General features: G+C 47.3%; 53 protein-coding genes and 3 tRNA genes (1 of these 56 only partly in view). 32 read left to right on the top strand and 24 right to left on the bottom strand.

The window, feature by feature from the left end; translation table 11 throughout:
* The 3 genes from VF685_RS07350 to VF685_RS07340 form a co-directional block, all read left to right on the top strand.
* Positions 1-129, top strand: partial view of a hypothetical protein gene (locus VF685_RS07350; RefSeq protein WP_168399982.1) — the end only. 237 nt of this gene lie to the left of the window's left edge; 129 of the gene's 366 nt are visible here — the last part of the coding sequence; its start codon lies off the left edge, out of view; its stop codon occupies positions 127-129.
* Positions 130-137: 8 nt separating this feature from the next.
* Positions 138-1,274 (top strand): Imm72 family immunity protein, encoded by a 1,137-nt coding sequence (locus VF685_RS07345; RefSeq protein WP_286385016.1) that lies wholly within the window; start codon positions 138-140, stop codon positions 1,272-1,274.
* 109 nt (positions 1,275-1,383) lie between these two features.
* On the top strand, positions 1,384-2,646 hold the full coding sequence (locus VF685_RS07340) for a type VI immunity family protein (RefSeq protein ID WP_286385058.1): 1,263 nt from the start codon (positions 1,384-1,386) through the stop codon (positions 2,644-2,646).
* Positions 2,647-2,793: 147 nt separating this feature from the next.
* Here the strand turns inward: VF685_RS07340 and VF685_RS07335 are convergent, their stop codons facing one another.
* Positions 2,794-4,506 (bottom strand): electron transfer flavoprotein-ubiquinone oxidoreductase, encoded by a 1,713-nt coding sequence (locus VF685_RS07335; RefSeq protein ID WP_045796688.1) that lies wholly within the window; start codon positions 4,504-4,506, stop codon positions 2,794-2,796.
* Positions 4,507-4,694: 188 nt separating this feature from the next.
* On the opposite strand from VF685_RS07335, the gene VF685_RS07330 reads away from it, so the two are divergent.
* The 5 genes from VF685_RS07330 to VF685_RS07310 all read left to right on the top strand — a co-directional run bounded on the left by VF685_RS07330 (position 4,695) and on the right by VF685_RS07310 (position 9,110).
* Positions 4,695-5,306: a DUF1285 domain-containing protein gene (locus VF685_RS07330; protein WP_035363548.1), complete on the top strand. Its 612-nt coding sequence runs from the start codon at positions 4,695-4,697 to the stop codon at positions 5,304-5,306.
* Between the two features lie 46 nt (positions 5,307-5,352).
* Entirely contained in the window at positions 5,353-6,222 is an 870-nt protein-coding gene (gene murI, locus VF685_RS07325; RefSeq protein ID WP_127801786.1) for a glutamate racemase, read from the top strand.
* 116 nt (positions 6,223-6,338) lie between these two features.
* A complete protein-coding gene (locus VF685_RS07320; RefSeq protein ID WP_016659621.1) occupies positions 6,339-7,367 on the top strand; it encodes a DUF4062 domain-containing protein in 1,029 nt (342 codons plus the stop codon).
* Between the two features lie 66 nt (positions 7,368-7,433).
* Positions 7,434-8,462 carry a ferrochelatase gene (gene hemH / locus VF685_RS07315; protein ID WP_016659620.1) on the top strand — a complete coding sequence of 343 codons (1,029 nt, stop codon included), beginning with the start codon at positions 7,434-7,436 and terminating at the stop codon, positions 8,460-8,462.
* 3 nt (positions 8,463-8,465) lie between these two features.
* Positions 8,466-9,110: an MBL fold metallo-hydrolase gene (locus tag VF685_RS07310; RefSeq protein WP_016659619.1), complete on the top strand. Its 645-nt coding sequence runs from the start codon at positions 8,466-8,468 to the stop codon at positions 9,108-9,110.
* A 69-nt stretch (positions 9,111-9,179) separates the two neighbouring features.
* Here VF685_RS07310 and VF685_RS07305 read toward each other — a convergent pair whose 3' ends face one another.
* Positions 9,180-9,359: a hypothetical protein gene (locus VF685_RS07305; protein ID WP_005181916.1), complete on the bottom strand. Its 180-nt coding sequence runs from the start codon at positions 9,357-9,359 to the stop codon at positions 9,180-9,182.
* 181 nt (positions 9,360-9,540) lie between these two features.
* The gene (locus VF685_RS07300; RefSeq protein WP_016659618.1) at positions 9,541-9,714 is read right to left on the bottom strand and encodes a DNA gyrase inhibitor YacG; all 174 of its coding nucleotides are present in this window, start codon (positions 9,712-9,714) and stop codon (positions 9,541-9,543) included.
* Between the two features lie 84 nt (positions 9,715-9,798).
* Here VF685_RS07300 and VF685_RS07295 point away from each other — a divergent pair, with 84 nt between their 5' ends.
* Both VF685_RS07295 and VF685_RS07290 read left to right on the top strand, forming a co-directional pair.
* Positions 9,799-10,449 (top strand): SAM-dependent methyltransferase, encoded by a 651-nt coding sequence (locus VF685_RS07295; protein ID WP_171066723.1) that lies wholly within the window; start codon positions 9,799-9,801, stop codon positions 10,447-10,449.
* Between the two features lie 2 nt (positions 10,450-10,451).
* Positions 10,452-11,654 (top strand): TIGR03862 family flavoprotein, encoded by a 1,203-nt coding sequence (locus VF685_RS07290; RefSeq protein WP_286385017.1) that lies wholly within the window; start codon positions 10,452-10,454, stop codon positions 11,652-11,654.
* 65 nt (positions 11,655-11,719) lie between these two features.
* On the opposite strand, the gene VF685_RS07285 is transcribed toward VF685_RS07290, so the two are convergent.
* Positions 11,720-12,268, bottom strand: a complete 549-nt coding sequence (locus VF685_RS07285; protein ID WP_253097039.1) for a hypothetical protein — start codon at positions 12,266-12,268, stop codon at positions 11,720-11,722.
* A gap of 13 nt (positions 12,269-12,281) precedes the next feature.
* Complete coding sequence (locus VF685_RS07280; RefSeq protein WP_034598303.1) at positions 12,282-13,064, bottom strand: class I SAM-dependent methyltransferase; 783 nt, start codon at positions 13,062-13,064, stop codon at positions 12,282-12,284.
* A 121-nt stretch (positions 13,065-13,185) separates the two neighbouring features.
* On the opposite strand from VF685_RS07280, the gene VF685_RS07275 reads away from it, so the two are divergent.
* The 3 genes from VF685_RS07275 (at position 13,186) to VF685_RS07265 (ending at position 15,815) form a co-directional block, all read left to right on the top strand.
* On the top strand, positions 13,186-14,460 hold the full coding sequence (locus VF685_RS07275) for a hypothetical protein (protein WP_016659613.1): 1,275 nt from the start codon (positions 13,186-13,188) through the stop codon (positions 14,458-14,460).
* Positions 14,461-14,560: 100 nt separating this feature from the next.
* On the top strand, positions 14,561-14,758 hold the full coding sequence (locus tag VF685_RS07270; protein ID WP_005181929.1) for a hypothetical protein: 198 nt from the start codon (positions 14,561-14,563) through the stop codon (positions 14,756-14,758).
* A 100-nt stretch (positions 14,759-14,858) separates the two neighbouring features.
* Positions 14,859-15,815: a 2-hydroxyacid dehydrogenase gene (locus tag VF685_RS07265; RefSeq protein ID WP_016659612.1), complete on the top strand. Its 957-nt coding sequence runs from the start codon at positions 14,859-14,861 to the stop codon at positions 15,813-15,815.
* 98 nt (positions 15,816-15,913) lie between these two features.
* Here the strand turns inward: VF685_RS07265 and VF685_RS07260 are convergent, their stop codons facing one another.
* From VF685_RS07260 to glyQ, 7 genes are all read right to left on the bottom strand, one after another.
* Positions 15,914-16,375, bottom strand: coding sequence for a hypothetical protein (locus VF685_RS07260; protein ID WP_253097040.1), 462 nt, complete (start codon positions 16,373-16,375; stop codon positions 15,914-15,916).
* Positions 16,376-16,543: 168 nt separating this feature from the next.
* Positions 16,544-17,068, bottom strand: coding sequence for a hypothetical protein (locus VF685_RS07255; protein ID WP_005181937.1), 525 nt, complete (start codon positions 17,066-17,068; stop codon positions 16,544-16,546).
* A gap of 290 nt (positions 17,069-17,358) precedes the next feature.
* Positions 17,359-17,748, bottom strand: coding sequence for a hypothetical protein (locus tag VF685_RS07250; protein ID WP_005181941.1), 390 nt, complete (start codon positions 17,746-17,748; stop codon positions 17,359-17,361).
* A 108-nt stretch (positions 17,749-17,856) separates the two neighbouring features.
* A complete protein-coding gene (locus tag VF685_RS07245) occupies positions 17,857-18,246 on the bottom strand; it encodes a hypothetical protein (RefSeq protein WP_180055002.1) in 390 nt (129 codons plus the stop codon).
* A gap of 4 nt (positions 18,247-18,250) precedes the next feature.
* Positions 18,251-18,844 carry a DUF6036 family nucleotidyltransferase gene (locus VF685_RS07240; RefSeq protein ID WP_034598129.1) on the bottom strand — a complete coding sequence of 198 codons (594 nt, stop codon included), beginning with the start codon at positions 18,842-18,844 and terminating at the stop codon, positions 18,251-18,253.
* A 2-nt stretch (positions 18,845-18,846) separates the two neighbouring features.
* On the bottom strand, positions 18,847-20,916 hold the full coding sequence (gene glyS, locus VF685_RS07235) for a glycine--tRNA ligase subunit beta (RefSeq protein WP_286385019.1): 2,070 nt from the start codon (positions 20,914-20,916) through the stop codon (positions 18,847-18,849).
* Positions 20,916-21,905 carry a glycine--tRNA ligase subunit alpha gene (gene glyQ / locus VF685_RS07230; protein ID WP_005181950.1) on the bottom strand — a complete coding sequence of 330 codons (990 nt, stop codon included), beginning with the start codon at positions 21,903-21,905 and terminating at the stop codon, positions 20,916-20,918. The genes glyS and glyQ overlap by 1 nt, the downstream gene beginning before the upstream one ends.
* 480 nt (positions 21,906-22,385) lie before the next feature.
* On the opposite strand from glyQ, the gene VF685_RS07225 reads away from it, so the two are divergent.
* Positions 22,386-23,516 carry an HPP family protein gene (locus tag VF685_RS07225; RefSeq protein WP_005181952.1) on the top strand — a complete coding sequence of 377 codons (1,131 nt, stop codon included), beginning with the start codon at positions 22,386-22,388 and terminating at the stop codon, positions 23,514-23,516.
* A 68-nt stretch (positions 23,517-23,584) separates the two neighbouring features.
* On the opposite strand, the gene VF685_RS07220 is transcribed toward VF685_RS07225, so the two are convergent.
* The gene (locus tag VF685_RS07220) at positions 23,585-23,851 is read right to left on the bottom strand and encodes a PspC domain-containing protein (protein ID WP_005181954.1); all 267 of its coding nucleotides are present in this window, start codon (positions 23,849-23,851) and stop codon (positions 23,585-23,587) included.
* 288 nt (positions 23,852-24,139) lie between these two features.
* Here VF685_RS07220 and VF685_RS07215 point away from each other — a divergent pair, with 288 nt between their 5' ends.
* Positions 24,140-24,736 carry a hypothetical protein gene (locus VF685_RS07215; protein ID WP_225876424.1) on the top strand — a complete coding sequence of 199 codons (597 nt, stop codon included), beginning with the start codon at positions 24,140-24,142 and terminating at the stop codon, positions 24,734-24,736.
* A 125-nt stretch (positions 24,737-24,861) separates the two neighbouring features.
* On the opposite strand, the gene VF685_RS07210 is transcribed toward VF685_RS07215, so the two are convergent.
* From VF685_RS07210 to VF685_RS07190, 5 genes are all read right to left on the bottom strand, one after another.
* A tRNA-Lys gene (locus tag VF685_RS07210) sits at positions 24,862-24,937 on the bottom strand.
* A gap of 74 nt (positions 24,938-25,011) precedes the next feature.
* Positions 25,012-25,087: transfer RNA gene (locus VF685_RS07205), tRNA-Lys, on the bottom strand.
* Positions 25,088-25,107: 20 nt separating this feature from the next.
* Positions 25,108-25,183, bottom strand: a tRNA-Lys gene (locus tag VF685_RS07200).
* Between the two features lie 130 nt (positions 25,184-25,313).
* Entirely contained in the window at positions 25,314-27,155 is a 1,842-nt protein-coding gene (locus tag VF685_RS07195) for a long-chain-acyl-CoA synthetase (RefSeq protein ID WP_286385020.1), read from the bottom strand.
* A 170-nt stretch (positions 27,156-27,325) separates the two neighbouring features.
* A complete protein-coding gene (locus VF685_RS07190) occupies positions 27,326-30,718 on the bottom strand; it encodes an Rne/Rng family ribonuclease (RefSeq protein ID WP_152342188.1) in 3,393 nt (1,130 codons plus the stop codon).
* 753 nt (positions 30,719-31,471) lie between these two features.
* On the opposite strand from VF685_RS07190, the gene VF685_RS07185 reads away from it, so the two are divergent.
* The 7 genes from VF685_RS07185 to VF685_RS07155 all read left to right on the top strand — a co-directional run bounded on the left by VF685_RS07185 (position 31,472) and on the right by VF685_RS07155 (position 39,793).
* Positions 31,472-32,440: an RluA family pseudouridine synthase gene (locus VF685_RS07185; RefSeq protein ID WP_045795497.1), complete on the top strand. Its 969-nt coding sequence runs from the start codon at positions 31,472-31,474 to the stop codon at positions 32,438-32,440.
* Positions 32,441-32,823: 383 nt separating this feature from the next.
* Positions 32,824-33,492, top strand: a complete 669-nt coding sequence (locus VF685_RS07180; RefSeq protein WP_016659605.1) for an HAD-IA family hydrolase — start codon at positions 32,824-32,826, stop codon at positions 33,490-33,492.
* 537 nt (positions 33,493-34,029) lie between these two features.
* Positions 34,030-34,827, top strand: a complete 798-nt coding sequence (locus tag VF685_RS07175; RefSeq protein WP_005181967.1) for a 2-keto-4-pentenoate hydratase — start codon at positions 34,030-34,032, stop codon at positions 34,825-34,827.
* A gap of 36 nt (positions 34,828-34,863) precedes the next feature.
* Positions 34,864-35,760, top strand: coding sequence for an acetaldehyde dehydrogenase (acetylating) (locus VF685_RS07170; RefSeq protein ID WP_005181969.1), 897 nt, complete (start codon positions 34,864-34,866; stop codon positions 35,758-35,760).
* Between the two features lie 11 nt (positions 35,761-35,771).
* Positions 35,772-36,791, top strand: coding sequence for a 4-hydroxy-2-oxovalerate aldolase (dmpG, locus tag VF685_RS07165; protein ID WP_005181971.1), 1,020 nt, complete (start codon positions 35,772-35,774; stop codon positions 36,789-36,791).
* A 587-nt stretch (positions 36,792-37,378) separates the two neighbouring features.
* On the top strand, positions 37,379-38,650 hold the full coding sequence (locus VF685_RS07160; RefSeq protein ID WP_163169933.1) for an OprD family outer membrane porin: 1,272 nt from the start codon (positions 37,379-37,381) through the stop codon (positions 38,648-38,650).
* A gap of 282 nt (positions 38,651-38,932) precedes the next feature.
* The gene (locus VF685_RS07155; RefSeq protein WP_005181976.1) at positions 38,933-39,793 is read left to right on the top strand and encodes an alpha/beta fold hydrolase; all 861 of its coding nucleotides are present in this window, start codon (positions 38,933-38,935) and stop codon (positions 39,791-39,793) included.
* 74 nt (positions 39,794-39,867) lie between these two features.
* Here VF685_RS07155 and VF685_RS07150 read toward each other — a convergent pair whose 3' ends face one another.
* Together VF685_RS07150 and hcaR are read right to left on the bottom strand one after the other, a co-directional pair.
* The gene (locus VF685_RS07150; protein WP_160241647.1) at positions 39,868-40,545 is read right to left on the bottom strand and encodes a DUF1345 domain-containing protein; all 678 of its coding nucleotides are present in this window, start codon (positions 40,543-40,545) and stop codon (positions 39,868-39,870) included.
* A gap of 306 nt (positions 40,546-40,851) precedes the next feature.
* Positions 40,852-41,751, bottom strand: coding sequence for a DNA-binding transcriptional regulator HcaR (gene hcaR, locus VF685_RS07145; protein ID WP_005181980.1), 900 nt, complete (start codon positions 41,749-41,751; stop codon positions 40,852-40,854).
* A 284-nt stretch (positions 41,752-42,035) separates the two neighbouring features.
* Here hcaR and hcaE point away from each other — a divergent pair, with 284 nt between their 5' ends.
* The 8 genes from hcaE to VF685_RS07105 all read left to right on the top strand — a co-directional run bounded on the left by hcaE (position 42,036) and on the right by VF685_RS07105 (position 49,783).
* Positions 42,036-43,403 (top strand): 3-phenylpropionate/cinnamic acid dioxygenase subunit alpha, encoded by a 1,368-nt coding sequence (hcaE, locus tag VF685_RS07140; protein ID WP_005181982.1) that lies wholly within the window; start codon positions 42,036-42,038, stop codon positions 43,401-43,403.
* Positions 43,400-43,918, top strand: coding sequence for a 3-phenylpropionate/cinnamic acid dioxygenase subunit beta (gene hcaF / locus VF685_RS07135; protein ID WP_005181997.1), 519 nt, complete (start codon positions 43,400-43,402; stop codon positions 43,916-43,918). Before hcaE ends, hcaF begins: the two co-directional genes overlap by 4 nt.
* The gene (gene hcaC, locus VF685_RS07130) at positions 43,918-44,244 is read left to right on the top strand and encodes a 3-phenylpropionate/cinnamic acid dioxygenase ferredoxin subunit (RefSeq protein ID WP_005181999.1); all 327 of its coding nucleotides are present in this window, start codon (positions 43,918-43,920) and stop codon (positions 44,242-44,244) included. The genes hcaF and hcaC overlap by 1 nt, the downstream gene beginning before the upstream one ends.
* Before the next feature lie 2 nt (positions 44,245-44,246).
* Positions 44,247-45,062, top strand: coding sequence for a 3-phenylpropionate-dihydrodiol/cinnamic acid-dihydrodiol dehydrogenase (hcaB, locus tag VF685_RS07125; protein WP_005182001.1), 816 nt, complete (start codon positions 44,247-44,249; stop codon positions 45,060-45,062).
* Between the two features lie 67 nt (positions 45,063-45,129).
* Complete coding sequence (locus tag VF685_RS07120; protein WP_163169934.1) at positions 45,130-46,095, top strand: 3-carboxyethylcatechol 2,3-dioxygenase; 966 nt, start codon at positions 45,130-45,132, stop codon at positions 46,093-46,095.
* 4 nt (positions 46,096-46,099) lie between these two features.
* A complete protein-coding gene (hcaD, locus tag VF685_RS07115) occupies positions 46,100-47,329 on the top strand; it encodes a 3-phenylpropionate/cinnamic acid dioxygenase ferredoxin--NAD(+) reductase subunit (RefSeq protein ID WP_104484194.1) in 1,230 nt (409 codons plus the stop codon).
* A 312-nt stretch (positions 47,330-47,641) separates the two neighbouring features.
* Positions 47,642-48,550, top strand: a complete 909-nt coding sequence (locus VF685_RS07110; RefSeq protein WP_016659599.1) for a DMT family transporter — start codon at positions 47,642-47,644, stop codon at positions 48,548-48,550.
* Positions 48,551-48,733: 183 nt separating this feature from the next.
* Positions 48,734-49,783: an MBL fold metallo-hydrolase gene (locus VF685_RS07105; protein ID WP_005182011.1), complete on the top strand. Its 1,050-nt coding sequence runs from the start codon at positions 48,734-48,736 to the stop codon at positions 49,781-49,783.
* Between the two features lie 69 nt (positions 49,784-49,852).
* Here VF685_RS07105 and VF685_RS07100 read toward each other — a convergent pair whose 3' ends face one another.
* Together VF685_RS07100 and VF685_RS07095 are read right to left on the bottom strand one after the other, a co-directional pair.
* The gene (locus VF685_RS07100; protein ID WP_005182013.1) at positions 49,853-51,373 is read right to left on the bottom strand and encodes a catalase; all 1,521 of its coding nucleotides are present in this window, start codon (positions 51,371-51,373) and stop codon (positions 49,853-49,855) included.
* A gap of 268 nt (positions 51,374-51,641) precedes the next feature.
* Positions 51,642-52,307: a TetR/AcrR family transcriptional regulator gene (locus VF685_RS07095; RefSeq protein ID WP_152342189.1), complete on the bottom strand. Its 666-nt coding sequence runs from the start codon at positions 52,305-52,307 to the stop codon at positions 51,642-51,644.
* 80 nt (positions 52,308-52,387) lie between these two features.
* Here VF685_RS07095 and VF685_RS07090 point away from each other — a divergent pair, with 80 nt between their 5' ends.
* Positions 52,388-54,040: an acyl-CoA dehydrogenase family protein gene (locus VF685_RS07090; RefSeq protein ID WP_152342190.1), complete on the top strand. Its 1,653-nt coding sequence runs from the start codon at positions 52,388-52,390 to the stop codon at positions 54,038-54,040.
* Positions 54,041-54,191: 151 nt separating this feature from the next.
* On the opposite strand, the gene VF685_RS07085 is transcribed toward VF685_RS07090, so the two are convergent.
* Complete coding sequence (locus VF685_RS07085) at positions 54,192-54,683, bottom strand: macro domain-containing protein (protein ID WP_016659595.1); 492 nt, start codon at positions 54,681-54,683, stop codon at positions 54,192-54,194.
* A 428-nt stretch (positions 54,684-55,111) separates the two neighbouring features.
* Between VF685_RS07085 and VF685_RS07080 the strand changes: the two genes are divergently transcribed.
* Entirely contained in the window at positions 55,112-55,291 is a 180-nt protein-coding gene (locus tag VF685_RS07080) for a DUF7230 family protein (RefSeq protein WP_005182025.1), read from the top strand.
* 13 nt (positions 55,292-55,304) lie between these two features.
* Here VF685_RS07080 and ptsP read toward each other — a convergent pair whose 3' ends face one another.
* A complete protein-coding gene (gene ptsP / locus VF685_RS07075; protein ID WP_152342191.1) occupies positions 55,305-57,602 on the bottom strand; it encodes a phosphoenolpyruvate--protein phosphotransferase in 2,298 nt (765 codons plus the stop codon).
* Positions 57,603-57,671 lie beyond the last annotated feature (69 nt).

Here is a 57,671-nt window from a genome sequence, read left to right as displayed (position 1 = left end):
GAAGATACGGTTGCGTATTTGGCGGCAAGAGAAAAAGCACAGAAAACTGTTCAACAGGGTCAGGTAGCTCGTGGTGTGTCTGCGACAGGTCGAGCAAATACTAAGCATGAGCAAAGTAAGGCGAATTAAGGGAATTTATGATGTATATCATTGATCAGAAGGCGAGAGACCAAACTTTTTATCTCATGAAAAAATATACCAGTTATCGGTATTTACATGTTGCATATGAACTGGAGAAAGAATTTGTAGACGCATTTGAGCAACAATTAAGGCATCCTCCTCTAAACTTATTGAATGAACCTGAAGGCTTTAAGGAGAGTCATGAAGAAGAATTATTATATTATTTGAGTGATCTAAGTGATACAGAAAAAGGTTTAACAGAACTGAGAAAAAGCAAATTCAAAAAAGAAGCATATGATCTTTATTTTGAAGGGAATATTCAGGGGAGGATTTTTGGTCGCTATGGTGATGAACATGGCTTGCTATATGATGTTTTTTATCAAAACCTAGGCATAGGTCAAGAGCCAAATGGAAATATTTTTATTGAACATGACCACACACGATATATTTTAAAATTATTGATAGCAAGAGCTATGGAGGGTATCACAGTTAATACTTTGTATAACGTTTCATATGATGTACCAAATAATAATCGAATTTATTATAAGAAATGGAGCTATGAATCTTTATTTAGTAAACTAAACTGGCCACCATGTAAGCAAATCGTTGAACCGATCATCCCTTGCCCAAATTATAATGAAAGCTCAAAAGGTCAAATTCATTCAGGTGAAGAAATCCAAATTTCAGGCATTTATGAACCATGGTTCGAAAAACCTGTCTATCAAAAATTAACCAATGATTCTGACTATAATATTTATGTTGGATGTCCAAACTACTTTTTAGAAGGGACAGAAGCAACCCAATATAAATTGGAAGGGACCGATGATTGGTACGATGTAAAATGGCGTTTAATTTGGGAAGACAATCGCTATATAGATGGAACCATACCCGAAGAAGAAAAGAATTATATTTTTGATATAGAAAATATAGGAAAACATGCCAATCAACCCGAAACTGAATCAAATGAAAAATTAAGTATGGCGGCTGGGCAGGTTTGTCCTAAAGCTGGATATTGGTATACAACAGCGAAATCAAATTTCCGGCAATACTTTAAACAAGGAGATATTTTCCCGATTTTGAAAGTGATTGGGGGGATGTGTATTGGCAGTTTGATGGTGAAGAATGATTTATGCCCTTCGGGGCATTCTTTTTAATAAAAACAATAATTTTCAATTTTTCGTTAACATGGAGATGCTACGTCAAAGGATCAAAGTAAAGCTTAAACTCAAGGGAATACAAGAGGTAGAAGAGGAAATTAATATAATGAGTACATCACAACTCTATTTAAGTAAACAAGAAATAGAAGAGTTAGTTCGGGATATTCCTCAAGATACTTCAATTCTTTATGGGGAGGAAAACCAAGAATTTGGTGTTTGTCCTTATGTTACTTTTTATATTTGTAATAAAGATTGTGTAGAAATATTAAATAAAGTTGTGGCTATTTATATCGAATTTGAAAATTCTATTATAGATAAGCCTTTTCAATTAAGGTTTAGGAGTGATACTGAAGTATGGAAAAAGGCTGATAAGTGGATTAGAAGTCGTGACGAAATGTTAACGGAAATGACAACGGTTTATAAAAAACATTTTATTTACTATGTTGGTGCAACATCTGCAGAATCTCCTAATCAAAGTGCACGTTGGGCCTTAGGCGCTAAAATTAGAGACTCAAATGAACGTTATTCTAGTATTAAATTAACCTTTGGTGATAAATGGTATAGATCTAATCCAGTTAGGTGGCATCATTTTGTTAAGCAGTGTCTAGAAAAGCTTAACCCAATTCAAGCCTATAGTGGCTATGAAATAGGAAATACAGGGCAATTTGCATTTGTATCTCCAGAGTTTGAAACAGTTGAGCGGACTTTTACGGATTATTTTTACGGGCTCGATATAGATCATCCTGGGATGGAGTTTTCACATGAAAATATGTTTATTGCGGAAGATCGTGATGGGTTAGGTGGTGGTATTCGTACGCCAACATGGTGCTTTTTACTTTCTCCCTATTGGCTAGAGAAACTAGGTCTGAGTGAAGAACAAATTCGTGAAAAGCTGAATGATCCACGTATTGAAATAACTAAAATAGAGGATTCAGAAAATCCTAATCTATATAGTCTATGGATCCGTTTGGGCGAGCTCTCACTTTATCCAGTTGAAGAAGGTGTCCCTGATCTATTGGTGTTGGCAAATGAGCTAATTAAACCGATACGTTGTGATAACTTAAAACTTACGACCTTAGATGCATGGTCAGATGATCCAAACCCACGTTTTGATGCAGTAAGTGCGAAACAATGGATTGCTCGATTTGATAAAGACAGTACATGGCCTGAATTAAAACGAGTGGAAGTCGAAGCTCAAGAACCAGAAAGAATAGATATTGTACTCGCTGGAGAACCCTGCCCACACGCAGGTTACTGGTATACATTTGCCAAAGAAAACTCACGCCAATATTTTAAACAGGGAGATATTTTCCCTGATTTTGAAAGTGATTGGGGAGATGTGTATTGGCAGTTTGATGGGGAAGAATAAACTCAGTCATGAACGGCTTACTATAACTTTAGTATATATTTTTACTAAAATAACAAAAATAAAAATAGCTATAATTATTGAGTTGGATTTATCTAAGAAAGAAAAAATAAACCCGCTTACGCGGGTTTATTTTGATCTCAATCGAGATTACATATTTGGATAGTTTGGACCACCACCACCTTCCGGTGTTACCCAGGTGATGTTCTGTGATGGATCTTTAATGTCACAGGTCTTGCAGTGTACGCAGTTGGCTGCGTTAATCTGGAAGCGCTTGGAACCATCATCATTTTCCATAATTTCATACACACCCGCAGGGCAGTAGCGCTGTGCCGGCTCATCCCATTTAGGCAAGTTCACATCGACCGGAATCGAGGCATTGGTTAGTTTCAGGTGCGCTGGCTGGTTTTCTTCGTGTACGGTATTGGATACAAACACCGAAGACAAACGGTCAAAGGTCAGCTTGCCATCCGGTTTTGGATAGTTCGGCTTAAAGCTTACCGCATCTACGGTTTTCAGTGCGCTGAAGTCAGGCACCAAGTCATGCAGGGTAAATGGCACTTTAAAGATGTTCTGGTCGATAAAGTTAAACGCACCACCAAACCATTGACCAAACTTGTGCATTGCCGGGCCAAAGTTACGCGCGTTGTAAAGCTCTTCTTTTAGCCAGCTGTTGTTGAACTTCTCAGTGTAAGAGGTTAATTCTTTTGCAAAGAAATCTTCACCTTCAGTCACGCGGGCAATCGCCAAGTCACCACCTTTTTCGACACCAGCAGCAATCGCTTCAAAGACTGCCTCACCACAGAGCATGCCGGATTTCATTGCGGTATGAGAGCCTTTGATTTTGGCAAAGTTCAGGAAGCCTGCATCATCACCAATTAAAGAACCACCCGGGAAAGTGAATTTAGGCAGCGAGTTAAAGCCACCTTTGGTTACGGCACGCGCACCATAAGAAATACGCTTACCGCCTTCCAAGTATTGCTTAATCAGAGGATGAGTCTTCCAGCGCTGCATTTCCATAAATGGATACATATGCGGATTTTCATAAGACAGATCGACGATCATCCCCAGCGTGACCTGGTTGTTTTCCGCGTGGTAGAGCCACCAGCCGCCGGAAGAACCGGTTTCAGACAATGGCCAGCCAGCACCGTGCATCACCAGACCTGGTTTATGTTTGGCCGGATCAATTTCCCACAGCTCTTTAATGCCGATACCGTAGTGTTGAGGGTCGGCATCTTTATCCAGATTAAATTTTTGGATCAGGCGTTTGCCTAAGTGACCACGACAGCCTTCAGCAAACAGGGTGTATTTGGCATGCAGTTCATAACCTGGGGCAAAGTTATGGGTCGGCTCGCCATCTTTACCAATACCCATATCACCAGTTTGAATGCCTTTTACGGTGCCATCTTCATGGTACAGAATTTCAGATGCCGCAAAGCCCGGGAAAATCGACACTTCCAGTTCTTCGGCTTTCTGGCCTAACCAGCGCACCACGTTGCCCAGTGAAATGACATAGTTGCCATCGTTGTGCATGGTTTTTGGCACCATCCAGTGTGGTGCTTCTTTTGATGTGGTTTCAGACAGCAGGAAGAACGTTTTATCTTCTGTCACCGGTACATTTAAAGGTGCACCTTCTTCTTTCCAGTTCGGGAACAGCTCATTGATGGCACGTGGTTCCAGCACCGCACCAGACAAGATGTGCGCACCGACTTCGGAGCCTTTTTCTACGACACAAACGGACAGATCATTCAGGTTATTTTCAATTGCAAGTTGACGGATTTTAATCGCCGCAGACAGACCCGCAGGGCCAGCACCTACGATAACTACGTCAAACTCCATCGATTCACGTTCGATGTGTTCCATGTAGGACTCCTCATAATACTAGAAGGTGGCAACCGTCATCTCAGAATCCGGTGCTGCCATGAGTGTTCTTAGTTCCTAGACACAAATTTGCTATCGTGTCTTTTATATTGTGGGCTAGTATAGTTTTAAACCTTGGTCTAGCCAATTGGCTGAATCATATTATTTTTCCGTCAGCAGGGTATTCAATGATGAACAATGAGCACAATGAACCAAATCCGACGAAAAAAGTAGCATTTTCTGATGATAAAAATTTAATGGGCATTGCACAATACTTAAAAGATGCACAGCCCGGTCACAAAAGGTCAATTCCCCCTTTGGAGCACTGGCATCCAAAGCATTGTGGCAAAATGGATTTAACGGTAAAAGCCAATGGAGAATGGTGGCACGAAGGTCAATTGGTGAAGCGCCAGTCATTAATTGAGCTGTTTTCTACCGTACTCTGGAAAGAAGGTCACACGTTCTATTTAAAAACCCCGGTCGAGCAGATTGAAATTGAGGTGGAAGATGAGCCTTTATTTGTCAATCAGGTAGATCAAGTTGATATTGAAGGCAAGACCTATCTGCAACTGACCACTACCACCCAGGACCTGGTGATTGTCGATGAGCAGCATCCGATCTTTATGCGTGAATATGAAGGGGAGTTGCGTCCCTATGTACATGTGCGTTTTGGTCTGAATGCCCTGATCCAGCGTGCGGCTTTTTTTCATCTGATCGAGCTGGGCAGCTTGCAGGAAAATGCCGAAGGCGATGCAATTTTAAGCCTGAAAAGTGGTGATTTGCTATTGCAATTAGGCACCTGAGGTTTAAGCTTGAGCCATCCTATTTCAAACTGCTCATTCCGCTGCCATGACCGCCATTCATCCCCTTGCTCCTTTGTTGCACCCTATGACCAGAGCGCAGGCGGATGCGCCAATCGGGATTTTTGATTCAGGCATTGGCGGCTTGTCGGTGGCGCTGGAAATTGCCCAGCATTTGCCCAATGAACAGATTGTTTATTATGCCGACACGGCGCATGTGCCTTATGGTCCGCGTGATGATCAGGAAATTCGCGAACTGACCGCTCAGGCTATCGAGTGGCTGTATCGGCAGGGCTGTAAAATTGCAGTGGTGGCCTGCAATACTGCTTCGGCTTTTAGTCTGGATTATCTGCGTGCGCATTATGGGGAAGATTTCCCGATTGTCGGTCTGGTGCCGGCCTTAAAACCGGCGGTACTGCAGAGCAAAACCAAAACCGTGGCCGTGCTGGCGACACCGGCGACCTTTCGTGGCCAGCTAATTAAAGACGTGATTCAGCGTTTTGCCTTGCCGGCCGAGGTCAAGGTGATTCCTTTAACCTCGCTTGAGCTGGTGCCTTTTGTGGAAAGCGGAGCACAAATGAGTGCTGCCTGTTTAACTACTTTAAGTGAACTGCTACAGCCAGTGGTGGATGCTGGCGCAGATCATCTGGTGCTGGGGTGTACCCATTATCCCTTCTTAAAAACTGCGATTCAGTCTATTTTTGGTCAGAAATTGACATTAATTGACTCAGGAACTGCCGTTGCGCGTCAAACTTCCCGCATTTTAACGAAAAATGAGTTATTATTTGAACAGAGCCGAGCCGATCAGGTGCAGATTCATTGTTATGTCAGCGGTCAAAATGCTGAACATTTACAACCGATTGTCGGGCGTCTGATGCCTGAGCAGATCCGCTGGAAAATTTCCAATCTGCCTCGCTAAGCCAGGCTCCATAAAGAAAGCAACATGATTGCTTCAGCATGACTTATTTTTTTGATTGGGGAACAATACTGATGCTCATTAGGCGCTTCAGCTATTGAGGGAAGGAAGGAGAGCCAATGCTCGATAAACGCTATCAGGTATTTATCTCTACGTCCGGTTCAGAGATGCAGCCGGAACGCATGGTATTGACACAGACCTTGGTGGGAATGGGCTTCTTTTCCTGGGGCTTGGAGCAGCGTACGCCATTGAGTACGGCATTTGCTCGTCGTCAGATTGATGACTGCGACTATGTGGTGCTGTTACTGGGCAGCCAGTATGGCGAGCAGTCGGTATCGGGTGTGGGCTATATGCATCTGGAATATATTTACGCGGTCACCAAGCAGAAACCGATGATTGTGTTTATGCATGAAGACCCGGATTCACGTGATGCCAGCTTGCAGGATGCCAAACCTGAACTGCGGGAAAAATTTAAAGAATTCCGTCGCCTGTTGCAGCAGGAAGTTGATCAGGTGTTTTGCTATCGCAGCTTGCGTGATCTGGAGCTAGCGGTACGTTTCAATATGCCGCAAATGCTGGAGCGTTATCCGGTGGTGGGCTGGGTGCGTCCGCAAAATACCCAGGCCCTGCATGATGAAATCGAGCAGCTACAGGCCAAAGTGGCCCAGTTAAAAAATGAACTTGGCAAGACCGAAGCCGATCCGTTTTTAAGCCTGCCCAAAGTATCCATGCATGAAGCTTTCCAGTTTGAATACCGGATGCATGCTTATCAGGATGGTAATTTTAAAGAACTGAAAGTACAAAAACAGCTGACCTGGGCGCAGCTGTTCAGTATTTTAGGCTCGACCTTTATTCATCCGACCCCGGAAGAATATTTTTCCAAACGCATGAATGAATATTTAAATGATACCGGTCTGACTGATGCGCGGCGTGAAATGCCGCGTGCGCATGCGGTGGCACGGGCGCAAATCAATATTCGTGCCCTGCATACCATTAAAATGCAGATGCGCCAGAATGACTGGATTGTGCAGGCCGGCCGGGATGAACGCCAGCGTATGCTATGGCAGACTACAGCCAAAGGGCAGAAGTTGCTGGACAGTAACCTGCTTGATAATGATCGTGTTTTTCAATATAAATCGACGCATTAATTCATTTAGTAACAGACGGGAAAGCTGTTAAAGTAAACGCGTTCCCTGATGATTCCTGAGAGCCTAATGTCTGTTGTTGCGAAACCGAAAATCACCATTATTCTGGCCAATTTGGGCACACCGGATGCACCGACTGTGCCTGCGGTACGACGTTTTCTGAAACAGTTCCTGTCTGATCAGCGGGTGATTGAAATTCCCAAACTGCTGTGGCAAATCATTTTAAGGCTGTTTATTTTACCGTTTCGTCCCAAACGCGTGGCACATGCCTATGCAATGGTCTGGAATCAGGATTCGCCCATGCGCGAAATTTTGCAGGCGCAGGTTGATGCCGTCAGACAGACCTTAACTCCGCTCTACCCGGAATTTGAGCTGAATATTGTGCCAGCCATGACCTATGGCAACCCGGGCATCGACGCTTTGCTGGCAAAGCTGGCCCAGCAGCCGCAAGATCATCTCCTTGTCCTGCCGTTATTCCCACAATATTCCGCAACCTCCACCGCACCACTGTATGATGCTATAGCCAAATGGATTCCGCAGCAGCGCAATTTGCCGGGGCTGAGCATTATCCGTGATTATTATCAGCATCCTTTGTATATTCAGGCTTTGGCGCAGAGTGTGCGTGAATTTCAGGCCGAGCATGGTCCGGCGGAAAAACTGCTGATGTCGTTTCACGGTATTCCACAGCCCTATGCCGATAAAGGCGACCCGTATGCCGAGCGCAGTCGCACAACCGCTCAACTGGTGGCGCAGGCGCTGGGTTTAAATGAGGATCAATGGGCGATCAGCTTCCAGTCACGTTTTGGCAAGCAGGAATGGGTCAAGCCCTATACCGATGTGCTGCTCGAAGAATGGGGCAAGCAGGGAGTCAAATCGGTCCAGATCATGAGTCCGGCATTTTCTGCCGACTGTCTGGAAACGCTGGAAGAACTGGCGATACAAAATGCCGAGATCTTTCAGCAGGCGGGCGGGGAACACTATGCCTATATTCCGGCACTCAACCAGCGGGATGATCATTTACAATTGCTGAATGCCTTGCTTCAGGCTAATCTGGATGCGCTGAAACAGACTTTTGCCCATTTTCAACAGGACGCTTAACCCATGTTACAAGTCAAAATTGTGCCGGTCACGGCATTTGCCCAAAACTGTTCCATCGTCTGGGATGCAGAAAGCAAAGACGCCATTTTGATTGATGCGGGCGGTGAACCGGACAAGCTGCAGGCAGAAGTCGAAGCACTGGGCTTAACTGTGAAAGCCTTATGGTTAACTCATGGCCATCTGGATCATGCCGGTGCTGTCGGTGCCTTAAAAAAACGCTGGAATGTGCCGGTCATTGGCCCGCATAAGGAAGATGCGTTCTGGCTGGACATGATTCAGGAAGTATCGGCGCGTTATGGTTTCCCGATTCCTGAAAAGGTCGAGGTGGATCAGTGGCTGGAAGGCGGTGAGCAGCTGCAGCTCGGCAATGAACAGTTTGAAGTGCGTTTTGCACCGGGACATACCCCAGGTCATGTGATGTTCTATAATGCCAATTACGGTTTGCTCTGGACCGGTGATGTGCTGTTTAAAGGCTCGATTGGCCGGACAGATTTCCCGCGTGGGAATCATCAGCAATTACTGGATTCAATCCAGCGTGAATGTTTTAGCCTGCCCGATGAAACCCAGTTTATTTCAGGGCATGGTCCGATCAGTACCATTGGTTTTGAAAAACAGCACAATCCTTTTGTGGCGGGGCAGGCCGGCTAATCTGCAAATATCACCCTAACCAAAGTCAGCACAGTGCTGACTTTGTTATTACGCCGTTTTGATTGCCGTTTATTTGCGAAACGGGTCATTCAGCTGTTTTTTCGCTTCCATTCCCACCAGCCAGGCCATCAAGGCAAATAATACCGCCACCCCAATCAGCAGCGTATCCTGACTATATAAACCGACCGCCAGCATTAAGATTGCGGCAAGCAGAAAGGCGAAAAAAAGAATTTTCAGGAGCGTGGGCATACAGGGCTCGATAATTAGAATCTCGAGGCCATTTAAAAAAGAACCGAATGCGAATAGGGTAACGTTTTGCAGTAAAATTTTTAAGTGTGTGTCCTGTTTGCGCAAAGAAGTTTTAAATGTGTAGGATTTTTATTACACCTTTCCAGTAAAAGCAGCTTTTTGTAAAACCGCGTAACTCGTTTTAGTCTTCCGGATTATCCACCGAGGGAGCATCCTGAGTCGGCAGGCGATATTCATCACTGGCCCAGGCGCCCAAATCAATCAGCTTGCAACGCTCGGAACAGAAAGGGCGAAATTCATTGCCTTCCCAGATAGAAGGTTCACCACAACGTGGGCAAGGGAATGTACGTGGCATGCGGGTCTCCTGATAAAATCCCGGATTAGATTAGGCAAAAACAGCTGCACTTGGTAGACTTGTGCGGTTTTTTATAAGTTTGATCTGATTATGCCCATTCGTCAATTTCAAGCCCAGCGTATGCATGCTCCGCGTGACTTTCAAGCCATTGCCAATACTCCTGTCTGTATCGAAATTGGTGCAGGCAAAGGCAAGCACGCGCTGTTGTTCAGTGGGCAACATCCTGAGCAAACCCTGTATGCGATTGAGCGCACCCGGGAAAAGTTTCTGGCCATGCAAAAGCAGCATGGATTAGAACCGCATGCCAATCTGCAGCCAGTCCATGCCGATGCCTTACCGTGGATTGTACATGCGCTATATCCAGCGCAAGTCGAGCAGTGCTTTATTTTATATCCGAATCCGGAGCCGCATAATCCGGCCCAGCGCTGGCTGAACATGCCATTTTTTGAGTTTTTGCTGTCACGTTTGCAACCGAATGGACAGATTACCCTGGCCAGTAATATCCCTGAATATATTGCCGAAGCTGAACAGCAATTATTGGCGCTATGGAAACTACCGTTTGAGAAACAGCGGATTGCGGCCGATTCTGCCCGGACCCATTTTGAAATTAAATATTTGCAGCGCGGTGAATTATGCCAGCAACTGATTATTCGTAAACCGGAAGGGTATCGCACCCGTTTTGATGATTTTCAGCCGCTTCAGGGGCAGTCGCCTGCGCAGGCAGTGGAAGAATAAGCATGTCCATGCGGATTGCCATTATCGGGGCAGGCCCGGCCGGCTTGATGGTGGCTGAGGTGCTCAGCCAGTATGGGTATAGCCTGCATGTCTATGAGCAGAAGCCTTCGGCAGCACGCAAGTTTTTAATGGCCGGAAAAACCGGGTTAAATATTTCCCATGCCGAAGCAGTGCCGCAGTTTATTCAGCGTTATGATCAGGCCGACTGGCTGGCGCCGTGGATTCAGCGCTGGGATGCTGGCTGGATTCAGGACTGGATGGCAGGCTTGGGCATTCGCTCTTATGTCGGTTCATCCGGGCGGATATTTCCGGTGGAGATGAAAGCTGCACCGCTATTACGGGCCTGGTTAAAACGTCTGGCGGATAACGGGGTGCAGTTTCATTACCGCCAGCAGGTCAAGGGGCTTGAGCAGCAACAGTTGCAGATTCTGGACTTAAAGCATGGGCAACTGCGTAGTGAAGCATTTGATGCGATTGTTCTGGCTTGTGGTGCGCTGTCGTGGTCGCAATTGGGCAGTGATGGCGCCTGGCAGGACTGGCTCCATCCAGAGCAGATTGAGCCATTTCAGGCCAGCAATGCCGGGGTGGAATATCCGTGGTCCAGCTTTATGCAGCCGGTGTTTGGTCAGCCTTTAAAACGGGTTGAGGCCTGGGTAGAACCGCATACGCGCAGTATCGGCGATATTGTCCTGACCCATTATGGACTGGAAAGCGGCCTGATTTATAAGCAGGGCCGGGCCTTGCGTGCACAGCTGAAACAGCAGCAGCGCATGGTACTCTCTCTGGATTTACTGCCCGAGCAGTCCCAAGCACAGCTGGCCAAAAAATTACAGCCCAGTAAAAAGCAGTCGCTTAGCAATGTCTGGCGTAAAGCCGGTTTAGATGCAGCCAAAAGCAGTCTGCTGCGTGAACTGGTCGATAAAAGCTTATGGCATCAGCCGGAGGCGCTGGCGGCACAGGTGAAACAGCTGCGGATTGAATTAACAGGTTTTCGCCCGATTGAAGAAGCGATTAGCTGTGCCGGTGGAATCAAACGCAGTGCCTTCAGCCCGCAGTTACAGCTGAAGGATCATCCGGCGGTATTTTGCTGCGGTGAAATGCTGGACTGGGATGCACCCACCGGCGGCTATTTGCTCACGGCCTGTTTTGCCACCGGCCGGGCAGCTGGAGAAGGTGTACATGCCTATCTCTCTGCAGGTCAGTAAAACTCACCGGCATTCTCCCTGTAAAAAATCAGGGCTATTTAGGGCCCTGAGGTTGTGCATATAATTTAATGCTCGAGCTGTGGATACTGATCGCGCCAGTGTTCTAATTGCTCTTGGGCATGAATAAATTTCCCCAGACCCTTAACGCTGTCTGGCGCACTCTCCGATGCAGCTGAAGCTGGTTGCTGGGCATGTAGTTGAGCCTGATGATCCCAATATTCATACATCAGGCCCTGGATATAGCGGCCCTGTTCGGTCTTTAAATCCAGCGCTTTCAGCATATTCAGGGCCGACTGGATATTGTCACCTTGCCGGCTTCGTGCAAAGCCATCATCCAGCGTGCCTTGCTGCTGCATTTGCATCAGTTCAACTTCCATGTCTTCACTCATCTGGCCAAAGCGCTGTTCATAGTCGGTTAGTAGCTGCAGGTCATGCAAGTCCTGCTCGGTTTTTGGGAAAGTGCGTACCGGCTCACTTTTCAGTTCCTGCAGCACCTGATCTTCGGCGCTTAATTCCTGCTTCGGTTCTGGTGATGGATTGCGCTCGCAGGCACTCAGCAGCAGTGCACTGCCAAGCAGACAGGCCAGAGATAAAGGTTTGATCAGATTGGACATGACAGGTTCATCCTTATTGTTCTGTAATTTTTGTAAAGCTATACACATGGGTCAGGTAGGGAAAGTCAATTTGTTGCTGCGGCTGTTTGCCTGTATATTGCAGCACCATCTGCTCGAACTGCTGTTTCAGCTGCTGTTGCTGATGTTCAGGCAGCGCGGCAATAAAACTGGTAGAAAGCAGGCGTTTTGACACCACCTGTTCAACTGTACCGCTTTGCCATTGCTGAAAAGTAGCTTCTGCGTTAGCGTTAAAGCCGGTTGCAGCCGAAAAGACCTGTCGCCATTGGCCGCTATGAAAACGCGGGGTATCACCTTCCAGCGGTGCTATATGCTCGGCCAGTGCCTTGACCCAGTCGATGCGGGTGTCACGCTGATTCCAGATCAGCAACAGCTGGCCACCCGGTTTCAGCACCCGGTAAATTTCGTTCAGGGTTTCAAGATTGGCAAACCAGTGAAAGGACTGCGCGCAGCAGACGGCATCGACACTGGCATCAGGCAGCGGCAGGGCATGACTATAGGCTTGAATGCTTTGCACATCAGGATAGTGTTGCTGTAGTTGTGCCAGCATTTCGGCCACCGGCTCAACAGCAATCACATGCGGGCTAAGCTGTTGCAGAATCGGCAGGAATTTACCGGTACCGGCACCTAGGTCGACACAGACCGGTGCGGCATCAGATTTGAGCTGGTTTTTTAACCATGCAACCAGCGCTTGTGGATAACTTGGTCGGACCTGTTGATAAAGTTTGGCGGCTGTGGAAAAGCCTTGTTCTGCTGCAGGATGGAGGAATTGTGTCATATTTTGCGCTTTTTTATCTGCCGGGCATCTATAAAATAACATATTCGCTTTTTAGTCGTCGGCATACGGTCTATTTGTTATTTTGAATCTTGATAGAGGGCTGTGCAGCTCTGGTGTGGGAATGGATAAACACATAATTTTTGAAGACGATCATATCCGCGTCATCTGGATGCCCGGTCATTCAGAGGCGCTGATTTTTTCTTTTGGCGATTTAATTACCCGCGCCAAAGGCCTGACCATTAATGCTGAAAAGTCATTGAGCAAACACGGCTATAATGTGGTTGGCATCATGCCAAAGGAGAAATCCTGGTTTCCCGAACAGTCGATGCGCGCGATGCTGAATGAAATTGCCGCCACCATTGCGCCGTTTCAGCAGCGTATTGGCTATGGCGGTTCGATGGGTGGTTATGCGGCCATCAAATATTCCAACCTGCTTGATTTGCAACGTGTGGTGGCACTGGTGCCGCAATATTCGATTGATCCGGAAGATATTCTGGACACGCGCTACAATATGTTCTTCCATCCGCAGCACAATGCTGACATGCGTATTCAGCCCCAAGATGTTTCGGCTGAGCGCGAATATATCGTGATTTATGATCCGCACTATGCCGAAGACCGCGCCCAGTATTTAAAACTGCAGGCGGTACTGCCTTCGCTGCAGACCCTGCATTTACCGTTTACCGGACATGATGCAATTGCGGTGCTGGCCAGTTCCGATTTGCTCAATGATTTTCTTAGCCATCCTTTTGATCCGGCACATTTTTACCAGAAGATGCGTCAGGTCAAAAAGAACAGCAAGTTCTACTATCGCAAGCTGATTGAAAACCTGTTGCCACGGCACAAACATGCGCTGGGGCAAATCCTGAAAAATAACGAACTGCAACTGGACAGCGGCTTTTTTGATGCCAAGCTCAAGCAGAACCTGATTCGCTCGCTGCTCAGCAATAAACAGGTCGATCAGCATGACCTGCATAAACTCGGGATTCAGTTTAACCTGCCGCAGGAAAGCCGCCGCCAGCTGATGGACTGTTTTGGCCATGGGCTGGTATTTAATGTCATTAGCCAGAAGATCGAAAGCTATGCTGCCAGTGCTGTGGCCTTAAACCATAAATTCCTGATTCCGATTTATGCCAAGGGCAATGGACTGGTACAAATCTGGCTGAATGACCAGCGTTATATTGTGGCCATGAATGATCGTCAGGTCATGAAACTGTTTCAGGAACAGGATGAGCTCAGCGCCGGTATGCACCCCATCGTGATTAAAAAATACAGCGATTATTATGTGCTGAGTTATAAACAGCTGAATTTAAGTAGTGATGAATTTGGCGGCAATGAATTTGTCGATGATAGCCCGGAAAGTGCCAAATTTGTGACCCAGCCCGAAGTGGTGCTGTAAGCCAAAACTGCACTGACCCCGAAGTCATTGTTTTATTTTATATTCAGGCTAAGATGAAGATGGATGTAAAACAACCAGTGGATAAAAGTAGGGTAGTGTTATGACCATTCGACCTCTGTCTGTTGTGGTACTGAGCCTGCTGGGTTGGGCTGTTCCGTCCGTTGCTTCGGCACAAACGGTGCATTATTCAGCCTATATGGTGTTCGGCAGTGGCCTGTTATTGGTATTGGCTTTAACCATTTATGTCATTCGGCAAATCCGCTTTTCTTTACGCAATTATCACAGCAAGCGCCCATGAACTCATGGGCGTTTTTTTGTGGGCATCCCATTTTTGAACTGACGCGCAGCGCTACAAGTGTGCTTTAATTTCTTCACGCCATGATGAGAGGATGCACCACATGAACGCCATATTTCTGGATTTTGCCTCGCTGGATCAGGATGATTTACAGCTAGAAGACTTAAACGCTGTCTTTCAGCAGCAGTTAACGCTGTATCCAACCACTTCGCCTGCAGAGCTGCTGCCACGGGTGCAATCTGCCGAGGTGATTATCAGCAATAAAGTCTTGCTGGATGCCGCGACATTACAGCAATGCCCGCAGCTTAAACTGATCCTGATTTCAGCCACCGGTACCAATAATGTCGATTTGGAACAGGCACGCCGCCAGGGTGTGGTGGTGTGTAACTGTCAGGGTTATGGCACGGCCGCAGTGGCGCAACATACCTTAATGCTGATGTTAAATCTGGCTACTTCTTTTGTGCCTTATCATCAGGCGGTGCAACAGGGCCAGTGGCAGCGTTCTAGCCAGTTCTGTCTGCTGGATTATCCAATTGTCGAGCTGGCTGGAAAAACGCTGGGCATTGTCGGTTATGGTGAGTTGGGGCAGGCAGTGGCCAAGCTAGCCGAAGCCTTCGGCATGCAGGTCAAAATTGCTGCTCTCGCCAACCGGCCACAATCTGCGTCGCGGGTGCCTTTTGCCGAGCTGTTACCGCAGGTGGATTTTTTAAGCCTGCATTGTCCACTGACCGAAGATACCCGGGATTTAATCGGGCCGGCTGAGTTTGCTGCCATGAAACATAGCGCGTTTTTAGTTAACTGTGCCCGCGGCGGTATTGTCAATGAAGCGGCGCTGGCCGAAGCCTTACAGTCCGGACAAATTGCCGGTGCGGCGATGGATGTGCTGAGTGTCGAGCCACCCAAGCAGGGCAATATCCTGTTAGACCCAGCTATTCCCAATTTAATTTTAACCCCGCATAGTGCATGGGGCAGTGTAGATGCGCGGCAGCGGATTGTGCAGCAAATGGTAGAAAACGTGATCGCGTTTCAGCAGGGCCAACCGATCCGTCAGGTCAATTAAGCAGATATCAAGCAATAAAAAATACGGACGCATTCAGGTCCGTATTTTTGGGTGGAATGAAAAGGCGAGTGATGATGAGGCTCTCGCTCACTCCCGTCTTAAAGTTCGGTCACGGCATAGCTGGTGGCCCCTGAACCGGTTTCAGCAGGTACTGATGCCGCCGGTTGAGCGGTATCTGGCTGACTCAAGCTGCCCTGTACAATTGGTACCGGCTGTTGCGGTGCGCCGCCTAAAGCTTCTTTGGTGTCCTGAATTTTCTGGTTGGCCTGTTGCGTGGTGTTGCTGGTTAAGGTCTTGGTATTTTCCCAGGCCTGATGCACCGAAGGCCGTACTTTTTGCACACCTTTTTCTGCCACTTCACCAACCCGATCTGCCGCGTTTAAAACACCTTGCTGTGCTTTATAGGCCCAGACATGCAGTAAATTTGGATTATCGGCATACGGCTGAATCGGGGCTTGGAGCTTGGTGCTGCTATTCGCTTCTGCTGGTGGAGTTTGTGCCCAGACTGCAGTGCCCATGAGCATAAGGCCAACAGCCAATACGGATTTAATTTTATGCATAATCATGACCCCTGCTAAAAGAGAATGGAAAGCCTAAGCCTAAACTGAAGGCATGAAGAAATCATGAAGATTCCTGTTACTGTGCTGAGCATCTGCTGAATTGTCTTAAAACTCAAGCACAAAATTAAAAAAGCCCACAGGGTTGCAGGCTTGGTTCTCTCATTTTGATTATTGTGCTGCGCCCACTGCGGTATGGGTTTTGCTGCTGACTTTGGCTTTGGCCACAGGCGTATCGACATCAACCTGCGCATTGCTGTGCAATTGTACCTGTGCCGATTTCTGTTTCAGGCTGTTTTTGGTTTTTTCCGTACGATCTGCGGCATGTTCACGGGCTGCTGCGGCTTTCTTGGCGGCAGACTGTTTCAGTTCGCTTGAGCGTTCATAGGCCGCCTGTTTTAAATCTGCGGCTTTTTCTTTGCCGGCTTCGGCTTTTTCATTGCTGAACTGTTTGGTGTTTTGCCAGGTGTTCTGGGTCGTGGTTTTTACGCTATGTAATCCTTGACCGACATGCTCGCCTGCGCTGTGTAAGGTCTGCTGCGTACCTTGCACTACATTATTTAAAAGTCCACCAGCCTGTGGCGTCTGCACAGCTGCCGATGCGTTGACATTGGCCTGAAGTGCGGGCGCGGCATACAGTGAAGATGTCGCGAGTAGGGCGCTGCTCATGAATATTGTTGTGAGAGTTTTCTTCATAGGATTTTCCTTGCATGTGTGCCACAGACGCAATGCTGTGAGCGGTGCCTATCTTAAGGAGAAAAATATGCGCCGATATGCTTTATGCAAAAACATCCACAATCTTGCTACAACTGCTTAACAATTCAGGCATTTTTGTAAACCGGGGATTGGCTGCGAAGTCTTATACCAGTTGGTATAGCAGATATAATTTGAATGATGAAAAATCTATTTATTTTTCGGGTTATTTTTATTTTTTCTGAAAAATGTGGAAAAGCACCATACCTTTTGCAGGCATGATGCTTGAATTTTTAGTTACATTGCGCCAGGGCATCTTTATGGAAATGATCGCGCAGGGTCAGGAAGTTTTTCTGTACCGTGGCATCATGCAGGTCAAAATTATGGGCAGTGCTGGTACCATCTTGGGCAAAGGTAGCTGAACCGGCTGAAATGAGGGTGTTGCCTTTAAATGCCCATTGTTCAATTGAGCGGCCGGCTTTGAGCTGCCCTCTAAATTCAATCACGCATTTATCAATAAACTTGGTCAGTTTGGCCGAGTTATGCGTGGTGTCTGGATAGACCTCAAGATTTTGGACTTCCTGTAATACCCCCGCTTGTAGTTGTGGAATGACTGGCGCAGAGGTACATGCACCCAGAGAAAGGCAAGTTAGACCAGATAAAATTAAAGTTTTAAGTTTCATAAGCTTCTTTCTTGTTGAGTGTTTTCAGTTTGAGTATAGGGAATATGGAAGGAAAAGCCTATAGGTATGACCTATAGAATAGTGGTACTTAAGAGAAGGAGGAGAGAATTAACTGTAAAGTGAGTAGTGGCGTGTTTGTAAGGTCAGTAATTGAGGTTTTAAATGATTTAAATCTTCATTGAGGCCTACACGTTTTGCCAGAGGGTCAACTAATCTTCTTGTATCATGAGTGCTCGGCAATGGAACGACATTCAAGGCTTGGGAGAGTGCTTTAAGTTGTTGGCGTCTAGAAACACTTGAGCATGAGTATCTGCGGAATTTTTCTAATAGAAAAAACAGTCGGCACTTTTCTAAGGGATTTAAACTGGAACTCACAGCAGGTAGCAGTTCTGAATATAATAACGCTTCAGCAACGGGTTTAACCTGCTCGAATGTTGCAGAATTCAATGGCTGCTTTAACAGTGCTTTTAAAGCATGCTCAAATTCCAGCTGATTCATTGTGTCAATCTCCCAGGTCTGAAAGAAGCGAAATCATATATTGAATATTAGAATCTAATTGCTCAGGTGTAACGTAATAGTCTTTAGCATTATTTGCTATTTCTTTGAACTGCTCAAGCGAAAACTTGTTTCTTGCATATAATGCTTGAATATCTTCGATGTCTCTGTCAGACAAGCGTGCCAATTTAGAAACAGCCAAATCTACGCCAGATACGAGATAGACCTCTACGATACTTTCAGCGGTTAAGGGGATAACTCGTTCCCTGTAATCAGGATCGATGGAGGCAAGGCTGGTATTAAATCCACTGTCAAATTCTAAATTTGTTTCAAGATTATTATGATCCAGATATTCAATATCATTATTTTCTAGAAATAAGAAAATATCTTCTTTTTTTAATTGGCTGATCGATTGGATTTCAGCATCAATATCATTGCTACCTCGAGCATTGGTGTGGATGTGAAACGCACAGCCACCAAAAATAAATGCCTTAACGGCACCATGAGGAAGATATTGATGATTCATTGAAATCCAATCCTCAAGCTCTTGAAAGAGCTTGAGGATTGCAAGGGTGATAGGTGAGTCGTTATAAATACTCATCTTTAGTGTTGAAGCACCGAAATATCCGCCACTTTGGTAAATAAGGCGCGAAGCTGAGCAAGCAAGCGTAAACGGTTTGCTTTTAATTCAGCATCATCCGCCATCACCATTACACCGTCAAAGAACGCATCTACAGGCGCACGCAGTGCAGCAAGTGCAGACAATGCAGCAGTGTAGTCTTTGGCAGCAAATAATGGTTCAACCACAGGCGTGATTTTCGCAAGTTCAGCGAACAATGCTTTTTCAGCATCTTCAACCAAGTTTGCTTCAACCACTTCACCAGCTGGTGCCGCTTCTTTAGCAAGAATATTGGCAACACGCTTATTCGCAGCAGCAAGTGCTGCCGCTTCAGGCAATGCGCGGAAGTGATTGACCGCATTTACACGCTTGTCAAAATCAAGCGGTGATTTTGGTGAAAGTGCTTGAACCGCTTGGATTACGTCAACATCAACGCCTTGGTCTTCGTACTTCGCACGGTAACGACCTTCAAGGAATGCAACCGCATCGTTTAAAGTCTTATCGTGATCTTTGAGTACATCGCCATACGCAGCTAAAGCAAGTTTGATCAAATCTTCGATTGAAACATCAAGCTCGTTTTCAGTCACTAGACGTAAGATACCAATTGCAGAACGACGCAGGGCAAACGGGTCTTTCGAACCTGTAGGCGCTTGACCAATACCGAAAATACCGGTGAGCGTATCTAAGCGGTCTGCAAGCGCAATGGTTGTACCTGTTTTGGTTTTCGGTAAAACATCACCTGCAAATTTAGGCAAGTACTGCTCGCCAAGTGCTTCAGCCACTTCATCATTTTCGCCTTCAAGACGTGCATAGTAAGTTCCCGCGATGCCTTGAAGTTCTGGGAATTCACCCACAAGCTCAGAGGTTAAGTCACATTTTGCCAGCAGGGCAGCTTTTTCAGCGTCAGCCGCATTTGCACCTGTAATTGGCGCAAGCGCAACAGCAAGTTTGGCAATACGTTCAGATTTGTTCCAAAGCGTACCGAGTTCTGCCTGGAATACCATATTCGCCAGTTTCTCCTTACGAGACGCAAGCGGTTGTTTTTGGTCTTGCAGGAAGAAGAATTCAGCATCCGACAAACGTGGACGAACGACTTTCTCGTTACCTTCAATAATTTGTGACGGATCTTTCGACTCGATGTTTGACACCGTAATGAAGTACGGTTGCAGTTTATTATCGCTATTCACCAGGCAGAAGTACTTTTGGTTGTCCTGCATGGTCGTAATAAGCGCTTCTTGAGGAACAGCAAGGAAGCGTTCTTCAAAGCTGGCACGTAGTGCAACAGGCCATTCAACCAGTGCAGTGACTTCGTCACGAAGATCCGCAGGCACAATCGCAATGGCATTCACTTCATCAGCAAGTGCTTTTACTTGCTGGTCGATGATCGCTTGACGCTCTTCAAAAGACGCAACCACATAAGCGCTACGAAGTGCATCTAAGTATGCATCTGCATTGGCCAGCGTAATCGCTTCAGGTGCATGGAAACGGTGACCATACGTCACGTTACTAGCTTTATGATCTTGAATGGTTGCATCAACCACATCGTTGTCTTTCAGCAACACCACCCATTTTACCGGACGAACGAATTCAGTACGGCTGGCTGCAGAACGCATGCGTTTCGCAATTGGCAGGTTGTCCAAAGCATTTTGTAAAATTTGCGGTAACAGCGCATCAAGGCTTTGACCTTTGACATCTTTTAAGTAACACACTTTTTCAACTTTACCGGCCTGGAACGTTGAAACCTGATCAACCGTAATGCCTTGGCCACGCATAAAGCCTTCTAAAGCTTTGGTTGGATTGCCTTCAGCATCAAACGCTGCTTGTTTTGCAGGGCCGTCAAAACGTTTTTGAGTGTCGGCTTGCGCGCCATCTACATTGACAATTTTAAGTGCCAAACGACGTGGTGCAGCATAAGCTTCAATTGAATCGAAAGCCAGACCTGCATCTTTTAAGCCTTTAACCGTTTCAGCCTGTAACGCATCACGTAATTTTTTCAGGCTTTTTGGTGGAAGTTCTTCACAGCCAAGTTCAAATAAAACAGTATGTTTAGACATTATTTGCTCTCCGCTGATTTTTCTGCTTGCGCGGCTTCCGCCTCAACCTGTGCTTTTAACTGTGCCAGAACTTCATCACGTAAATGCGGTTCTGCCATTGGGAAACCAAGCTCTGCACGTGCGGCCACGTAGCTTTGTGCAATGGCACGTGCCAGTGTACGGACACGTAAAATATAACGCTGACGCTCAGTCACAGAAATCGCACCACGCGCATCAAGCAGGTTAAAGCTGTGTGATGCTTTCACCACTTGCTCATAGGCAGGAAGTGGCAGTTTCGCTTCCATCAAACGAGAGGCTTCTGCTTCGTAAAAGTCGAACAGTTCAAACAGTTTGTCGACTGGCGCATATTCGAAGTTATAGGTCGATTGTTCTACTTCGTTTTGATGGAATACATCGCCATAGGTCACCGTACCGAACTGACCTTTGGTCCAAACCAAATCGTAAACTGAGTCGACACCTTGCAGGTACATCGCCAGACGTTCTAAACCGTAAGTGATTTCACCCGTGACCGGATAACATTCAACACCACCGACTTGCTGGAAATAAGTGAATTGCGTGACTTCCATACCATTCAGCCAAACTTCCCAACCTAAGCCCCAAGCACCGAGTGTTGGTGATTCCCAGTTATCTTCGACAAAACGGATGTCGTGAACCAAAGGATCAATCCCGATGGCTTTTAAAGAATCCAGATACAGCTGCTGGATGTTGTCCGGGTTTGGCTTTAATACCACCTGGAACTGGTAGTAGTGTTGCAAACGGTTCGGGTTTTCACCATAACGGCCATCTTTTGGACGACGTGAAGGTTGAACGTATGCAGCGTTCCAAGTTTCAGGCCCTAATGCACGTAGGAAAGTCGCAGTGTGGAATGTTCCTGCACCCATTTCCATGTCGTAAGGCTGCAACACGACGCAGCCTTGCTCCGCCCAGTAGTTTTGTAAGGCAAGAATTAAGCCTTGGAAAGTATCAATATGCGATATGGCGCGACTCATGGTCATCCACTTAAAATTAGAGAAAAATTGTGCTCAATTATAAGGATTTTGGCGGGAGGTAGCAAAGGTTATCCATACAATGCTGGCGCTTTGATCAGGAAGCGAAGCCTAACCGAAAAATCGCCATGAAAAATCAGTAGAGAAACCGACATTCGGTTGATCTGTCTATCCACAAAAAACGGATTTTGATCTGTAGGATTCGGGGAAAACCCAGCATTGTCATTTCAGTCATTTTTCTCAAAGATTGGTTTCATTTGGTGTATACAGCGCAATCATCTGCGCTGAATGGTGTATACGCAAAAACGATGTTTTTAAAATGAAGGGCTTATCAATTTTTTCTAAAAAGAGGATGATTCAGTGTGCCTATACTGATATACATCTCAACAGAAAAATTCATAATTATAAGATATAGAATGAATACATCTTATAAGCTGCTTCATTTTATAATGGCGGCCGTCGCCAAAATCACAAAGGATTCCCGTGTTTCATCCGCAATCTGAATGGTTAGAAATCTTAAAACCCAATTTCAAATTACTGCCGCTGAAAGAACGTCTGTTGTGCGGATTGGGTGCTTTGCTGGGCTTAAGTTTATCTTCACTGATCAGCTTATGGATTCTGGGCGATATTAATGCCTGGTATATCGCGCCGATGGGTGCGTCGTCAGTATTGCTGTTTGCGGTGCCGGCCAGTCCGCTGGCACAGCCGTGGAATATGGTGATTGGCAATACTATTGCCGGCATTATTGGTGTGACTTGTGCGCTGTATATTCCGAATCTGACCGAAGCCTTTAGTGTGGCGGTGGCCTTATCTATTATTTTAATGATGTCGACCGATTCGCTGCATCCACCGAGTGGTGCTGTGGCGATTACCGCAGTATTGGGCGGTGAGGCGGTCAGTGAACTGGGCTATTTATTTATCTTTTATCCGGTGCTGTTAAATTCGCTGTTATTGCTGTTGGTGGCAATGATGTTTAACCGACTGACTGGCAAGCAATATCCACACAAGGCCCAGCTGAACCTGCGTTCGCAAGACCCGACCCCGACCCAGAAAGTCACCATTCAGCCGCAAGATATTCATCATGTGCTGGAGCATCAGACCGAGTTGCTGGACATTAGTGAATATGACTTGCAGAAAATTATTCTGGAAGCGCAATATCAGGCCAATGCGCGTATGCAGGATGAAAACGTGCAGGAATGGCGCTGTGAAGATATCATGACCCATGATGTGATTACCTTGCAGCAGGATGATGATATCCAGCTCGCGCTAGACAAGTTCAAGCAGGTCAATTTAATGAGCTTGCCGGTGGTAAATGCCGAGCAGCAACTGGTCGGCACATTGGCACTGTATGAAGTGGTGGAATGGTTTAAACATGCTACCGATGTGCGGATGTCATGGCAGCATCAGGTCAAACACATTATGAACCGCAAGGTGGTGACGGTAAAACCACATCAGAGTATTGCCGATCTGGTCCCGTATTTTGTGGAACGTTCGTTTAACTATATTCCAGTGGTGGAACAGCAGCAGCTGGTCGGGATTATTAGCCGCGCCGATATGATTGCCGCCATGAACCAGCGTCTGATCTGGCTACGCAGCAAAACTACGGAAAGTTAAAGCCAGAAAAAAGAAGCTACGGTAATAGGGGTCCACCGTAGCTTTAAACTGTGCAAGAAAAATGAAGATTAACGGTAACTGTTCTGATCTTCATGAATGGTACGTACCGGATTGCGATAGCCATTCACGTGTTCAATTTCAGCTTTCTTTTTCGGCATCACCAGCCACAGTACCAAGTACACCAGAATACCCGGGAAGGCGGCACTCATAATGGATACCAACACAAAAATAATGCGGAGTAAATTTGCATTCCAACCAAAACGTTCAGCAATACCACCCATTACACCTGCAATCATGTTTGAGCGGTTAGAGCGGTATAAACCAACATTGGCCATTGAGGTCTCCTTAAAAAATAAAATGGTGAGTCAATCAACAACTCATAAAATAAAAATGGCGACCTATTTCCGTTTTTAAAGGGTCAATGCGCTATAAATCGTTAATTTATGTAAATAAAATGACACGGTATAAATATTGCGCTTTAAAATCTTGAAACAGGTCTACAAAAACTGTAGATTTGGGTGAAAATTCATATAATTTCAATAGCTTCGCTGTGTGCCCATCAACCTGATGCAAAGGCATACGGTGGCTATTTTTATTGATACCCGGGAGACACCATATTGGCTGTGCATTGTTCGAAATGGTTATGGGGAATCTGTTGCCTGTCTTTGGCCGCTTGTGACCCGACGTTTAACAGTCAAGAAGGAGAGGAGGCACAGCCGTTTACACCCGTGGCAGACCTGCAGGTGACGGAAGATGTGCCAAGTAAACGCCTGAGTGAAGTGGCTGGCCAACCGGTATTTCCATCTGCAAAAGATGCCGATAAAGCCGTGGTGCCGGAAGCGGCCTTGGCCTATGTCGGCCGGTATCAGGTAAAAATTAGCTGTGAAGATGCCTATGTCAAATGTGAGACCGGTACAGCCGATTTTATTCTGACTTTATTGCCCGATGGCACCGCACATCGTTCCATCGTCTATCTGGGCCGGGTCATGGCCGGTGCACAAATGAATTATCATCTGGATTACTGGATGTATGATGAAACCGCACACCAGATTATTGTGCATCGCAGTAATGGGGTGGAAATTTTTTATGATATTGATGACACGCAGAATCTACGCATGGATTTAGAAAAAATTGCCACAGTATCGACGGTAAATCAGCAGTATTTTTCCCGTAATCCTTTACCGGCACATGCTTATTATCTGGAAAAGTCGGCCGATTAAAAAAGCAGATTGAGCGTTCTTTCATCCACATTAATATTGAGGTTGTAGCGCAGATACGATGCAGCCCAGCATATAAATGTGCAATGCAGAGTAGGGAAGCGAAGATATTTATTTTGGAAGATAAATGGTGGGTCGTCCGCGACTCGAACGCGGGACCAACGGATTAAAAGTCCGCTGCTCTACCAACTGAGCTAACGACCCTGAGGAATAAAAAATAAGCTGCTTATTTTTTAAGATGCAAGAACTGGAGTTTTTGCAGAGTTCCTAAGGAAAGATGGTGGGTCGTCCGCGACTCGAACGCGGGACCAACGGATTAAAAGTCCGCTGCTCTACCAACTGAGCTAACGACCCATCTTAGGCTTTCAAATGAGTGGTGGGTCGTCCGCGACTCGAACGCGGGACCAACGGATTAAAAGTCCGCTGCTCTACCAACTGAGCTAACGACCCATATCATTTGATGGAGCGTATTGTAGCAAGATCTCGTTTGAGCGCAAGTAAAAAATAAAAAAGTTGTCTATGTTTGATTATAAATGAAACAAATTCATGCTAGGGAATCAAAAAATAGACAACTTTGGGCTTAGAAGCGGTATTGATAGGTTTGAATCTGCTCGAAAATTTCCGGGGTTAGATCAGTATAAGCCGCTGCACCGGGCAGCAACACCAGCAAACGATCCGTGGTAGCTGCCGGATTAAATGCCTGTTCTTTGAGCTTGTTTTTCTGATATTTAAAAGTGCCGGTGGTTTCAACCTGGGCCTGAATCCGTAAAAATACCGGAACCGCATAGCCGGGCAGGGCCTGTTTAAACTGGCTCACCATCTGCTGCAGGTCATGTTCATCCAGTGTTGCATCGGCATTTAAGGTAATGGCCGCCATTCCGGCACGGCCATTGGTTTCTGGAATTTCTACGCCGTAGACCACCGCTTCGGCAATTTTGTCATAATCGCAGAGTATATTTTCCACTTCGGTGGTGGAGACATTCTCGCCTTTCCAGCGGAAGGTATCCCCGAGGCGGTCAACAAACTGGGCATGACGGAAGCCGATATTTCGTACCAGATCACCGGTATTAAAGTATTGATCGCCACGCTGGAAAACGCCTTTTAAAATCACCGCCTTGTTTTTTTCCGGATCGGTATAGCCATCAAACGGCGAACGGCGGGTAATTTTGCCAATCAATAAACCAACTTCACCTTTTTTGACTTTCTGGCACCAGCCGCGCGCATCCCGGACCGGTTCATTTTTTTCTTTATCGAAAGCCACAATCGCATAGGGGGTTGGAGAAAAGCCAACGGTATTGTCAAAGTTAAAGATGTTGCTAAAGCCAACATTGCCTTCACTGGAGGCATACAGCTCCAGAATTTCTTCAATCCCAAAGCGCTGTTTAAACTTGTTCCAAATGTTCGGGCGCATACCGTTCCCAATCATTTTGGTAACACGATGGTCCCGATCCAGCGCAGATGGCGGTGCATCCATCAGGTAGCGGCACAGCTCGCCGACATAACCAATGGCGGAGGCATTAAATTTCTGTACATCTTTCCAGAAGCTGGAGGTGGAATATTTACGTCGAATTGCCAGGGTTGCACTACCGGCAATTACCCCACACCAGCACACCACAATACCGGTGGCGTGATACAGCGGCAGGGTCACATACATGACATCTTTTGGATTCAGATTTAGCACATGGCCATAGGTGCCGTAAGCCAGGGTCCAGCGGCTATGGGTGAACACCACGGCTTTCGGCAGGCCGGTGGTTCCCGAGGTATAGATATAAAACAGGCCATCTTTGCCCTGGACGGAATGCGTGGTCGGCGGATTGAATTTCGGGAAATGGTCGATCTTTTCGGCCAGATTATTAAAGCCTTTCGGAGCTTTGCCGGCATCGCGCTGGGTTTCCTGATCGGCAAACCAGTCCAGACGATCTGCCGGTAAATCCAGCGCCTGACGAATCTCCTCTACCGCAGCACGGCATTCTTCGCCAACAATTAGCGCGACCGGTTTGACCAGATTGATGCTATGGGTCAGCACCTTGCCGACCTGTGAGGTGTTTACCAGTGCAATGGTGACGCCAATTTTGGCCAGACCGATGACAGTCGCGATCAGTTCCGGGCGGTTTTCCAGCATTACCGCAATCACATCGCCTTTGCGTGCGCCTTGTGACAGATAATAGTGGGCAATCTGGTTGGCCCATTCATTCAGGGCTTTGTAGCTAAAGCGCTGCTCTTCAAACATTAAAGCCAGACCATGCGGATTACGTTTGACCGCTTTTTCAAAGGCAATGCCCAGACCGGCAGGGGTGGATGGCGTTCGTAAATAGGCTTGACTCAGACCCTGAATAAGATTCGGGACTTTGCCGATAAACTTTGGAATTTTGGCGGCGACATCGGCCAGACCAATAAGATCATGTTGTGTTGTATGGCTCATATGAATCCTATTTATTCTCGACATCCAATCTGTAGTTCTAGCGCATGAATATTGCACTTTAAGGTTTTAATCGTTTCGTTGTAGTGTAATCAACCTAATCTGACAAATTAACAAAAAAAATCCAGCCACCGAAATGACTGGATTTTTTTATTCACCTGCAAAAAAGCAAATTATGACTCAGTTGAGGTGTTGGCTTTCTTTGGTGGACGGCCACGTGGACGACGCGGACGTGCCGGTTTTTCTTTCTCGGCCTTGTCTGCTGCGGCTTCTGGAGCTTCAGCTTCTGCATTTGCCGGTGCTTCGCTGGCATCTGCTGCATCAACTGGCAGTTCAGCCTGTACTGGTTGCGCTGCTTCAGCTTTCGCTGTTTCTTTAGCCGGTGCTTCGGCTGCAGCGCTTTCTTCAGTCGCCACTTCAGTTTCAGTCGCAGTGGTTTCAGCCGCTGGTGCTGCTTCAGTTGCTGCTGGCTCGGCAGTCGCTTCTACAGGTGCTGCTGTGCTGCTTGCAGCAGTGGCTTCTGTTGCTTCAGCTGCTTGAGCGTCCGCCGCAGTTTCTGCTGGTGCATCGTTAGCGGGTGCTTTTTCTGCTTCGTCAGCATGGGCCTGTTTGGCCTGTTCCAGCGCCTGTTCGGCAGCAAGTTTGGCTAAACGACGACGCTCACGCGGATCATTGGCCACACGTTTGACTGGCGCTGGTGGAGTCAGGTCCAGCACAGGAGCAGGTTCTGCTTCTGGCTCGGCTTTGCTGACTTCAACATCACGGGTCACAGGCTGCTTTTGGCTTTCTGCCGCAGGTGCTTGAGCGACCAGGCTGGCTGCATATTGTTCAGTGAACTTTTGCAGGGCGCGGTTGAAGGTTGGAATTAAACCAAACTGCTCAATCAGCACCGAGCAATCTTCACCATACACATGACGGATCAGGCTGCCTACCGTGTACTGCTGCAAGGCTGGAACCTGAGACGGTGACAGCTTTGGCGGCTGGTTTTGTTGCGCACGACCTTCACGCTGCTGGCGACGACGCTGACGCGGATCGTTGCTGGCGCGTTTCACCGGTTGCGATTTGTGCTCTTCAGCCACAATTGCCGCAGGTGCCACTTCTTCTTTTGGTACTGGTGCTTCTTCTACTGCTTCAGTGCTGGCCGCAACCGGAAGTTCAGCGGTCGCTGCTGGTGCAGCGGCTGCGTTCTGGTTCAGCGCGACAATTTCACTTTGTGCAGCATCAACATTCACCACCAGAGCAGTTGGCATCACGTCCTGACGTGGTGCATCCACCAGGTCCACTTTCAGGCTTTGTGCTTCAGTGGCTGGTGCTGCTGCCGGTGCAGCCGTGTCATTCAGCACGCTGGCATCGCGGTGGCGATTTGGACGCTCTGGACGTTGCTGGTTACGACGGTCACGACGTGGCACAGCATCTTGCTGTTGCGCTTCGTTTTGCGTCTGTTCATTGTTGTTGTGCTGACGGCGGGAGTTGCGTTTGTTTTCACGCGCTTCCTGACGTTGCTCCTGACGTGACAGCTGCACCACTTCTTCGTGTACCTGATGCTGTGCTGGGCTGTTGTCATTCTGGCTGTTTTGCTCGCGCGGCTCTTTGTGCTTGCTGCGCTTTTTGTTGTTGTGACGTGATGATTTTTCTTCACGTTCAGCCGGTTTTTCAGCGTGATCACGCTCATGCTTGGCCACAGTTGATGGGGCAAGATAAGCATTGCTGGTTGCTGCTGCTGGTGCAGCCACAGGCGCCGCAGCTGCAATCTGACCGAACTGGCCACGGCTAACTGCGCCATTATTGACCATTTGCTCAATCGCTGCAGCCGCATTGTTGGCGCTACGTGACTGATCAACCGTGTTGGCCTGTTTTTGCACAAACAGGTTTTCTAACCATGCACATGGGCTAGCACTTGGTGCAGCGGCAGCAGGGGCCACTTGTGCAGGCGCAGCGGCTTGAGCTTTGGCTGGACGCTTCTGTTCCTTTTGCGGTGCTGCAGGCGCAGCTGCATGCTGAGCGTGCTGTTCTTCTTCTAAATGCCATTCAGAGGCTTCATAACCCAGTTCCTGTTCGCTTAAGCGGGTGGCTGCTGTGCGTTCATAGCTGGTTGGGGCAAAGCCTTCCGGATTGTAAGAGATTTCGTAATGTGGGGTTTCTAAATGCGGGTGCGGCAATACCGTTACACGTACATTTGAGGTTTGTTCAAGGTAAACCAGGCTGTGACGCTTTTCATTCAATAAGAATGCTGCAATTTCAACCGGTACTTCAACCTGAACTTCACCATGACGCTCACGTAGCGCAATCTCTTCCACTTTACGCATAATCGACAGTGAGAGAGAACGTAAGTCACGTACCATGCCGGTACCATGACAACGTGGGCAAACATAACCGGTCGCTTCTTCTAAAGATGGACGTAAGCGCTGACGGCTCATCTCCATTAAACCAAAGCGTGACAATTGACCAAACTGGATACGCGCGCGGTCGCTTTGCGTTGCTTCACGCAGCTTGGCTTCCACCATACGCTGGTTACGGTCTTTGGTCATGTCGATAAAGTCGATTACTACCAGACCACCGATGTCACGTAAACGTAACTGGCGTGCAATTTCTTCAGCAGCTTCCAGGTTGGTGTTTAGTGCGGTATCTTCAACGTCCTGACCACGAGTTGATTTTGCCGAGTTAATGTCGATTGACACCAATGCTTCGGTTTGGTCAATCACGATTGAACCACCTGAAGGCAGTTTGACTTCGCGTTCATAGGCGGTTTGAATCTGGCTTTCGATACCGAAATGCGCGAACAGTGGTTCATTTAGGGTATAGGTTTTTAACTTGTCGAGCTGACGTGGCATCACCGCTTTTACGAAGTTATAAGCTTCGTTATAGGCCTGTTCTGAGTCAATCAGGATTTCAGCCACATCATCACGCAGGTAGTCACGAATGGCACGCGTGACGACACCGGCTTCCTGATGCACCAGCATTGGCGATGGACCAGAACTTGAGGTGCTTTGAATTTGCGCCCACAGATCTAGCAGATGCTGTAAATCAAGTTGTAATTCTTCTTGAGAACGACCAATACCGGCAGTACGTACAATCACGCTCATACCGCGTGGCACGTTTAAAGAGGCCAGCATTTCTTTCAGTTCTTCACGCACTGAACCAGAAATCTGACGGCTGATACCACCCCCTTTCGGGTTGTTTGGCATCAGGACCAGGTAACGGCCCGCCAGTGAAATAAAGGTCGACAGGGCAGCACCTTTGTTGCCGCGCTCTTCTTTTTCTACCTGAACCAGCAGTTCGGTGCCTTCAGTAATCAGTTCGCGAATATTTGAAGTTTGACGAGGATCGGCCTTGTAGTAAGAGTTGGCAATTTCGCGCATCGACAGGAAACCTTGACGACCGGCACCATACTCAACAAATACAGCTTCTAAAGATGGCTCTACGCGAGTCACATGACCTTTATAGATATTTGATTTTTTTTGTTCACGGGTACGATTTTCTAAATCAAAATCGTAAAGACGCTGACCAGTGACAAGTGCAACGCGAATTTCTTCAGCATGTGTTGCATTAATCAACATACGTTTCATGGGTGTAACACCTTATAGTGATACACAGCAAAACATCGCTCTATACGTAGCGAGCATCAAACATCACGGATCATGGTTCAGATCTCAAATACAGCGGTCTGAACGTTTCTCTACCGGCCTGATAATCGGGTTTCGGTGGATGATTCACGTATTGATGATGTCAATACGGCTTCAATCTTTAAACGATTAAAGTCACCTGGTCGTTTCACTGGCGGACGAGCGGTACATTGGATGTGAGTAACTTTCACTGTCACATTGCTCAAAGATCATCCCTTCTTTTAGTCGAGTGTCTTGATACGGAATTATCGTCGTATCTTTACAATTTGTGCAGATCCAATGTATCAACGCTGTAGCCTGAATGCGACATCAGGGAACGACTAGTCTGATGTGTATCAGTTTACGTTTAAAAACCAACTTGAGGTTGGCGACATATTTTTTCAGGCAAACTGATTTATGTACCTTAAGTACAATTAAACGCAACAGTTTGCAGTTTTGCCGATATAATAAGCCTTCGGCGTCGGCATAATTCTTTTGGGACCTTTACGTGTTTAGTGGAGTGTTTGATTGAATAATCAACTTCAGTAAAAACCGAAATGACCCAACTTTTACCCACTTACGATGGTTTCCGTGCGCTGACTATATCAAACCTTGCATCATCTGCCTATGGGCTAAGCTTATGTTTCTTGTGTAAAGCATAGCCTAAGTGATCAGTTTTTAATCAATTTTAGTATTTTTTTAGGTCGTCGTAACTGTATGAATTCTACCCAACAATGGCAAAGTGTCACTTGGTTTGAAGTCGATGAGCATCAAGCGGGGCAACGGATTGACAACTTTTTGTTTAGCCGTTTAAAAGGCGTGCCCAAAAGCCGGATTTACCGTCTGATTCGTGAAGGTCAGGTACGGGTCAATAAAAAACGGGTCAAAGCCGAAACCAAGCTGAATATTGGCGATCAGATCCGGGTTGCTCCAATCCGTTTTGAACAGAAAGATGATACCCCGGCGCCGGTGTCGGACAAAGTTGCTCAAGGCTTGCTGAACCGGGTCATCTATGAAGATGAAGGGCTGATGGTGGTGAACAAGCCATCGGGCATTGCCGTGCATGGGGGCAGTGGTGTGGCCTATGGCCTGATTGAAGGCTTGCGCGCCGCCACCGGGAAAAAATATCTGGAGCTGATTCACCGCATTGACCGCGATACTTCGGGTCTGGTGATGATTTCGAAAAAACGCAGCGTATTAAAAACCTTGCAGGACATGCTGCGCGAACACAAAATCCGTAAAACCTATGCTGCGGTGGTGAAAGGACAGGTGACGCTGGACAAACAGCTGATTGATGCACCTCTACATCGTTATGAGCTGGCCAATGGCGAACGTCGCGTGCGTGTGTCTAAAGAAGGTAAAGAATCGAAAACCCAGTGGAATGTGCAAGAGCGCTTTATGCATGCCACACTGGTCTATGCATCGCCGCTGTCTGGACGTACCCATCAGATTCGTGTGCATGGTCTGAGTATTGGCCATCCGCTGGTGGGCGATGAAAAATACGGTCATGAAACCGAATATCGCGGGCCTAAACCACGTCGCTTGTGTTTACACGCCATGCGTCTGGAAATTCCGGGTTATCCGACCATTGAAGCGCCGTTGCCTGAAGATATGCAGAGTCTGGTCGCACAGCTCCGTGCGCAAAAGGCAGATAAGGTGCTAACACTTGGGGAAGATGACGAATAATCTTTGGCTTTTTAATTCTCGTTCGTCTTGCTTTATTTAAGTGGGAAATTTCCCTCTTTATTAAAATTAAAGATGAGGAACATTGTTCCGCAAGGGGGAGATTAAATTTCGGAAAAATCCTCTCCCTGAGCAGCACTGCTGCGCAAGTCTCCTTCTTGCACGTCGTTTAAAGCAGTGCTTTAAACTCGTTCAGGAGAGGGAGCGTTGCGATAGTAAATGATATCTGCATCCGAAATGTGCGAAAGGCGACATGGATGTCGCCGTTGGGTAATTAATATCTGTTGTGATCTTGCAATAAAAGTTATTTTCTAATGAAGCTCTCCCTCCTTTTTTAAAGGAGGGGCGGGGTGGATTTAAACCGAATCAAATCGAGGAAACCATATATGAACACAGCTGTAGAACTCATCATTTTCGACTGGGATGGCACCTTGTTTGATTCAGTCGGTCAAATTGTGGCGAGTTTACAGTTCGCTGCACAGCAGTTTCAGCAACCCTTAACCGATGAAGCAGCCAAAAGCATTATCGGTTTGGGCCTGCCTGAAGTGGCGCAGCGTTTGTTCCCGATGGTGCCGGAATTGCATGGCGAGATTTTACAGTGCTATTCCGAGCACTATGTAGCCAACTCCAAAACCGATGTCTGGTTTGATGGTGTGGCGGCGATGCTGGATGATTTACAGAATGCCGGGGTAAAACTCGCGGTGGCTACCGGTAAAAGTCGTAAAGGCCTAGATCGTGTATTGCAGCAGACTCAAAGTATGAATCTGTTTGCTGCGACCCGTGCCGCCAGTGAAACCCGCTCTAAACCGCATCCCTTAATGTTAGAAGAAATTCTGGCAGAAACCGGAGTGCGCCCTGAGCAGGCAATTATGGTCGGCGATACCTCTTATGATCTGGAAATGGCGCAGGCTATTGCCATGCCGCGTGTGGGTGTCAGCTATGGGGTACATACGGTCGAAGTGTTACAGCTGTTTCAACCGCTAAAAATTGCCGGGGATGTCAGCAGCCTGCATCAGTTCCTGTTACAGCAGGTACAAATGAAACAGGCCATCTAGGTGGGAGAGCATCTTTTCAGAAGAAGTGAACCTCTTGCCGCTTCTTCTTTTATTCAAGAGCTTATTTTCTTCCTTCTTATATTGATCTCTGCCTGGGCATGTTGCGTGATTGCAAAGTTTCGTCTTTCTTTTTCTGTTCTAGAGGCTGTATAAACACTGTGCAGCCTTATTGCCTCTAAAAGCTGCTGATAAAATCGTCTAATACCGAAGCCTTAAGCGCTGAAACTTCTCATCCAGATTTTCTTAAAAAGTGGATAGAAATACTCGGAAATCTATAGCTATCAGGGGCTTCGTGTCGGTTGAGTTGTGGCTGTGTTATAGGTTCTAGCTATTGTAAAAAATAAAATAAGTATTGGCATAAAAAGTCCATTTTTCCGATTCTAAATCAGTTTATATCTATGCGCGTTTGCTAGAGATCGGCAGCAACAGCCTGTTGCCGCTCTGATCAGTCCCCCCTATATCGGCCGATGTTCAGCTGCATGCCGGAAAATCTAGTCAACAGCATAAGCCCAATTTTTGCAGTTTAAGGAAACATTGATGTCGAATTCTGCTGTTGTTGCATCAGTTGCTCAAGCGTTAAGAGATGCTGAATTATCACAAACTGCGATTGCACCGATTCGCCCACAATTAGGCGGTGAATCTGCTGATGTAGATATCGCGTACGCAGTTCAAGAAGTAAATACCGAACGCGCGTTGAAAGAAGGCCGCCGTTTAGTAGGTCGCAAAATTGGTTTGACCTCGAAGGTAGTTCAGGCACAACTGGGTGTTGATCAGCCAGATTTCGGTATGTTGTTTGCAGATATGGCCTATGGTGATGGTGAAGCCATTCCTGCAGGTTTGCTGATTCAACCGAAAGTTGAAGCAGAAATTGCACTGGTCATTAAAGAAGATTTGACCAAAGAAAAACACACCTATGCTGACATTATCAGTGCAACTGACTACGCACTGCCAGCAGTAGAAGTGGTGGATAGCCGTATTGAAAACTGGAAAATCAGCCTGATTGACACCGTGGCAGACAACGCATCTTCAGCGGCGTTTGTACTGGGTTCTCAACCGGTAAAACTGGAAAACCTGGATCTTGTGAATTGCAAGATGGTCATGACCCGCGGTGAAGAAGTGGTTTCTCAAGGTGTGGGTAAAGCCTGTTTAGCCAACCCATTGAATGCTGCAGTCTGGCTGGCAGATGAAATGGTACGCCGTGGTCGTCCATTGTTAAAAGGCGACATCATCTTAACAGGTGCGTTAGGGCCAATGGTTGTGGCGCAACCAGGCGATGAATTCAAAGTTGAAATTGAAGGCTTTGGTTCAGTTACAGCGGCATTCGCTGCTGAATAAGCCCCAACCTGATCAGAATTTTAAGAGAGTACATTCATGAAAAAGATTAAATGTGCAATGATCGGTCCAGGTAACATCGGTACTGATTTGCTTTACAAATTACAACGCAGCGAATGGTTAGAGCCAGTATGGATGGTGGGTATTGATCCTACATCTGAAGGTCTGGCGCGTGCAGCGAAAATGGGTTTAAAAACCACGGCTGAAGGTGTAGATGGTCTTCTTCCTCACGTAATCGAAGATGACATCAAAATTGCATTCGATGCAACGTCTGCATACGTACACGCAGAAAACAGCCGCAAGCTCAATGAACTTGGCGTGTTAATGATTGACTTAACACCGGCTGCAATTGGTCCATTCTGCGTACCACCTGTCAACCTGGAAGCATTGCTTGCGGCTGGTGAAGTGCCAAACGTCAACATGGTAACGTGTGGCGGTCAGGCAACCATTCCAATGGTTGCTGCGGTTTCTCGCGTTCAACCGGTTGAATATGGCGAAATCATTGCAACGGTATCGACGAAATCAGTTGGTCCAGGTACGCGTAAAAACATTGATGAATTTACCCGTACCACTGCGGGTGCAATTGAGAAAGTTGGTGGTGCGAAACAAGGTAAAGCGATCATCATCATTAACCCAGCTGAGCCACCACTGATGATGCGTGACACAGTACATTGTTTAGTTGAAGGTGAGCCAGATCAAGCTGCGATCACTGAATCTGTACATGCGATGATTAAAGAAGTGCAAAAATATGTACCAGGTTACAAACTGGTAAACGGTCCTATTTTTGACGGTAACCGTGTTTCGATCTTCTTAGAAGTCGAAGGTTTAGGTGACTTCTTGCCGAAATATGCAGGTAACCTGGATATTATGACAGCGGCTGCTGCACGTACTGCAGAAATGTTTGCTGAACACGTTTTCAACACTGCTGAAGCTTAAGGAGCAACCTCATGTCTAAGATTATTGTTCATGATATGACTTTACGTGATGGTATGCACCCGCAGCGCCATCAAACCACTGTTGAGCAAATGATTGCCATTTCAACAGCATTAGATGATGCCGGCGTACCTTTAATTGAAGTGACCCACGGTGACGGTCTTGGTGGTTCATCAGTCAACTACGGTTTTGCTGCTGCTACTGACGAAGAATACCTGTCTGCTGTTGTGCCACGTATGAAGAATGCGAAAGTGTCTGCACTGCTTCTTCCTGGTATCGGTACAGTTGATCATTTGAAAATGGCGCATGAAATTGGTGTATCAACGATTCGTGTTGCAACACACTGTACAGAAGCGGACTGTTCTGAACAGCACATCACTGCTGCTCGTAAACTCGACATGGACACTGTGGGCTTCTTAATGCTGGCTCACATGGCTTCTCCTGAGCGTCTTTTAGAAGAAGCGCAGAAGATGGTGTCTTACGGTGCAAACTGTATTTATGTCACAGACTCAGCAGGTTACATGCTTCCTCAAGACGTGAAAGACCGCGTGGGTCACTTACGTCAACACCTTGACCCAAGCATCGAACTTGGTTTCCACGGTCACCACAACTTAGGTATGGGTGTATCGAATACGGTTGCTGCGGTTGAAGCCGGTGCGGTACGTGTGGACTTGGCCTCTGCAGGTCTTGGTGCGGGTGCGGGTAACACACCACTTGAATTGTTCATTGCTGTAGCGAACCGTATGGGTATGGATACAGGCGTTGACCTGTTCAAAGTACAAGACGTTGCTGAAGATCTCGTAATTCCAATGATGCACAACCCGATTCGTGCAGACCGTGATGCGGCAACTTTAGGTTATGCGGGTGTTTACTCTTCATTCCTGTTGTTCGCGAAACGTGCTGAAGCGAAATATGGCGTGTCTGCGCGTGAAATCCTGATGGAACTGGGTCGCCGTGGTACAGTCGGTGGTCAGGAAGACATGATTGAAGACTTAGCGCTTACTATGTCTAAAGCGCGTGAAATGCAAGCTTAAGTTTTAATTTTAAAACTGGCTTGAATAAAGCACTCCAAATATATTTGGGGTGCTTTTTTTATTGGTGCGATTGATTGGCTCACGACCATTTTAAAAATTAATCCGGATTTAAAATCACACAGATCAATGCATTTAAAACGCATCTTATTTTTATATAAAAAGTCTTTTAAATGATTAGTGGTGATTTATTGTAAAAGGATGGAAAAGGGGGGGAGAAAACCGATTAATTTAAATTCGGGGAAAAGCTGAATTGTTTTAAATATTAAATTTTTTATAAATAATACTGATAGTTAAAAGCTATTAGTTAAAGTGTTAATGTTAAAACCAATAAATAAAGCCTAAAAACTCGGAATAAATAAAAAATACAGTGAAAAATAATATGAATAACAGAGGTTTATATTTTTAGGGTGGAGAGTATTTAGCAGGGAAATGATTGCTGAAATATCTTAAAAAAATAAAAAAAGCGCTGTGAAATCAAAAAAATGCCCAAAACGATAAATGTTTAATACTGTGGTCGGATTTTCTATTTGATTATGCTTACGCATGATGACGGCATTGTTTTTATCTGCTGAATGGGAAAATTTACCATGCGTCGTCAAAAATTATGGATAGCAATGCTTGCTGCGACAGCAACTTTAGGAACTTCTGCTACATATGCAGATTTTATTGATGACAGCAATGTTCAACTTAAATTTAAAAATTTCTATTTAGATCGTCAGTATCAAGATAAACCAGAATTGAACTTTGGTTCATGGTCACAGGCGGTAACTTTGGATGCCAAGTCTGGTTATCATGATATTGGTGGTGGCGTGCAAATTGGAGCAGATGTACTGGTTCAACATGCAGTTAAACTCAACGGCCGTGATCAAAATCCGGATTGGGTGTTACCTCACGATGGCAAAGAATCTAAAGATCATTTTGGTAAAGTTGGTGCAACCTTAAAAGTTAAGGTATCTGAAACTGAGTTGAAGGTTGGTGATCTATTACCAATGTCACCAGTGGTATTCTTTGATCCATCTCGCCAATTACTGACTACTTATAGTGGTGCCTGGTTAGAGTCTAAGGACATTAAAGATACTAAACTGACCTTGGCATATTTAGATGGCATTAATGCACGTTATGAAAATCAATATCATGACCTGAGCTTATTTCCGCAAAACAACTTTGCGACAGCAGTCAGTACAGATGACGGCATGTACATCGTAGGGATTGATCATCAATTCACCCCAAAAGTGGGTGGTAGTTACTGGTATGCCGATGTCACCAACATCTACCAACAACACTATGCCGCTGTAAACTATAAAACGACCTTGGCTGAAAACACCAAGTTAGACACCCATGTACGTTATTTTGACAACAGCGAATCGGGTGACCAGCTGTATGGCAAGATTGACAGCCAGGCCGTGTCTGCAGGTGCAAAAATCAACCATGGTATGCACACAGTACAATTAGGCTACCAGCAAATGTTTGGAGAGCATGGTAACAAAGCGCCAATGTTCCCGACATTGGGTGGTTGGGTACCACAGCCATATTTAGACAACTGGTCGGTGGCAAGCTTTATCCGTAAAGATGAAAAATCATGGAGCTTGGGTTATACCTATAACTTTGCTGATGTGGGTGTACCAGGTTTAACCGCAACTGCACGTCATTTCCGTGGTTGGGATGTCGATAATGGTGCAGGCGAACCGCGTGGCAAAGAAAATGAAAACAACCTGATTGTGAACTATGTGGTACCAGAAGGTAAGCTAAAAGGTTTAGGTTTCAACTACATGTTTATTGATACCAACTATGACAATATCTCAGGTGGTAATGATCTAGAAGAACACCGTATCGCGACGACCTATACCTATACATTCTAATTGGTCAAGATCAAAGAGCAGCTGCACCTCCAGCTGCTCTTTTTTATGTAAAATCAGATGAAAGCCCTAATACAAATAAAGATTTAAAAATAACTAAAATGTTTAAAAACAATGGCTTAAATAATCGTTTTTTTGTAGCTTAAAATCGTAATTTTGTATCAGTTGAAAGCGCAGGAGCGGTTAATATAAGCCTATAGAAAACGCATGTTCAACGAGTCACTTGACGTCCAGACCTTCCAAGATTGAGGGAAACGCAAGCTAAAGACTGTATGAGGAGTAAGTATGAGCACTGTCCAAATCCCTGACTATACAACAGATTCATTCTTTGGCTTAGAAGATAAATGGATTGAAACCGCAGAAGGCGAACTCACCCATTACCATGAAATTGGTGAAGGTACGCCAATTCTGTTCTTGCACGGTTCAGGTACGGGTGTATCTGCAGCGGCCAACTGGTGGTTAAACCTGCCACAAATTGGTGAACAGGCACGTTGTATCGCGATTGATACCATTGGTTATGGTCAAACCGTTGTTGCACCGGGTACCCAATACGGGATCCGTGCCTGGGTTGATCACGCAATCCGTACCTTAGATGCTTTAGGTATCGAGAAAACCTGGTTGGTGGGTAACTCTTTAGGTGGCTGGTTGGCATTTCAATTGGCACTGGATTATCCAGAGCGCGTTCTGGGTATCGTGTCTATGGGTACCGGTGGTGCCAAGCAAACTGCGGCACTGAAAGCACACGCGAACCCTGTACTGACTGAAGAAGGTATCCGTAAGACACTGTCTATGTTCGTGGTAAACAAAGACCTGATTACAGATGAACTGGTGAAAGTCCGTTTTGACTCGGCTGCAAATGACTATGCCTCTGACCGTTTAATGGACGTGGTGGGTGCGCGTGACCGTGACCGTTTCGAATTCCCATTAGACTTCGAAAAAATGAAAGACATCACGGTACCTGTACTTCTGATTCATGGTACTCAAGACGTGGTGATTCCAGTATCCCGTACCTGGGACATTCTAAATGTGGTGCCAAATGCAGATGCACACATCTTCAGCCAATGTGGTCACTGGTCACAAGTTGAAAAAGCCGATGAGTTCAACACGGTTATTAAAAACTACCTGGCCGCACACGGCGTAAAATAAGCCGGTGATAAAAGCAAAAAAGGATGGTGACAGGCCATCCTTTTTTTATGGGCGGAATTTCTGGCTCAACCGGTTTAGTGCTGAATAAAGCTGGCCACCAGATTAATGCAAATCGCCAAAATGGTGGTGTTAAACATATAGGCCAGCACAATATGCAGGGTGTTCAGGATACGCATCGCGCGTGAGCTGATGCTGACATCGGCGGTTTGTGCCGACGTGCCAATCACATAACTAAAATAGAGAAAATCCGGATAGGTCGGGTAAGGGGTTTTCGGAAACTCCAGCCCACCTGCCTGATGCTGTTGCAGCGCCAGATAATAGTCATGCGCATAGTGAATCGCAAAAATGGTATGCATAAACAGCCAGGCACATAAAATAGTGGTAATCGCCAGCAGAAAATGCCCCATGCGGGCAAAGTCGGTTTGGGCAAATAAGTTGATCTCGACAATAATCGCAATAAAGCACATCACCAGGGTTAGAAACAGCAGTAACAGAATCAGCCATTTACTGGCATCCTGCTGCTGGGCGCGTTGCAGAATATGCTGATGATCACTATGCCAGAAATTCAGCAGGGTAAAGAGCAGATAGCCGGACACGGCAATATTCCAGCTGATGAGCAGGCAGGTCGACCAGGTCCACGGGCTCAAGCACTGAAAAATACCGTACAGCACCGTGGTGATCAGAAAACTGATAAAAAAATAAGGATGAGACTGCATCCCGGTTTTAATATGGCTAAACGGTGTTTTTATCATTCTTATTCCTTTGATCTGGCCCATGACAGATAAAAGCATGCCTAGCATCCTGCTTCAGGGGCAGAACATAGCGGCACTTCACTGTAGTCTAGCTTATTAGACTTAAGTTGTAGTTTGCGGCTGAAAATAAATCTGTGCGGCTAGCAGAGAAAAAGTCGTAAAAGTGCAAAAATGATAAAAAATGGTGCAAAAAAGCCTGCGACTTAAGTCTAATCTGATTAAAAAGCCAGCAAATTGGCCATAAAAAAAGCACCATTATTTAGTCTCGAAATAATGATGCTGGCAGGCAGTCAGCCAAAGCGCGGCTTAATCGCGGTTAATATCCAGATAAAACACCCGGGTCAACAGTTCCATAAACTTGTCGACCGATGGCGAGTTGCTGTTTTTACGGTAACTGACATACAGGTCCAGATAAGGCAGTTCGATATCCAGCGGACGGATGATGGTGTTGTTCATGGTCAGCGGGGCAATGTAGCCCGGCAAAATGGTACAACCCAGTCCCATACCAATCGAGTTGATATTGAACAGGATGTTGTCGGCTTTTTGCACAATATTAAATTCAATACCATTGGTCTTGGCAAAGTTTAGAATCATGTCGTGCAAATTCTGCGACTGCTCGGCGGCCGGAATAATAAAATCAATACCGTTGAGGGCTTTGACCGGAATACGTTCGTATTTGGCCAGTGGATGGTCTTTTGGCAAAATGAAAATCAGTGGTTCACGCAGCACGAACTGGCTTTCAATTTCATCACTGTTAAAGTTGTGACGGGTAAAGGTGATGTCCAGTTCACCTTTTTTAATGGCTTTCATCTGATCATTGTTGTTCATACTGAGCAATTCAATTTTCAGATCTGGGTTCTGTACGCGCAGATTCGGCAACACATACGGGAAAATCTTCATTTCCGCGACCGGTACAAAGCCAATGCGTAGCATCTGCTGTTTGGCCTGGGACACCTGACGCGCCATAGCCACGGCTTTGTCGGCCTGCGCCAGGGTCAAGCGCGCCTGTTCCAGAAACACTGCGCCTTCTTCTGTCAGTTCGACCTTACGTTTGGTCCGGTGTAACAGTTTTACGCCAACGTCTTCTTCGAGGTCTTTAATCTGTTGACTTAAAGAAGGCTGGGCTGTGTAGAGCTTCAAGGCAGCCTTACTGAAGTTCAGTTCTTCAGCCACGGTAATGAAATAGCGAAGGTGACGTAATTCCATAAACCCATTCCAAAAGATTAATTCAAAAAATGTCTAACTATCATGTCTTAAGAGTATAGTCTATAATCAACTATTAGGTGAAGATTATTCTGCCATTTAGGAAATAAATAGGCTTTCAAATTTTATTAATGCTTTAATAAAGAGAAATAAGCGATAAGTAATTGATAAAATATCTTAATTAAAACAAAAAAAATATTTCACTAAACCCCGCTAAAAAATCATTATCCATGCAAAGTTGAGTCTATTTATTTTGTGCCGTTGTGTCGGTCACAGGAGAGCTTTCAATGAGTGGAAAAATTGATGTGCGCGAAATCGACGCTTTAGTCGATGCACAAAATGGACGTATTACGCCATCTATCTATACTGATCCAGATATCTACGAGTTAGAACTTGAACGTGTATTTGGTCGTACCTGGTTATTCCTTTGCCATGAAAGCCAAATTCCTAAGGCGGGCGACTTCTTCAACACCTATATGGGTGAAGATCCGATCATTGTGGCACGTCAAAAAGATGGCTCGATCAAAGCATTCTTAAACCAATGCCGTCACCGTTCTATGCGCGTAAGCTTCGCAGACTGTGGTAATACCCGTGCGTTCACTTGCCCATACCACGGCTGGTCTTACGGTATTGACGGTTCTTTAAAAGACATCCCGCTTGAAGATCGTGCTTACCCACATGGTGCATGTAAAGAGCAATGGGGTCTGGTTGAAGTAAACCGTGTGAAATCTTACAAAGGCCTAGTATTCGGCTGCTGGGATGAAACCACACCAGATCTAGAAGAATACATGGGTGATATCGCTTGGTATCTTGATGGCGTGGTAGACCGTCGTCCAGGTGGTACTGAAATCATCGGTGGTGTACACAAGTGGGAAATCGAGTGTAACTGGAAATTTGCAGCTGAACAGTTTGCATCTGACCAATACCACGCCCTGTTCTCTCACGCATCTGCGATTCAGGTACTTGGCGCGAAACCAGACGACGAATCAACCAAGAAATTAGGTGCTGCTCAAACGGCTCGTCCAGTTTGGGAAACTGCAAAAGATGCACTGCAATACGGTTCACGTGGTCACGGTTCAGGCTTCTTCTTCACAGAGAAACCAGATGCAAACGTTTGGGTTGACGGTGAAGTGGCCAACTACTTCCGCGAAACGTATGAAGAAGTAAAAGAGCGTCTAGGTGAAGTACGTGCGCTGCGTCTTGCAGGTCACAACACCATGTTCCCGACACTGTCTTGGTTGAACGGTACTGCAACACTTCGCGTATGGCACCCACGTGGTCCAAACAAAACTGAAGTTTGGGCATTCTGTATTGCCGATGCTGAAGCGTCTCAAGAAGTGAAAGAAGCGTTTGAACGCTCTGCAACGCGTGCATTCGGTCCTGCCGGCTTCCTGGAGCAAGATGACTCTGAGAACTGGATCGAGATTCAGAAAGTTTTACGTGGTTATAAAGCACGTCAAAACAAATTGATCGTTGAGATGGGTAAAGGCAACGAGAAAGTACGTGAAGATGGTATCCCGGGCATCACCAACTACATTTTCTCTGAAACTGCAGCACGCGGTATGTACCGTCGCTGGGCAGATTTATTGATCCATGAAAAATGGGAAGACGTTGAAAAAGCGGCTGACGAATACGAGAAGGAGCTTATGAAATGAGTCAAATCAGCTTAGAACTTCATCACCAGATCAGTCAGTTCCTGTATCAAGAAGCCAAGCTTCTTGATGACTGGAAATTCCGCGAGTGGTTAGACACGCTAGCTGAAGATATTTCTTATACGCTACGTACCACACCAAACGCACAAACCCGTGACCGTCGTCGTTCGGTTGAACCACCGACGACTTGGGTGTTCAACGATACGAAAGATCTGTTGGAACGTCGTGTTGCCCGTCTTGAAACCGGTATGGCCTGGGCAGAAGAGCCTCCATCACGTACGACTCACATGGTGTCTAACGTGATTGTTGAAGCGTCTGAAGTAGAAGGCGAATACGATGTGTACGTGACTTATTTACTGTACCGTACCCAAAAAGAGAAAGACGTTACGATTTACTGTGGTAAGCGTCATGACAAGATCCGTAAAGTTGAAGGCGGCTTAGGCTTCCAGATCTTCAACCGTAAGATCACGCTTGACCAAGTTACCTATAACTCACATAACCTGAGTGTGTTCTTCTAATGAATAAGATTTTTGTTTGCCAAGTTGACGAGCTTGACGAAGGCGAAGCATTGAAAGTGGACTGCGGCGTAAACGGTATCGATGCGCTGGCAGTATTCAACAATGGCGGTGAATTCTTCGCAATGAATGATCGCTGTTCACATGGTAATGCATCGATGTCTGAAGGTTATCTGGAAGACGACGGTACAGTTGAATGTCCGCTGCACTCTGCACGTTTCTGTTTGAAAACTGGTCAAGCACTATGCTTGCCAGCAACAGATCCAATCCAGACATTCCCAGTGATTGTTGAAGATGGCGCGTTATACGTAGAGATGGCAGGAGAGTAATCATGGGTTGGCTAAAAGGCGAAGTTGCACTCATCACTGGTGGTGGTTCAGGTTTAGGCTGGGCTTTGGTTGAGCGTTTTTTGGAAGAAGGAGCACAGGTGGCCGTTCTTCAGCGTTCTCAGTCTAAAGTTGATGCTTTACAGGAACACTTTGGTGACCGAATTCTTGCAATCGCTGGTGATGTTGCCAACTATGAAGACAATGTCCGTGCTGTTCAAGCGACCGTTGAGCGTTTTGGCAAGCTTGACTGTTTTGTGGGTAATGCCGGTATCTGGGATCACTATGCCGATATCGTTAACACCTCGGGTGAGCAACTGGATAAAGCCTTTGATGAAATCATGGGCATTAATACCAAGTCGCTGATTCTGGGTGCCAAAGCAGCGCTAGACGAGCTGATCAAGTCAGAAGGTTCAATCATCTTCACTTTATCGAACTCTGCGCTGTATTCATCGGGCGGTGGTCCTGTTTATACCGCATCCAAACATGCTGGTGTAGGCATCATGAAAGAACTGGCCTATGAATTAGCGCCAAAAGTTCGTGTTAATGCCGTGGCACCGTCTGCCATGAATGTGAATATCAAAGGCGCGGCATCACTCGGTCAGGAAAATGTTGGCCTGCTCGATGCACGTGATCCTGAGAAAATTGCCCGTGGTATGCCACTGAACTTCTTGCCAGAACCAGAAGATATGACCGGTTCATATGTGCTGCTGGCTTCACGTCAAAACAACCGTCCACTGACCGGCGTGCTGATTAACGCGGAATGTGGCTTGGGCATTCGTGGTTTACGTCAACCACGTGCCGGTTTCTTTGACGAGTAATTCACGCCTTAAAACATAATGGACTAACCCGGCAGCCTTTTGGCTGCCTTCCGTTTAGGAGTCACACATGGCCGTTAAACTTATTTGTGCATCGCACAGTCCTTTAATGGAGTTTGCCACTCCGCAAGAACAACGCAAAGAACAAGCTGTTCGTCAGGCGTTTGAAAAACTGTCTGCGGAAGTCAAAGCCTACGATCCAACCCTGATCATTACCTTTGGTCCAGACCATTTCAATGGTTTCTTCTATGACCTGATGCCAAGTTTCTGTGTGGGTATTCGTGCCACTGCAGCAGGTGACTGGGACTATGGTAAAGACAACAACAAGATTGATGTGCCTGAAGAAACTGCACTCAATCTGGTTCGCCGTGTCCTCGATGAAGGCGTGGATGTGGCCTATTCGTATCGTATGCAGGCCGACCACGGTGTGACCCAGCCATTACATTTCCTGTGTGGTGGTCAACTAGATCGTTATCCAACGATTCCTATTTTCATTAATGGTGCTGCAGCACCAATGCCAACCACGAAGCGTACGATCGCTTTGGGTCGTGCTGTAGGCCAGTTTATCAAGTCTTTAAACCTTGAAAATGAGCGTGTACTGGTTCTGGGTACAGGTGGTCTGTCACACGATCCACCGACGCCACAAATGGGTTCTGTTCCACCAGAAGTGGAAGAATTCCTGATTGCCGGTCGCAACCCGACGCCGGAAGCACGTGAAGCCCGTCAGGCAAAAATTATTGCCGTGGGTCAGAAGCTGGCCGCGGGGGATACCTCGGTAGCGGTTCCGCTGAATGCGGAATGGGATATTGCCTTGCTGGAGAAATTCAAGCAGGCAGATTTCGCAGCACTGGAAGCCATGACTGAAGCGGAAATCCGTCGTGATGGCGGCCGTGGCGGTCAGGAAGTCCGTTCATGGATGGCGGCATTTGCTGCATTGCATGAGCTGGGCGAATATGACATGACCACCCACTGCTATGAAGAAATCAGCGAGTGGATTGCCGGTTTCGGTATCGTTTCTGCAGAATTAAAAGGTTAACTGAATGAGCAATGTAAACAGCATCGTGATTGTCGGTGCAGGTCAGGCCGGTGCCAGCGCAATTCTGGAATTACGTGGCAACAAATACGAAGGCAAAATCACCCTGATCGGGGATGAAACCCATTTGCCGTATGAGCGTCCGCCTTTGTCTAAAGATGTGATTCTCAAACCAGCCGAAACCAAAATCGAAATTCTGTCAGAAGAAAAACTGGCGGAACTGGGCGTTGAAACCATCCGTGGTAACGGTGTGGCCAAAATCAATGCCGAGGCAAAAACGGTTGAACTGCAAAACGGTGATGTCGTTGCTTATGACAAGTTACTGCTGGCCACCGGTGGTGCAGCGCGTCGTTTACCCAACTTCGATGCGCTGGGTAAACACGTGTACACCCTGCGTAACCTGGAAGATTCACAAGCGCTGGTGCCGGTATTACAGCCGGGCCGCCGTATCATCCTGATTGGTGGTGGTGTGATCGGTCTGGAGCTTGCATCAAGCGCACGTTTTAAAGAATGTGAAGTGACCGTGATTGAAATGGGTCCAATGGTGATGGGTCGTTCATCACCACGCATCCTGAGCGAGTTCCTGCTGCAGCAGCAACAATTGGCCGGTGTTGATGTACGCCTGTCGACCCAGATTGCAGAATGCAAGCTGGATGGCGAAGAAATTGTGGTAACACTGGAAGGCGGTGAAGAGCTGCGTGCAGATGCTGTGGTCTATGGCATCGGGATTATCCCGAATGCACAGCTGGCCGTTGAAGCCGGTCTGGATGCGGACTTTGCGGTTAAGGTCAATGAAAATTGCCAGACTTCAAATCCGGATATTTATGCAGCGGGTGACGTGGCCACGCAACTGCGTGACTGTGGTAACCACCGCCGCGTTGAAACCTGGGAAAATGCCAACCTGCAAGCCGGTATCTTCGCGCGTCACGTGATGGGCGTTGAACATCCAGCGGCAAACCCGGCCTGGTTCTGGACCGATCAGCTGGACATCAACTATCAGTTTGTTGGTGATATGGCAGCGGCTGAATGGCATGTGCGTGGCGAGATTAAACCTGAACTGCGTGCTGAATCATCATTCGTATTGTTTGGTGTCACCGATGGCGTGATCGTTGGCGGGATTACCGTGAATGCAGCCAAAGACATGCGTCACCTGAAAAAGCTGATCAGCAAACAGGCGGCTTTTGAGGCTGACAAATATCTCGATCTGAGTCAGGATCTTCGTAAGCTGGTAAAATAATCCGGCGATACGGCAGGGCAGACCTTGGGTAACTTTGGTCTGCTTTTTTATGGCTGTTTTATTTTAATGTCGAGACATGAGCACAATGTGCATGGTGATTTGTACATGACTTTGTGTCGGTAGGTCTTACTTTTTAAAGCTGATAAGAATCCTCAAAATTTATTTTTGAGTTCGCAGGGCAAAACTCTTTTCATTGTTTGGGCGTCTCTCTTCGTTCCGTGGTGACATTCAGGTCGTCATCCTCATTATTTCAAGATGGGTTTGAATAAAGATGCCTTCATTTTATGGTTTTCAAATTTAGTTGAGTTGTCTATGAGTTCAAACTCATCTCCCATGATCGTTACCGCAAGTATCTATGCCTTGCTGGTGCTGATCTGGGCCACCACGCCGCTGGCGATTGTGTGGAGTGTGGAAGAAGTCCATCCCATGTGGGTGCTGATTATCCGCTATTTCGGGGCTTCGCTGATTGCGCTGTTTTTACTGAAACTGATGCGTGATCCGTTACCGCTGGATGAAACCTCACTCAAAAGTTATGTGGCGGGCAGCCTGAACCTGATTGGTGCGCAGCTGTTTATTTATCTGGCAGCCAATTACCTGACTTCGGGTTTAATGGCGCTGATTTTTGGTTTTTCCCCGCTTATTGCCGGTTTAATTGGCCATGTGATTTTAAAAACCCAGAAACTGGTGGCCCTGCAATGGCTGGGCATGGCGGTGGCGGTGGCCGGGCTGAGTTATGTCTTTGCCGACTCGGCAGACAGCAAGATCAACCCGATTGGGATTGTGCTGATGTTAATTAGCATGGTGTCGTATATCAGCTCGATTTTCTGGGTCAAGCAGATTAATGCACCACTGAGTCCGATGTCACAGGCCACCGGTTCCTTGCTGGTCTCGGCACTGGGTTCAATGCTGATGTTGCCATTCATCTGGTCACATATGCCAACCGAATGGCCGGGCATGCAAACCATGATTGGCTTTTTGTTTACCATGATCATGTCTTCGATTGTGGCGATGCTGTGTTATTTCTGGCTGATTCGCCGTCTGGCTGCGTCCACTGTCTCTTTAAGCAATGTGATGACCCCGATTATTGCACTGGTACTCGGAGCGACCCTGAATCATGAGCATATCAGTGCACATGCGGTGGCCGGGATTGCGGTGGTGATGCTGGGCATTGTGATGTATTTCTGGAAAGACTGGCAGCGTCAGTATTTTTCTAAATGGTGACAGCACAGGAAGCCATGCGCTTCCTGCTGTTTTGGCTTTTGCTAAAAACAACAAAAACATAAAACAAAATATTCCACAATTTTGGATACTATGCATATTGCATCGGCACTTGCTGTCCTGTGTAATGAAGACTTAATAAATCACAGGATTTGCTCTACGTGCTTCAATTTTTATCGGACTGACATGAATCAAAACGCGGAACCTAAGCATTTTCAGCTACCAACCGAAACATGTTGGTCACACGCCTGGCGTCAGCCTGCTTTGCAGTTTTTACCTTCCCGGCATTATAACGGTGCCCAGTTTTTCAATCCGGTGCCGGCACCCGAAGGGCGTAGCCGCAGTGATTTGCTGAAATGGCTGTTACAGCGTAAACGCAATAGCTGGACCGCAGAAAACACACCAGAGCAGCCCGCTGAAGGCAAGCGTCCGATTCCGCAGGAACGTCCGAATGCCAGCCTGGATGACTGGCAGATCTGGTTTGTAGGGCATGCTACCGTTCTGATTCAGATTGGCCCCTATAATTTCCTGACCGATCCGGTCTGGTGTGAATATGCCGGACCGCAGCAGGGCAGAGGTCCGAAACGGATTTGCCCGGCTGGAATTGCCCTGGAAGAGTTACCGACCATTCATGCGGTGCTGTTGAGCCATAACCATTATGACCACATGGATCTGGCCACCCTGCGCTGGTTACATGCCCGTTTTGCCATGCCAATTTATACCGGACTGGGCAACAGCTGGTATTTGCCAAAAAACTTTCATGTGGTGGAAATGGACTGGTGGCAATCGGCGCTATTTAATGAATTAAAACTGGTCTATATTCCGGCGCAGCATGGTTCAGGCCGTGGTATGCGCGACCAGAACAGTGCCCTCTGGGGTGGCTTCTCGATTCTGCATGGTGAAGATCACTGCTTCTTTGCCGGAGATACCGGTTATTCCTCGCATTTTAAGGAAATCCATGCCCGTATTGGCGCACCGCGGATTGCACTATTACCGATTGGTGCCTATGAGCCACGGGACCTGATGCGCTATATGCACATGAATCCGGAAGATGCTTTTCAGGCGCATAAAGACCTGCATTCCAAATGTTCGCTGGCCATTCATTACCGTACCTTCCAGCTCACCGATGAAGGCCGTGAACAGCCGGAAGTCGATTTGCAAAATGCCATGCGTAAATCCTCAAAACTGATGAATCCGTTTTATTGCATTCGCGAAGGCAAGAAGCTGATTGTTTAAGTTTAAATCCTGCAACAAAAAACCACCCGAAGGTGGTTTTTTTATGGCTTGAATTCTCTGTGTAGAGGCTTAGAGCACGCCTGGCTGACCCAGCGCAGGGTCGGTGGCTCGAGCGGCCTGAGCATCTGCCACGGTCATCCCCAAGGCTTGGGCTACACCTTCGCCGTAGGCCGGGTCACACATAAAGCAGTTACGGATATGACGGTACTTGATAAAGTCATAGGCATCGCCCATGGCACGCGCAGTATTGTCAAACAGCGCCTGTTTCTGTTCAGGATTCATCAGGTTGAACAGGGCACGCGGCTGGCTAAAGTAATCGCTGTCATCTTGACGATAATCCCAGAAATCGGCATCGCCACGGATTTTCAGTGGTGGTTCACGGTACTGTGGCTGTTCCTGCCATTGCTGGAAGCTGTTTGGCTCATAGTGTGGCAAGCCGCCATAGTTGCCATCCATACGGCCCTGACCATCACGGCGGTTAGAGTGGACCGGACAACGGGCTGCGTTTACCGGAATCTGGGAATGGTTTACCCCCACGCGATAACGTGCGGCATCGGCATAGTTAATTAAACGCGCTTGCAGCATACGGTCTGGTGAATAGCTGATCCCCGGCACCAGAGTACTTGGTGCAAAAGCGGCCTGTTCCACATCCTGGAAATAGTTTTCTGGGTTACGGTTCAGTTCAAACTCACCGACTTCAATTAATGGATAATCACCTTTTGGCCAGACTTTGGTCAGGTCAAACGGATGATAAGGCACGGTTTCCGCTTCGGTTTCCGGCATGATCTGCACGAATAGGGTCCATTTCGGGAAATCGCCACGTTCAATTGCATTAAACAGGTCATTTTGGCTGCTTTCACGGTCCTGGCCAATCAGTGCTGCGGCTTCGGCATCGGTCAGGTTTTTAATGCCCTGCTGGGTACGGAAATGGAATTTGACCCAGAAACGTTCATTGTTGGCATTAATGAAGCTGTAGGTGTGGCTGCCAAAACCATGCATATGACGATAACCATCTGGAATACCGCGGTCTGACATGACAATGGTCACCTGATGCAGCGCTTCTGGTAACAGGGTCCAGAAATCCCAGTTGTTGTTGGCGGAACGGACGTTGGTTTTCGGGTCACGTTTTACCGCTTTGTTCAGGTCCGGGAACTGGCGCGGGTCACGGAAGAAGAACACCGGTGTGTTGTTACCGACTAAATCCCAGTTGCCTTCTTCGGTATAGAATTTTAGTGCAAAACCGCGAATATCACGTTCGGCATCGGCTGCACCGCGCTCACCGGCCACTGTCGAGAAGCGGGCAAACATTTCGGTTTTCTTGCCGACTTCAGAGAAAATTTTGGCGCGGGTATATTGGGTAATGTCGTGAGTCACGGTAAAGGTTCCGAATGCACCTGAACCTTTGGCGTGCATACGACGCTCAGGAATCACTTCACGAACAAAGTTCGCCAGTTTTTCATTGAGCCATAAATCCTGGGTAAGCAATGGACCACGGGCACCGGCGGTCATACTGTTCTGGTTATCGACCACCGGAGCACCGGCATCGGTGGTGAGGTGGGTGACCGGACATTTTTTAAAGTCTTGGCTCATTATCGTTCTCCGTTATTGTATTCATGTGCTGACGTTGGACACGGGCTGGATTCTCCAGGCAGGTGACATCCCATGAAATTAACCGTTATCAAAGTCATTAAAAAACCAACCCAGCCCATCATGGACATCTGCCTTGCAACGACTGACTGGGCAGGATGGCGATGGATAAAAACATAAAAATGTAGCTTGGTTCTCATTTAATGTAGACCGAGTACCGCAGTTTTTCAAATGGATAAAACGATTAGTGGTCAAAGGAATAATCGATAGCTTAAAGTTTTGATTTCTGAGTGTTTTGGTCGGATTTTGTTGAGATGAGCCGGGCTAAAAACGGCTGGATGGCCAGTTCAATATCGGCCTGCAGTTGCTGCCAGTCCTGAAATGTGGGCTGGATTAACAGGGTTTGTGAAATAAAGCCATAACTGATGCGATGCAGGTTTTCGGCACAGCGTAAGCGTTCGTGGGTTTCAGGTATATAGCGGCTTAAAATCTGCTGCCAGCTGTCCAGCATCAGCTGATAATGCTTTTGATAGGCCTGTTCGCTCGACAGGCTGCGTTCAAGTAAAAACACACTGGCCCACAGCCGCTGTTCGCTGCGGATACGGTCGAGCTGAAAGCACAGCAGGGCCTGTATATCGCTGCAAATATCACCAGTTGTGGATAACTGTGGCGGTGGCTGGGTATAACTGCGTAGCGCCTCGACATGCTGGATAATCTGCTGGTGGATTACCCAGGCCAGCAAATCTTCTTTCTGGGCAAAGTATTCATAAAAGGTGCCCAGACCGACCCCGGCCAGTTCGGTAATCTCGCGGATGGTCAGCTGTGCGGGTGACTGCTGCTGCAAAAGCCGAACAACACTGTCCAGCAGGGCCTGCTGGGTCTGTTTGGCCCGGGACTGGCGAGGCTTACGCCGCAGCTGTACAGAGGGGGAGGTCATGACTGAAAACCGAACATGCTGTGGGTGAATATTCTTTATACTGAAAGCCTATCATCATAATCAATCAGGAACGATGAACGATGCAGGCATGGATGACCCATTCTATTCAGAATCAGTTTGATGAACGTCAGGATTATAACCTGTTTGCGAGTGACCGCGTGTTGCAGGAAATCTTGCAGCGCTATGGCAGTCAGGATCAGGCACGTCTTGGCGCACTCGGTCAGCAGGCCGGATCGGCAGAGGCTTATCATTCTGCCCATTTAGCCAATAGCCATACCCCGCAGTTACAGGCCTTTGATGCTCGCGGCCGCCGTCAGGATGTGATCGAGTTCCATCCAGCCTGGCATTACTGGATGGCGCTGAACCGGGAATTTCAGACCCATGCCCATCCCTTTATTGAACCTCAGTCCGCATCTGGCTGGCTCGATTGGGCAGCGCGCTTTTATCTGAGTGGTCAGGTCGAATGTGGCAACCTGTGTCCTGCCTCCATGACCCTGGGCAGTATTCCGCTTATTCAGCGTGAACCTGAACTGTGGCAACAGCTCGGCGATAAACTGCTGTCGAATGAATATGATGCGCGGGATATTCCAATGGCGCAGAAAACATCAATCTGGCTGGGCATGGGCATGACTGAAAAGCAGGGCGGCTCCGATGTACGCGCCAATGAAACCATCGCCACTCCGGTGGGGGCAGCGGGTCGTGGCCAGCCCTATCTGCTGACCGGGCATAAATGGTTTTTCTCGGCGCCGATGTGCGATGCGCATTTGGTGGTGGCTAAAACCAAACAGGATGGCTTGGCCTGCTTCTTTGTCCCGCGCTGGCTGGAAGATGGTCGCAAGAACACGATTCATATCCAGCGTCTAAAAGACAAGGTCGGTAATCGCAGCAATTCCAGCTCGGAAGTCGAGTTTCATGAGGCCTGGGGCATCATGATTGGCGAAGCTGGCCGTGGTATTCCCACCATTATTGAAATGGCCAATTATACCCGCCTGACCTGTGTGGTCGGCAGCAGTGCCATGTTGCGCCAGGCGCTGGTGCAATGTATTGCCTATACCCGGCAACGCAAAGCCTTTGGCAAGCCGCTGGCTGAACAGCCGCTGATGCAGGCGGTGCTGGCTGATCTGGCACTGGAAACCGAAGCCGCGGTGCAGCTGGGCTTTTATCTGGCGCAGTGCTATCAGTTGGATACGCCGCTGGCGCAGGCCTGGAAGCGGATTATGACCCCGGCTGCCAAGTTCTGGGTGTGTAAGCGTACTGTCGAGCTGAGCGGCGAAATGATGGAGGTCTTTGGCGGCAATGGCTATGTCGACACTGGCATCATGGCGCGTATTTTTAAAGAAGCTCCGGTGAATAGTATCTGGGAAGGGTCGGGCAATGTCATGTGTCTGGATGTGCTACGCGCGATACAGCGTGATCCGGCCTCCATGCAGGTCCTGTTGCAGTCGCTGGCCGACGGTGTGCAACAGCAGCCGCTGTTACAGCAGGAATTACAGGCGCTGATGCAGCTGTTCCAGCAGACAGACCCACAAGCCTTGCAGTTTATGGCACGTACGCTGGTAAGCCGTTTGGTGCTGCTGGCACAGGCGGTCATCTTAAACCAGCATGCACCTGATTTTGTGGCACAGGCCTTTATCCAGAGCCGTTATCAGACCCTGCATGGTCAGGTGGTGGGCATGTTAGACCCGGCCCAGGTCGATGTTGCCCGGCTGTTAGAACGTGCGCTGGCGGTTTAAACATCACGCGTGATAGAGCGTATCCTGATAGAAAAATTCCCCGCTTGACTTCAGCCAAGCGGGGAAATCGGACTGGATGCATGGCGGTCTGCAGTTGCGCAGCCGTGTGATCCCGGCATCAGTCTCACGCTAACGATCAAACGAGTTTGGCTTAATGCGCCGGTTCGTCTGCTTTAACCCCTTTCTGGTACAGGGTGTAGATATAAACCGGAATATTCAGGTCTTCTAAATGCTTGTAAATTAGCGGGCGGACTTCTTCCCAATCCAGACCGCCGACACCGGTAGCCAGACGTGGCAGCGCCAAACTTTCAATATTCTCGGCTTCAACCAGCTGTTTCAGGTTTTTCAGGGTGCGGTTGACGTATTCTGTCGATGCTTTACCCGGCTTAGAACCGTTGTCATAGGCTGCTTCCTGAGTCATCAGGTTAATGATGCGCTGACCTTCGGCATTGACCCAGGTCCACTGCTCACCCGCTTTAGGATGGTAAATATGGCAATAGTTCCGGAAGTCTTTATACAGCGCTGGCCAGTGTTCGCGCAGACTTAAAGCCAGTCCGGTGGCAAAGTTATCATTTGGGGCAACACCGTGGGCAATGGCACGAGCCTGGCTTAATAAAATATCTCCAGAAACTTCATAAATCATGCTGTGAACTCCTGTTTTGGAAGAGGCTGTTTGAATTGATCTTCTAGCTTCATCTTAGCCTATCAGGAAGTTTTTTCTAGCGTGCTATATAACTGCTAAGTCTTTGCAAAATAATAAAAAATATAAGATTTTGTGGTATAATTATAGGGGCAGAGCAGCTGAATCTACTTTCATTTTTTGACTGAAGAATGTTCAGAAAAACACTGCAAAATTTTTCTATACCGTTTCTTTTATTGTTACATGACTGTCGCAAAATTGCTGCTGAATTGTCCAAAAAAATGTATGATTGACTCCCCATTCCAAAGGGATGTCGACGGGAAGCAAAACGCAGTTTTAAGGCTAAAATGCGCTTGAATTTTGCGCAAATGTACCCATCAATACAGCGCAGGAACACCTGCATTCAAATCATGAACCGGAAGGATAAAGTGATGGCAAAGAAAAAACAGCCAGAAGTGATTCAGCATAACTTCGTGGCCAAATATATGCATGAGGTCAACAAGAGCCAGGTTTTTGTCGACCGGAAAAAGAATGCCAAACGCGGCTATAGCAAACACAAACAAGGGCGATATTCTGATGATTATCGCCCTTATTCATTCTGTCTGATTTAAATCAAAATATGGCTTAAGCGCCAACAATCCGGGTAGAGGCCTTGACCATATCGCCCAGACCATGGGTTTTAAAATAATATTCCATCCAGCTTTTCACCATCAGCGAATTATTCATTTTCAGCACCCGTTCCAGCTGCTCCTGTGCTTCGCTCATCGGCACATGGCAAATCGCTTTACGCACGCGCAGAATGTTACTCGAACTCATCGACAGGGTATTAAAGCCCATCGCCATCAACAGCACCGCAGATAGCGGATCACCGGCCATTTCACCACAAATGCTGACCGGTTTATCGTACTTGTGACATTCCTTGACCAGACGGGTCAGTGCGCGTAGCACTGATGGATGGAAATGCGAATAGACGTTGGCCACGCGTGGATTGTTACGGTCCACTGCCAGCAGATACTGGGTCAGGTCATTGGAGCCGACCGAGAAGAAATCGACCAGTTCGGCGAATTCATCAATCTGTAGCAGCACGCTTGGCACTTCTACCATAATCCCGATACGCGGCTTATTGATCTTGACCTGTTCTTCTTCCTGTACCGCATGCCAGTCACGATCTAGCAGATACAGTGCTTCTTCGACTTCATTGACGCTGGTGACCATTGGCAGCAGGATGTGCAGGTTGTTCAAGCCAATGCTGGCTTTCAGCATGGCGCGAATTTGCGAAGAAAAAATTTCCGGATGATCGAGGGTGAAGCGAATCCCGCGCCAGCCCAGTGCTGAGTTTTCTTCTTCAATCGAGAAATACGGCAGGTCTTTGTCTGCGCCAATATCCAAGGTGCGCATTACCACCGGTTTGTTGGCAAAGTGGCTTAGCTGCTGGCGGTAAATGGCACGCTGTTCTTCTTCGCCCGGGAAACGGTCCCGCAGCATAAACGGAATTTCAGAGCGGTATAGGCCGACCCCTTTGGCACCACGTTGTACCCCGCGTACCACATCAATCATCAGACCGGTATTGACATACAGTTTGACCGTCACGCCGTCTGGGGTAACGGCGTCCTTGGTTTCATACTGTTTCAGGTCTTTGGCAATCAGTTCTTCTTCTTTCTGAATTTCTTTATAGCGGGTGCGTAAACGCCGTGGCGGATTAATAAACACCCGGCCCTGATGCGCATCGACAATCATTTCTACGTCATCGAGGGTGTTGATCGGCAGTTCAGTCACCCCGACCACGGTTGGAATACCCAGTGCGCGCGCGACAATCACCATATGTGAGTTCATGGCGCCTTCGGTGGTGACAATTGCGGCAATTTTATCGACCGGTAATTCCACCAGTGCCGCGGTCGAGATTTCTTCACCAATCAGAATACTTTCATCGGTCAGTTCACGATGGCTGGCATCGGCTTCCTGCAAATAGGCCAGAATACGCCGGCCGAGATCTTTTAAGTCGGAAACCCGTTCACGCAGGTAGTCATCTTCCATCTGGGCAAACTGGGCAATGTGGTTGTCAATGACAATCCGCACCGCACCTTGTGCCCAATTACCATCCCGAATCAGTTCTTTAATTTCCGCCGGCAGGGCATTTTCATCGAGCATACGCAGGAACACGCTAAACAGCGCGCGTTCTTCGGCCATCAGCGCATCCTGCATTTTGTCATCCAGCGCCTGAATTTCCTGACGCACGGCATCCAGCGCAGTGTCGAGCAGTTTCAGTTCTTCGCTGATGTCATCGGCTTCACGGTCGGGTACCGCGGCCAAATCTGCTGGTGGATAGAGAATGACCGCGCGGCCAAGCGCAATCCCGCCCGAGCCGGAAACGCCCTGGAAGGTTTTGTAGGCCGGCAGATTGCTGGGTTTACGAAAGACATCAATATTGCCAACGGCATGCGCATGCGCAATCACGCCAGAGAGCTGGGCGCAGAGCGTGACCAGAAAGGATTCAGCCGCTTCGCTAAAGTCCTGACATTCCTTGTTCTGCACCACCAGTACGCCCATGACCTTACGACGGTACATGACCGGCACGCCGAGGAAGGAATTATAAATTTCTTCGCCGGTTTCCGGTAAATACAGGAAGCGTTCATGTTTCGGTGCATCGTCCAGGTTGACGATTTCTTCACGCTGGCCGACCAGCCCCACCAGACCTTCACCGGTATGCAGAGACACATGGCCGACCGCTTCAGGATTCAAGCCCTTAGAGGCCATCAGCAGATAACGCTGGTTGCGCTCGTCAAGCAGGTAAATGGAGCAGACATCGACATGCATAGCTTCAGCAACCTGATTGACCATAATGTCGAGCGATTCATGCAAACTGGTGGACGCATTAATTTCCTGCACAATGCGTCTTAGGGTATCCAGTTGCATATTCGACATAAAGTCTGCTCCAAATCAGCGTTCCAGTTCTGTTCTCTTTATAGCAAGAGTCGTTTAAAAAATCTGCAT

The organism is Acinetobacter sp. Brlt_5 (assembly GCF_051949055.1).
In the GTDB taxonomy this organism is placed as follows: Bacteria; Pseudomonadota; Gammaproteobacteria; order Pseudomonadales; family Moraxellaceae; genus Acinetobacter; species Acinetobacter indicus.
This window is presented reverse-complemented; position numbering and strand designations above follow the sequence as displayed.

What these genes read in the sequence shown, in the direction of transcription:
- VF685_RS07310 (WP_016659619.1), top strand. Translation starts at nt 8,466, where the DNA reads ATGTTACAAGTCAAAATTGTGCCGGTCACGGCATTTGCCCAAAACTGT.
- VF685_RS07275 (WP_016659613.1), top strand. Translation starts at nt 13,186, where the DNA reads ATGGATAAACACATAATTTTTGAAGACGATCATATCCGCGTCATCTGG.
- VF685_RS07260 (WP_253097040.1), bottom strand. Translation starts at nt 16,375, where the DNA reads ATGCATAAAATTAAATCCGTATTGGCTGTTGGCCTTATGCTCATGGGC.
- VF685_RS07265 (WP_016659612.1), top strand. Translation starts at nt 14,859, where the DNA reads ATGAACGCCATATTTCTGGATTTTGCCTCGCTGGATCAGGATGATTTA.
- VF685_RS07345 (WP_286385016.1), top strand. Translation starts at nt 138, where the DNA reads ATGATGTATATCATTGATCAGAAGGCGAGAGACCAAACTTTTTATCTC.
- VF685_RS07105 (WP_005182011.1), top strand. Translation starts at nt 48,734, where the DNA reads ATGAATCAAAACGCGGAACCTAAGCATTTTCAGCTACCAACCGAAACA.
- VF685_RS07270 (WP_005181929.1), top strand. Translation starts at nt 14,561, where the DNA reads ATGACCATTCGACCTCTGTCTGTTGTGGTACTGAGCCTGCTGGGTTGG.
- hcaE (WP_005181982.1), top strand. Translation starts at nt 42,036, where the DNA reads ATGAGTGGAAAAATTGATGTGCGCGAAATCGACGCTTTAGTCGATGCA.
- VF685_RS07155 (WP_005181976.1), top strand. Translation starts at nt 38,933, where the DNA reads ATGAGCACTGTCCAAATCCCTGACTATACAACAGATTCATTCTTTGGC.
- VF685_RS07100 (WP_005182013.1), bottom strand. Translation starts at nt 51,373, where the DNA reads ATGAGCCAAGACTTTAAAAAATGTCCGGTCACCCACCTCACCACCGAT.
- VF685_RS07120 (WP_163169934.1), top strand. Translation starts at nt 45,130, where the DNA reads ATGGCCGTTAAACTTATTTGTGCATCGCACAGTCCTTTAATGGAGTTT.
- VF685_RS07330 (WP_035363548.1), top strand. Translation starts at nt 4,695, where the DNA reads ATGAACAATGAGCACAATGAACCAAATCCGACGAAAAAAGTAGCATTT.
- VF685_RS07080 (WP_005182025.1), top strand. Translation starts at nt 55,112, where the DNA reads ATGGCAAAGAAAAAACAGCCAGAAGTGATTCAGCATAACTTCGTGGCC.
- hcaF (WP_005181997.1), top strand. Translation starts at nt 43,400, where the DNA reads ATGAGTCAAATCAGCTTAGAACTTCATCACCAGATCAGTCAGTTCCTG.
- murI (WP_127801786.1), top strand. Translation starts at nt 5,353, where the DNA reads ATGACCGCCATTCATCCCCTTGCTCCTTTGTTGCACCCTATGACCAGA.
- VF685_RS07250 (WP_005181941.1), bottom strand. Translation starts at nt 17,748, where the DNA reads ATGAAACTTAAAACTTTAATTTTATCTGGTCTAACTTGCCTTTCTCTG.
- VF685_RS07255 (WP_005181937.1), bottom strand. Translation starts at nt 17,068, where the DNA reads ATGAAGAAAACTCTCACAACAATATTCATGAGCAGCGCCCTACTCGCG.
- VF685_RS07185 (WP_045795497.1), top strand. Translation starts at nt 31,472, where the DNA reads ATGAATTCTACCCAACAATGGCAAAGTGTCACTTGGTTTGAAGTCGAT.
- VF685_RS07320 (WP_016659621.1), top strand. Translation starts at nt 6,339, where the DNA reads ATGCTCGATAAACGCTATCAGGTATTTATCTCTACGTCCGGTTCAGAG.
- VF685_RS07280 (WP_034598303.1), bottom strand. Translation starts at nt 13,064, where the DNA reads ATGACACAATTCCTCCATCCTGCAGCAGAACAAGGCTTTTCCACAGCC.
- VF685_RS07290 (WP_286385017.1), top strand. Translation starts at nt 10,452, where the DNA reads ATGTCCATGCGGATTGCCATTATCGGGGCAGGCCCGGCCGGCTTGATG.
- VF685_RS07090 (WP_152342190.1), top strand. Translation starts at nt 52,388, where the DNA reads ATGCAGGCATGGATGACCCATTCTATTCAGAATCAGTTTGATGAACGT.
- VF685_RS07340 (WP_286385058.1), top strand. Translation starts at nt 1,384, where the DNA reads ATGAGTACATCACAACTCTATTTAAGTAAACAAGAAATAGAAGAGTTA.
- VF685_RS07095 (WP_152342189.1), bottom strand. Translation starts at nt 52,307, where the DNA reads ATGACCTCCCCCTCTGTACAGCTGCGGCGTAAGCCTCGCCAGTCCCGG.
- VF685_RS07285 (WP_253097039.1), bottom strand. Translation starts at nt 12,268, where the DNA reads ATGTCCAATCTGATCAAACCTTTATCTCTGGCCTGTCTGCTTGGCAGT.
- VF685_RS07110 (WP_016659599.1), top strand. Translation starts at nt 47,642, where the DNA reads ATGAGTTCAAACTCATCTCCCATGATCGTTACCGCAAGTATCTATGCC.
- VF685_RS07175 (WP_005181967.1), top strand. Translation starts at nt 34,030, where the DNA reads ATGTCGAATTCTGCTGTTGTTGCATCAGTTGCTCAAGCGTTAAGAGAT.
- VF685_RS07190 (WP_152342188.1), bottom strand. Translation starts at nt 30,718, where the DNA reads ATGAAACGTATGTTGATTAATGCAACACATGCTGAAGAAATTCGCGTT.
- hemH (WP_016659620.1), top strand. Translation starts at nt 7,434, where the DNA reads ATGTCTGTTGTTGCGAAACCGAAAATCACCATTATTCTGGCCAATTTG.
- VF685_RS07170 (WP_005181969.1), top strand. Translation starts at nt 34,864, where the DNA reads ATGAAAAAGATTAAATGTGCAATGATCGGTCCAGGTAACATCGGTACT.
- hcaD (WP_104484194.1), top strand. Translation starts at nt 46,100, where the DNA reads ATGAGCAATGTAAACAGCATCGTGATTGTCGGTGCAGGTCAGGCCGGT.
- VF685_RS07245 (WP_180055002.1), bottom strand. Translation starts at nt 18,246, where the DNA reads ATGAATCAGCTGGAATTTGAGCATGCTTTAAAAGCACTGTTAAAGCAG.
- ptsP (WP_152342191.1), bottom strand. Translation starts at nt 57,602, where the DNA reads ATGTCGAATATGCAACTGGATACCCTAAGACGCATTGTGCAGGAAATT.
- dmpG (WP_005181971.1), top strand. Translation starts at nt 35,772, where the DNA reads ATGTCTAAGATTATTGTTCATGATATGACTTTACGTGATGGTATGCAC.
- hcaC (WP_005181999.1), top strand. Translation starts at nt 43,918, where the DNA reads ATGAATAAGATTTTTGTTTGCCAAGTTGACGAGCTTGACGAAGGCGAA.
- hcaR (WP_005181980.1), bottom strand. Translation starts at nt 41,751, where the DNA reads ATGGAATTACGTCACCTTCGCTATTTCATTACCGTGGCTGAAGAACTG.
- VF685_RS07150 (WP_160241647.1), bottom strand. Translation starts at nt 40,545, where the DNA reads ATGATAAAAACACCGTTTAGCCATATTAAAACCGGGATGCAGTCTCAT.
- VF685_RS07180 (WP_016659605.1), top strand. Translation starts at nt 32,824, where the DNA reads ATGAACACAGCTGTAGAACTCATCATTTTCGACTGGGATGGCACCTTG.
- VF685_RS07335 (WP_045796688.1), bottom strand. Translation starts at nt 4,506, where the DNA reads ATGGAACACATCGAACGTGAATCGATGGAGTTTGACGTAGTTATCGTA.
- VF685_RS07220 (WP_005181954.1), bottom strand. Translation starts at nt 23,851, where the DNA reads ATGGCCAATGTTGGTTTATACCGCTCTAACCGCTCAAACATGATTGCA.
- glyQ (WP_005181950.1), bottom strand. Translation starts at nt 21,905, where the DNA reads ATGAGTCGCGCCATATCGCATATTGATACTTTCCAAGGCTTAATTCTT.
- VF685_RS07240 (WP_034598129.1), bottom strand. Translation starts at nt 18,844, where the DNA reads ATGAGTATTTATAACGACTCACCTATCACCCTTGCAATCCTCAAGCTC.
- VF685_RS07195 (WP_286385020.1), bottom strand. Translation starts at nt 27,155, where the DNA reads ATGAGCCATACAACACAACATGATCTTATTGGTCTGGCCGATGTCGCC.
- VF685_RS07160 (WP_163169933.1), top strand. Translation starts at nt 37,379, where the DNA reads ATGCGTCGTCAAAAATTATGGATAGCAATGCTTGCTGCGACAGCAACT.
- VF685_RS07085 (WP_016659595.1), bottom strand. Translation starts at nt 54,683, where the DNA reads ATGATTTATGAAGTTTCTGGAGATATTTTATTAAGCCAGGCTCGTGCC.
- VF685_RS07305 (WP_005181916.1), bottom strand. Translation starts at nt 9,359, where the DNA reads ATGCCCACGCTCCTGAAAATTCTTTTTTTCGCCTTTCTGCTTGCCGCA.
- VF685_RS07300 (WP_016659618.1), bottom strand. Translation starts at nt 9,714, where the DNA reads ATGCCACGTACATTCCCTTGCCCACGTTGTGGTGAACCTTCTATCTGG.
- glyS (WP_286385019.1), bottom strand. Translation starts at nt 20,916, where the DNA reads ATGTCTAAACATACTGTTTTATTTGAACTTGGCTGTGAAGAACTTCCA.
- hcaB (WP_005182001.1), top strand. Translation starts at nt 44,247, where the DNA reads ATGGGTTGGCTAAAAGGCGAAGTTGCACTCATCACTGGTGGTGGTTCA.